Raw genomic sequence first — 57,671 nt, 5'->3', positions numbered from 1 at the left:
CCCTGGTACTTGGCCGCGAGCGCCATCTGCGCGCCATAGACCGAGGCTTCGGTCAGGATCGGCCAGTCCTTGTAGACGAGGCGGATCTTGCCATCCTCTCTTACCGCCCGCTCCAGATCCGGCGCGGCCTTCTTGCAGAACGGGCAGTTGTAATCGAGGAAGGCGACGACGGTGACGTCGCCCTTCGGGTTGCCGGCGGTCGGCGCGGCGGGATCGCGCAGGATGGCGTCGACATCGACACCCTCGGCCAGAAGCGGCGCGGTCGGGAGTGCCATGCCGGCGGCGAGGAGGCCGGCAAGCGTGAGGAAGTGACGGCGCTGCATGAGAGCTCCTGAGCGATTCAGGGGTGAAGGGGGCGAAGGGGGTCAGGCGCCGGCGGCATCGAGCCGGCGAGTGATTTCCTCGACGGTCACGGGGCCGACGATGCGGGAGCCGGGGATCTCCCGCCCCTGCGCGTCGACGAGGAACAGCGCCGGCGGCCCGACGACGCGGAACCGCTCCATCAGGGCGCGGGTGGCCGCGTTGTAATCGGTGACATCGGCTGTGACCTGCTTCAGAGCGGCGAGCCGGGTGCGCAGTTCGGGCGCGGCCATGATCGTGGCGTTCGATTTGCAGACGGTGCACCAGGCAGCGGTGAAGTCGACGAGGATCGGTCGTCCTGATGCGCCGTCGGCGGCTCCGGATATGGCCTGATCGAATGTGGCGGAGGAGACGACCGTGACGGCCGCCTTGACCGGTTGAGCTGCCGGGGCGGCGGCAAAGGCCAGCGGGCGGAGCGCGTCCTGCGCCCCGCCGGCGGCGCCGATGATCAGCGTTGCGCCATAGAGCGCGGCCACCATGCCGCCGCCCCGGGCGAACCGCGCGGCCGGACCGCTCGACGCGGTGAGCCGATCAAACCCGCCGAAGAACGCCGCCGATCCCACCAGAAGCACGCCGAGCATCGCGAGCGTCGCCGGCGGGGGCAGCAGCCGCCCGGCAAGGAGAATAGCGACACCTAGGAAGACGACGCCGAAGGCCTGCTTTGCCCGCTCCAGCCAGACGCCGCCCCTCGGCAGCAGCGCCGGGCCGAACAGTCCGACCAGCATCAGCGGCAATCCCATGCCGAGACCCAGCATGAACAGCGCGCCCGCCCCGGTGGCGGCGTCGCCGGTTGCGGCGGCATAGAGCATGGCGCCGGCCAGCGGCGGGGTCACGCAGGGGCCGACGATAAGCGCTGAGCCGAAGCCCAGCACCGCCGCGCCACCGATAGAACCGTTGCCGCCGCGCCCGGCCAACCGGGCGGAAAGCCCCGCCGGAAGCGCGAGATCGAACAGACCGAACATGGACAGCGCCAGCGCGAGGAAGATCACCGCCGTCAGCCCCAGCGCCAGCGGCGTCTGCAGCGCGGCCTGCAGGTTCGCCCCCGACCAGCCGGCGACCGCGCCGACCAGCCCATAGGCGCCGGCCATGGCAAGCACATAGGCGCCCGTGAGCACGAGGCTGCGCTGCCATGTCAGCGCCTCGCCCGAGCGGGTGAGCATGCCGGCGAGGATCGGGATCATCGGGAACACGCAGGGCGTGAGCGCCAGCAGCAGTCCGAAGCCGAGAAAGGCCAGCATCGTCCAGCCGAGGCCGCCTTGCAAAAGCGCCTCGGTGCCGTCGCTGTCATTCGCTTCGACCCCCACCGCCACCGGCGCGCCGGTGGCCGCCGCCGCCGAGGCGGGGCTTTCCCGGCTCGACGCGTCCGCCGGGGGGGTCTCAAGGCCGGGCGACGTTTCCTCTATGGCGAGTGTCGCGAGATCGACGAGGCGCACCTGCGGAGGAAAGCAGATGCCCCGGTCCGAGCAGCCCTGATAGCTGACTCGGAGCCGGTCCGTATGGGCGAGGTCGCCGGCGCTGGCCTCGACATCCCGATGGAAAATCTGCACGACGCCGAAATTGGGGTCGTTCTTGGCCTCGCCGGCCGGCCGCTCCAGCGGCACGGGCACACCGTCAAGTGTGGCCTCGAGGCTGTCTCGGTAGAGATAATTGCCGGGCCCGACCTTCCAGCGCAGCAGCAGCGCGCCGGAGGGCGAGCGCGCCGCCTCAAGCGTGAAGGGCGCGCGGGCGGTCGAGGGCGCGAAGAGCGCAGTGAAGCCGGCGGCCTCGTTGGCGCCGGCACTCAGTGGCGAAAGACACGCCAGCACCAGCGCCGCCGACCGAAAAGCCCCTGCCAGTAAGTGCCATGCCATCGCGTCACCGCTCCACATTCGTCGCGGTGCAGCGCTCTTATCTCCACCTTAAGCCAGGCTTAAGCTGGGAGCCGCTGATGCGAATGCGGAACGAATGGGGATGAACAGGGCGTGATGCGTATCCTTCTGGTCGAGGACGACCCGGTGCTGGCAGACGGCCTTCGTGCCGGGCTCACCCTGGCCGGGCTGACGGTGGACGCCGTGACCAGCTGCGCCGACGCGCAGGCGGCGCTCGCCGGCTCGCGCTTCGATGCCGTCGTGCTCGACCTCATGCTACCGGACGGCTTGGGGCTGGATGTGCTGGCGGCGCTGCGCGCGCGGCAGGACGCGACGCCGGTGATTCTCCTCACGGCCCTGGACGAGACCCCGGACCGCATTCGCGGGCTCGACGCCGGCGCCGATGATTATCTCGGCAAGCCGTTCGATCTCGATGAGCTTGCGGCGCGGCTGCGCGCCCTCGTGCGTCGCGGCAGCGGGCGGGCGAGCCCGCTGCTCACCCATGGCGGCCTCGCGCTGGATCCCGCCATGCTCTCCGTGACACTGGACAGTTCCCCCGTGGGGGTGTCGCGGCGGGAATTCGCGGTGCTGTCCATGCTGATGGAGCGGCCGGGCGTCATCCGCTCCAAGGGTGAACTGGAAGAACGGCTCTATGGCTGGCAGGAGGAAGTGGAGAGCAACACGGTCGAGGTCTATGTGCACAATCTGCGCGCCAAGCTGGGCCGCGAGGTGATCGAGACGGTGCGCGGGTTGGGCTATCGGCTGCGGGTGCCGGCATGAGCTCGCTGCGCCGCCGGCTCTTCCTCATCCTGATGGCGGCCACCGGCCTGATCTGGCTGTGCGCCGTCGCCTGGATCAGCTTCGGCAGCCGCAACGAGCTGGAGCATGTGCTCGACACCCGCCTGCAGGAGGCCGCACGCATGGTGCACTCGCTGGTAATGACCGGCGAGCGTCTGGAGGGAGCCGAAAAACCGGCTCTCGCCGGCACGCTGCCCCCGCTGTCCGGCGGCTATGAGCGCCAGCTCTCCTGCCAGATATGGTCATTCGACGGACGCCTCCTCGCCCGGTCCTCCGGCGCGCCCGACGCCGCGCTGGCCGACGAGAGCGAAGGGTTTTCGGATCGCGAGGTGGGTGGCGACACCTGGCGCGTCTACACCATCGTCGATCCGGAAAAGGATGTTCGCGTGGTGGTCGGCGACCGGATCGGGCTGCGCGACAAGCTGGTACGCGACCTCGTCGCCGGGCTCGCCGCCCCGGCGCTGCTTGCCATGCCGCTGCTGGGCCTGCTGATCTGGTGGAGCCTCGGACGCGGTCTGCGCCCGCTGAACCGGGCCGCGGAGGAGATCGCCGCCCGCGAGGGCGAGGACATGCGGCCGGTCCCACCCGACGGCGCGCCATCCGAAATCCAGCCGCTCATCACGGCCCTGAATGGGCTGTTCGCCAAGGTGGAAGCGGCGCGGGCCAATGAGCGCGACGTTACCGCTTTCGCGGCTCATGAGCTGCGTACGCCGCTGGCCGGGCTGAAGACGCAGGCGCAGGTGGCTCTGGCCGCCGGCGAGACGCAGATGCGGGAGAACGCGCTGCGGCAGATCATCGCTTCGGTGGACCGCACCAGTCGCCTTGTCCGGCAACTCCTTGCCCTCGCGCGCCTTGACGCCGGCACCGCCGGCCGGGGCGCCGAGATGGAACTCGGCGCCCTCATCCGTGACATCGCCGATACCGTGCCGCACCCGCCGGGGGTGGTTACCGTGGTCGATCCCGACCTGGCCCACAGCCGGCGTCTGATAGAACGTGACACCCTCTCGCTCGTGCTGCGAAACCTTCAGGAGAACGCCGTCCAGAACATGACGGACGGCATGATCCACTGGCGCCTCGAGGGGGCGGACAGGCTCGTGATCGAGGATGAGGGTCCCGGCATTCCCGCCGAGGAACTCAGCCTCGTGCGCCAGCGCTTCTATCGTGGCCGCAAGGCAGCCGGTTCCGGCTCGGGCCTCGGGCTTGCCATCGCGGAGGCCGCGTTGGCGCGTATTGGCGCCCGCCTCGCGATGGACAACCGCACGGAGCGGTCCGGCCTGCGTGCTGTCGTCGAACTCGGACTGGACCCGAAATGAACTCGCCAAACCTTCCGGTTGATTTCGTTCGTCATGACCTCCGGCCATCGACCCGAGAGTCATTCAAGAAGGTCGGTACTTTAGCTCGCGGCCGATGGTCCGACGCCCGCCGCGCTGCCAGCCTCGCGGTGCGCCTCTGCGAATCTGTGATCGGTAGCGATGAAGCGCTCCAGCCTGGGCAGGTTGCCGGAGACGATCTTGCCTGGACTACAATGCCTACCGGCCGCACGCGGCCTTGGCGGCCTCACCCCCAACGAGTTTGCAACCCGCTCCAAGACGGACCAGAGCGAGAACAGAGTGCAGTTATGAAAGAGGGTAAATAGGGCGCAACGTCAAGATCTCCCGCAGCCATGACCGGCTGGGGGTAGATTCCTGCCCGACCTCTTCTCGTTGGCGAAGTTGGGAAAGCGGCTATGCAGGTAGCCGCCAATCTTCGACCGCAACGCGCCCCGATGTCGGTCGTTCGGGTAATAATGAGGACTTCCTGAAAACGGACATTGCTTATGGCCGAGCCGAACGCCAGCAGACTATTTCAATGTAGGCGTTCGAATTCCCTCCGGCCCGCCAATTTCACCCAAAAGGCTAATTTTACGAACAAATTACCGCCCAATACTGCGAGGCTGGCAATTCCGTCATGGTGTGGTTCCTTGACCGCCGACCTTCCCGTCAACGACGGGAAGGTGGACGCCCCCGGTGTATGGGGTGGGCCTTACCAGCCCTGGTCGATCGGCAGAACGAAGAGTTCCGCGACGTTGACGTGGGCCGGCGCCTGGAGCGCAAACAGAATCGTGTCGGCGATATCCGCGCCCTGCAGGAAGGTCATCTGCTTGGTGAGGTCTTCCATCTGCTGGCGGTAGCCGGGGTCCGTGATCTGGTCATAGAGCTCGGTGGCGACGGCACCGGGCTGGATGCAGGTGACGCAGATGTTGTGCTTCTGCCCGACCTCCATGCGCAGGCCGTCGGAGAAAGCGGTCACTGCGTGCTTCGTCGCGCAATAGACCGAAAGCCCTTTGAAGACCTTACGACCGGCAATCGACGAGGTGTTAAAGATGTGGCCCGAATGCTGCTTGATCATCAGCGGCAGTACGGCCGCCGTCGTGTTGAGCAAGCCCTTCACGTTAACATCGACCATGCGATGCCATTCACTGATCTTGAGCTGGTCAACGTCGGAAAGCGGCATCAGGCCAGCATTGTTGAAGAGAATGTCAATCGAGCCGTAGGTATCGGCCAGCTTCTTGACTCCCGCTTCGACACTGGCCGGATCGACCACGTCCATTTCGATCACGAGAGCGTCGCCGCCCGCTTTTATGATCTCGGCCTTCAGGGCGTCGAGGCGATCAATACGCCGGGCCGCGATGCCGACCTTGACGCCTCTGGCAGCCAGCTTGAGAGCCGTCGCTGCGCCGATACCGCTCGATGCGCCGGTAATCAGCGCGGCTTTTCCATTGATATTCGTCACGGCTCGTCTCCTTGTTGCTTGCGAACCCGTCCAAGAGTGGAAAGGCGTTCGCGTTCGACAGGGAGAACTCTATGAAACCCCGGCTTTTTTCATCTCTCGGCGCATTGCCGAGGCTGTCGGGATATTGCTCAATTCGCAATCGGCAAGCTCGATTTACCTCAGCCTCGGCGATAGTCGGTGGGCGAGAGACCCGCCTCACGGCGGAAGACCTGCGCAAAATGGCTGGGGCTGGAGTAGCCGACGGTCATTCCGATTTCGATGATGCTGGTGTCGGTTTCCTGCAGCAATTGCTGCGCTTTAGCGACGCGCTGCCGAATGAAATACCGCGAGGGTGCCATCCCGGTCGATTTCTTGAAGAGCCGACTGAAATGGAACGGGCTCATTCCCACCTCATGCGCCAGGCTGTTGAGATCAAAGGGCTGATCAAGCCGGGCAACCATGAAGGCAATAGCCCGCCGCAGTTTCGAGCCGGGTAAGGCATTTGGGGCACGCGCTTCCGTATCTTTAATTGCATAGTGGCGCACGAGATGCACGGCCAAGCTCTGTGCCAGTCCTTCGACGAACAGCACGCTGCCGCCATTTTCGGCGGCCAGTTCCCCATAGAGAAGGCTCAGGATATGCGAGAGCGCCGTGTCGCGAGCACCGGAGACATCCTTCAAGGTGACATTGCCACCGACCTTGCCCAGCAGTTCTCGTACTATCTTTTCGAACAGCGGGATGGAGACATAGAGGTGCATCACCTGAAATGGCCGATCACCGTCGGCCTGCCAGCGCATTTCATAGGGAGCAGGCGACCGCGTCAGGAAGAAATCGCCGACACAGACGCGGTTCGCTGTCCATTCACCACCAAGTTCCCGCTCTTCGACGGTGGCACTGCCCGACATGATCCAGACGATGAGCGGTTCAGCGACAGTGGGAACCAGGAAAGGCTGTTGAACGCGATTGCGGGAGAAGACCTGCACGAAGACGTCTTTCCACGCCGGTCCGTCGCTGCTGATCAACGTGGTCCCGCTGATGTACTTTTCCAGCCCACCAGGAGATGTTCGCTCCGGTTTCGCCTTAGGAAACTGCGGCCCGCTCATAGACAATCTCTACACCGTCCTTCAGGAATTTGGCTCGTGCGGCTTTGGCCATTTTCGCGCAAAGCGAATAAGATTGCTTCCATTGCCACTCGATGCTTGGCCGAAACTGCAGACATCGTCGGTCACGTCGTAGCCATCTTCGCCGATAGTTCGAACACGGGCCAGTGGCGCGGGTTGACACTTCGGACAGAGTATCGTGGCCCAGCGCTACTATCACTCAATTATCGTGCTTCGGAGGGCTATAGCGTAGACATAGTGCTCATCTTCATCGGGCGCGGCCCGCCACACTCGGTCAAATTGACCCGATTTATGAACTAATTGCCGCCGATCGTCGCCGTTTCCCTACAGTGGGACTACGGTGTGCCAGCTCTGATAGGCAATCAAGAACTCCCGGACTCAGGGAACTCGCGCGTCTGTTCTCAAGGCTGTCGAAATGTATGCATGCGGACCGGGTATTGGAACACGATCCTGGAATGATGTGTATCTCCGGCACTTCCTGAATCAACCATTCGGATTCAAGATAGAGACGGAACACTCCATATGTCGCTCATAGTGGCGCGATGAAGACCTTTTCCGGAAACGCTTTCTCGACCACCTCCAGGAAGGCGCGCACCTTGGCGCCGATCAGGCGGCGTGAACTCTGCAATGCCCAGATCTCCACAGGCGCACCGGCATGCGTTCCCCAATAAGCAAGCCTGCCGGCCTCGATATCTTCGGCAACAAGGAGTTTTGGCAGCAAGGCCGCACCCGCCCCCGCCAGCACGGCATCGCGGACCATCAGGAGCGAAGAGAGGCGGAGAATCGGGTCCGGCCTCAGGACGATGTCAGCCTCCATTCCGGAGCTCATCCGCCACAGAGTCCCGGGCGGTGTCCCGGAAAGCAGAACGGCCTTTGCCGCCAATTCGTCGCCATCTGCCCTTGGAAAGGGGCGTGGCATGCCGGGCGGCGCCACGATTAGGCGTTCATCGTTGAGGAAGCGGCGGCCGACGAGGCGCTCGTCCGGCGACGGGTCAATCCGGATGATCAGATCGTAGCCATCTTCGACCGGATCGACCTTGCGGTCCTCGGCAACGATTTCGAGCTGGACTTCCGGATAAGCCAGGGCAAAGCGCGCTCCGATCCGGGGAAGCGCCACATGCGCGAAGACGACCGGCGCACTGACCCGCAGCCTGCCTTTCGGCGTCGACGCGCCAAGGACGACCGCCTCTCCGGCCTCCGCGATTTCACTGAGCAGCCCGCGCGTGCGCTCATGAAGCGCCCGTCCTTCATCCGTCAGTCGCAGGCTCTGGGACCCGCGCTCGATCAGCCGCACGCCGAGGCCCTGTTCGAGTTCGGCGACCCGCCGCGACAGCGTGGCCTTGGAGCGGCCGGAGACGCGGGCAGCGCGGCCGAACCCGCCATGGGCAGCGACGAGATCGAAGTCGGACAACGCCTGAAGGTCCATCCTAGTGTTCCAATTTTGAGACAGATTATCTCGATAGTGGCATCTGCCGTATAATAATGAAACGGCTATGTTGTTCCTCAAGACATACGGATCGCAACTCATGAGGAGATTTCGACATGACCATTCTCGTTACAGGCAGCACAGGAACCATCGGGGCGCAGGTTCTGGCGCAACTACGAGGTCGCAACGCCGATGTCCGCGCTCTGACGCGCTCGCCCGAGACGGCCGGACTTCCCGTGGGCGTGACGGCGGTCCGCGGTGACCTTGCCGATCCGGATTCGGCACGCGCGGCGATGACGGGCGTCAGCACGCTGTTCGTCCTCGCCCCGAATGTCGCCGATGAACTGACCCAGGCGATGCTGACCCTGACGGTCGCGCGCGAGGCCGGTATCTAGGGCATCGTCTATCTCTCGGTATTCGGCGGCGACGCCTATGCCGACGTGCCGCATTTTGCGGGCAAGTACACGGTCGAGCGCATGATCAAGGCGCTCGACTTGCCCGCGACGGTTCTGCGTCCCGCCTACTTCATCCAGAACGATCTTCGTCAGAAGGACGGACTTCTGAAGGCCGGCGTCTATGGCGCGCCGATCGGCGAGAAAGGCGTCTCGATGGTCGATATCCGCGACATCGGCGAGGCCGCCGCCATCGAGCTGGTTCGTCGCGAGCAGGCCGTGACGCCGCTCGGCCGCGAGACCTACGCCTTGGTTGGTCCGGACAGCCTGACCGGCGAAGGTATCGCCACCATCTGGAGTGAAGCCCTCGGCCGCGCGATCCGCTATGGCGGCGACGATCTCGTCGTCATGGAGCAGCGCACGAAGACCATGCTGCCCGCCTGGCACGCGCTCGACCTGCGCCTGATGTTCGCCCGCTATCAGGCGGAAGGCGCAGTGGCGACCGCTGACGACATCGCGCGCCTGACCAAGCTCCTCGGTCGAGCCCCGCGCTCCTATGCCGCTTTTGCCAGGGATGCCGCGACCCAATGGGCGAAGGGCTGAGCCCGCAATTACCCCAACAAAGGAGGCCTGCCATGATGACGATCCAACCCCTCTCGCCTGAAGACGCCCCAGCTGCGGCCGCGATGCGACAGGCCGCCTCGACCCATAAGGGTGAGAAACTCGGACCCGAGGCGCGGCCGATGTTCGACGCCATGTTTGCCGCAACACCCGCTGCGGCGGATGTCCGGGTCGAGGCCGCGACGGTCGGCGGCATTGCGGGCTTCTGGCTTCGGCCGACAAATGCACGACCGGGCGCGCGCATCCTCTATCTTCACGGTGGCGGCTATGTGCTCGGCTCGGCCCAGGCGCTGACCCGTTTCGCGGGCCAGATCGCCGCACGCGTCGGCGCCGATGCTTTCGTCCCGGACTACCGACTGGCGCCCGAGCATCCGTTTCCGGCCGCGATCGACGATGCGGTCGCCGCCTATCGCGGCCTCGTCGCGGACGGGGCCAAACGGATCGTGGTTGTGGGCGACTCGGCGGGCGGCGGCCTGACGCTGTCGCTGCTGTCGATCCTCGCAGCCGACAAGGCCGAGGGCATGGTGCAGCCGGTCGGCGCGATGGCCATGTCGCCCTGGACCGACCTGGCGCTTACCGGCGAAAGCTTCGAAACACGGGCGGAGGCCGACCCGATCTTCACGCGCGGCGTGCTCCAGGGCTTTGCCGACATGTATCTTCAGGGCCAGGATGCCGCGAACCCCAAGGCATCGCCGCTCCATTCACGGCTCGACGGCCTGCCGCCGATCCGCATCGATGTCGGCGACAATGAAGTGCTGCTCGCCGATTCCAGCCGCTACACTGAGCGGGCGCAAGCGGCGGGCGTGGAGATCACGCTGTCGGTCTGGGAGGGCATGCCGCACGTCTTCCAGTCCTGCCTCGGCCAGTTTCTCGCGGCCGAGCAGTCCGTGAACGCGATCAGCGACTTTCTCCGCCAGCGGCTCGATGCCCCGGACGACGACGCCCTCCCCTCCAACCCTCTCAAAGGAGTTTGATCATGACACGCGTATTGTTTGTCGGGCAGACGCCGGAAACCGTCGACTTTACCGATCCGTCCCTGCCACCCGGGTTCAATGCTGAAAAGATCCAGGCGGGCATCGACATCGCAGGGACGACCATGACCGAGCGCGGTTGGGCTGGCGATATCTGCATGATCGCTCCCGATGACAGCGGCATCGCCGTACTGGCCGCGCAGTTGGTGGAGACGGACTACGATTGCGTCGTGATCGGTGGCGGCCTTCGCATCCCGCCAAAAGGGTTGCTGTTTTTCGAGAGGGTCGTGAACGCCATCCACCAGGGCGCGCCGAAGGCGGCGATCGCCTTCAATAACCGTCCCCAGGATACGGCAGAGGCCGCGGCGCGGTGGATCGGCGCAGATTGAGCATCAGATCACGCTGTCGGTTTGGGAAGGCATGCCGCATGTCTCCCAACCCTCTTTCGGGCGGTTTCTTGCAGCCGAGCAGTCCCTAAACGCCGTCGCTGATTTCCTCGACCAGCGGCTCAGCGATCCTTCCCCGTCCATCATCACAGCTTCGGAGATTTGACATGAAAATTTTGGTATTGGGCGCCACAGGCGCCACCGGCCGGCTGATCGTTGGCAAGGCCGTCGCAAAGGGATACACGGTCGTGGCCCTCGTTCGTTCCAAGGCAAAGGCCGCAGACCTTGCTGGCGCCGAACTCGTCGAAGGCGACGCCCGCGATACTGCCGCGTTGACCAGCGCCATCGCAGGCTGTGATGCCGTCGTCAGTTCGCTGGGCACCGCTATCAGCCCGTTCCGCAAGGTGACCCTGCTCTCGACGGCGACCCGAGCGCTGGTCGGCATCATGGCACAGCAGAACATCCGCCGGCTGGTGTGCATCACCGGCCTTGGCGCCGGCGACAGCCGCGGGCATGGCGGCTTCTTCTATGACCGGCTGTTCCTTCCCCTGATGCTGCGGACGGTCTATGAGGACAAGGATCGCCAGGAGGATGCGATCCGGGCCAGCACGCTCGACTGGATCATCATCCGGCCGACCGTGCTCAACGACAAGCCGGCGCGCGGTGGCATCAAGGCGTTGACCGACCTGTCAGGGGTTCATGGCGGGACCATCGCCCGAGCCGATGTCGCAGATTTCGTCGTGCAGCAAGTCACCGCAGATATGTGGCTGCGAAAAGCGCCGCTGATCACCTGGTAGTATGTCTCAGGCCAATTCCTCATCGGCAAACACCTAGCGATCGAAACGATCAATATCGGGCGGCGTTAGAGGGCTATAGCGTAGACGTAATGCTCATCTTCGTCGGGCGTGGCCCACCGAGCGAGATTCGAACTCAGGAGCGTGTTGAACGCGTGCGTTAGGTCTACTTCCCGCGCCCTATTCCTAGAAGCTGACAGTCTCCTCTCGGCCCAAACCGGCCATCCGTCGTCGCAGCAGCAAACTTCTGCTTGTGGCACCAAAGAGCTCCGGCAACGGCGGCAACAGCTTTGTACGCTGCGTGTTCTTCACCGGCTTTCGGTGTCCGCAGCGCCTCCTTCGCTGGCACATGGCGCTCGCCGAAGCGATCTTGCGTGCTCCGGCGTACACCCTCAATGGCAAGATCAGAATGGGGCCCAAAGTGGGGCCTCAATCGACACCAAAGAAAAAAGCAATTATTTCCAATGGATTACATGGCAATCTGGCGGGCCGCGAGTGACCTAGAAGAGAACTTTATGTTCGCTGTAGCGCTATGACGCATGGTGCCCGAAACCGCACGTCGTCGAGGTCTGCAACGGTTCACTCCCTGCGCGTTCAGCGAATTGCTGCATACGGCGAAATAACGAAAAATCGTCGGCTCGGTTGGCGATGGGGGATGCCAATCCGAGTGGACTTTCGCTCGGATTACCAAGTGGCGCCCCCCGCCCGACTACCGTCGACAGAACCTCTCTTTTCGACAGGGAGCTCTCAACTGCGCGCGCGATAGGTTCATCTGAAAAACACGCCTCATGCCTAGCTGCGAGTTGAGAACGGAGCTCGCCCGCGAGCGGACAGCCAGGAGTAGCATCCTCATCGAGTGCCTACATCAATGCCGCTCGGTTCGCATGCAGGGTTATCGCGAAACTTGTACATGCCGCCGGCAACGATAAATTAGTGTGGTGGCTCTTCCTATGACGTGATTGCTGAGCTGCCCGTTTGTGCAAAAGGACCCACTTCGCTGAGGGAAATGGACGTCTCTGAGCTCAAAAACGGCTTGCCGCTGATAATCGGCGGATTGCTTGGCTCGGCGTTGGGTTTGCCTGCCATCCCATTCTACACGATCGGCATCCTCGCACCGATCTTCGCCGAAGAATTTGGCTGGTCGTTCAGGACCATCTTCGGCGGACTGTCCTTGCTCGCCGGGTCCGTTTTCGTTGTCGGCCCGTTGTTCGCGACGTTCATCGATAGGTTCGGCGCGCGGCTGGTGGCTCCAGTCTCGTTGATGGGGTTGGGCCTGAGTTACATGACGCTCGCGGCGTCCAACGGTTCGATCGAGCGATACTATTTCTCGTGGACGGCCATCGCGATTTTCGGTCTGGGAGCCACGCCGGTTGTCTTCACACGGGTCATCAATGGTGCTTTCCGCGAGCGGCGGGGTCTCCGACAACGACGTGTCGACCACGCAGGCGAGGCATTCCCGCGAGAAGTCGTCGACCACGTTCAGCACACGGAAGCGGCAACCGTCGTCGAGGGCGTCCGAGACGAAGTCGAGCGACCAGCGCTGGTTCGGCCCTTGCGGGATCGTCGCCGGTGCTCGCGTGCCCAAGGCCCGTTTCCGCCCGCCTCGCTTGCGCACCATCAGCCGTTCTTCCTTGTGCAGCCGATAGACGCGCTTCAGATTGATCGCCCGACCTTCCCGCCGCAGCAGGATCGCCAGACGCCGATAGCCGAAGCGTCGTCGCTCGCTGGCCAGTTCGCGCAGCCAGGCTCGCACGGCGGCATCGTCGCTGCCGCTCCGCTTGTACTGGAAGCTCGCTCGATCCACGCCGAGAAGCCTGCAGGCCCGTCGTTCCGACAGTCCGTGACCGGCGATCGCCCGCCGCACGGCATCGAACCGGGCTGCAGGCGTCATCAGTTTTTTCCCAGGAGATCCTTCAGCACGGCGTTATCGAGCATCTGCTCGGCCAAGAGCTTCTTCAGTCGACGGTTCTCCTCCTCGAGCGTGCGCAGACGCGCCGTCTCCGGCACCGTCATCCCGCCGAACTCGGCCTTCCACTTGTAGAGCGTCGTCTCGCTGATCCCGTGCTTCCGGCAGAGGTCCGACGGCTTCATGCCGGCTTCGTGCTCCCTTAACACGCCGATGATCTGCTCTTCACTGAAACGGCGGCGCCGCATGGTCCTACTCCTGATGAGGGGACCAAACCTATCAGTGGCCGCAATGACGGGGAGCACGTCACTCTCGGCCGTATCGACGAACACAAACGGACCCACTGGCGTCCCTTTCGCCTTGTCGGAAGTTCTGATCACAGCGAAGGAATCTGTGCGTTCTCGAAAGAAGTCGCCCTAACAAAATATAACCTCCGCGCCGGAGAGGTCACGGATGGCAATAAGACGCGTAGTTTTCATATTAGTACTGTTGTCCGTCGCGGCTCTTGCTGCCGCTCTGGTTTACGCTTGGCACGGCGCGATTGCGCCGATCAATCCGCCGGCCGCGTCGTCCTTCGACCGCGCCAGCATCGAGCGCGGCGCCACCCTCGCGCTGATCGGCGACTGCCGCACCTGTCACACTGCCCCCGGAGGCAAGACCCTTGCGGGTGGGTTGGCGATGCCGACGCCGTTCGGCACGATCTACTCGACCAACATCACGCCCGATCCACAAACCGGCATCGGGCTATGGTCGCTCGAAGCCTTCAGCCGCGCCATGCGCGAAGGGTTGGATCGCGAGGGGCGGCATCTCTACCCGGCCTTCCCCTACGATCATTTCAGCCTGACCACCGATGAGGACCTGAAGGCGCTCTACGCGTTCCTCATGTCGCGCGATCCGGTCGTTGCGGAGGCGCCGCCGAACGAGCTGCCGTTCCCGATCAATATCCGCCTCGTGCTTGCTGGCTGGAAACTGCTGTTCTTTCATCCCGAACCCTATGCTCCCGCCCCCGCGCGCGACGCGGCGTGGAATCGCGGCCGCTACCTCGTGGAAGGTCTTGCCCATTGCGGCGCCTGCCACACACCGCGCAATTTGATGGGCGCGGAGATCCGCTCGGAGGAGTTTGCCGGCGGCGAGGCCGAAGGCTGGACGGCCTTCCCGCTCGGTCGGCATTCGGCGGCGCGAATCCCGTGGACGGAAGCGGCGCTGAACCAGTATCTGCGGCAGGGCTGGCAGGCCGATCACGGCGTGGCGCTCGGCCCCATGCAGCCGGTGGTCGAGAACCTTGCCGACGCGCCGGCGGACGATGTCGCCGCGATGGCGCACTATCTCGCCTCGCTCGGCGCACCGGACGGAATCTCCCCGCAAGCGACGGCCGCGCCGCCCGATGCCTCCGGCCAGCGGCCGCAGTCGGCGGGGTGGCAGGCGGCGGTTTCCGCGCCGGCGGCGGGAGAGTCGGAAGGCCGGCTTGTGTTCGCCGCGGCCTGCGCCTCCTGCCACGACAGCCATCGCTCGCTGCCGCTGGGCGGTGTCGACCTCGCGCTCTCGACCACGCTTGCTGCGGAAGCGCCGCGGAATCTCCTGAACATCATTCTTCTGGGCGTCCCGGCCAGCGACGGACACGTCGCTCCGATCATGCCGAACTTCGCTGCATCCATGAACGACGCGGCGATGACGGCCCTCCTCGGCTATCTCCGGCAGGACGTGGCCAGCAAGCCGGCCTGGCCGGAACTTCCGGACGCCATCGCCGCGGCCCGCCGTGCCGCTGCGCCCTCCACCAAAGCGGGAGCCGCCCGATGACCACGCTCACCGTCAACGGCATCGGTCGGACCGTCAGCTCCACACCCGACACGCCGCTGCTCTATGTGCTGCGCGACGAGTTGGAGCTGAACGGCGCCAAATTCGGCTGCGGGCTTGGCCAGTGCGGCGCCTGCGCGGTGCTCGTCGACGGCGAGCCGGTATTTTCCTGCATCACGCCGGTGATGCTGCTGGAGGGGCGCGACATCCGCACCCTTGAGGGGCTGGGCACCGCAGAGGCGCCGGGGCCGCTGCAGGCCGCCTTCATCGAGGAGCAGACGGCGCAGTGCGGCTACTGCATCGCCGGCATGATCATGCGGGCGCAGGCTCTGCTGGAGCGCATCCCCCATCCCGGCGACGACGACATCCTCACCGCGCTCGAACCGCAGCTCTGCCGTTGCGGCACGCATATGCGCATCGTCCGCGCGGTCAGGCGCGCAGCGCAAAACATGGCGCGGGCGTCGGAGGCCGGGCGATGAGCCACGCGATCTCCCGCCGCGATGTGCTGCGCGGCACCGGCGCGCTGGTTCTGGCCTTCAGCCTGTCGCGCCATGCCTTCGCGCTGACCGAGACCGGCGCCAGCGAGACCGCGCTGCGCGGACTGCCGGGCAGCCTCGATTCCACGCCGCTGCTCGATGCCTGGATCGGCATCGACGCGGGCGGCAATGCCACGATCTTCACGGGCAAGGCCGAACTCGGGCAGGGCATCAAGACCGCGCTGCTTCAGGTGGCTGCGGAGGAACTGAAGCTGCCCTTGCCGCGCCTGACTCTGGTGACGGCCGACACCGGCCGCACGCCGAACGAAGGCTACACGGCGGCCAGCCACTCCGTGCAGGAGTCGGGCACCGCCATCCGCAACGCCGCGGCGCAGGTGCGCGAAATACTCATCGGCGAGGCCGCGCGCCGGGCTGGTGTCGGCATCGATCGCCTCACGGCACGGGCCGGCGTCGTTACCGGGCCGGACGGGGTGCGTTACGGCTATGGCCAGCTGGTTTCCGATCAGCTGCTGCATGTCGACGCCCAGCCGACGTCGATCCTTACCGATCCCAGGGACTTCACGGTGATGGACCGCCCCGTGCCGCGGGTCGACATTCCCGCCAAGGTCACGGGAGGCGCCGCCTATGTGCAGGACATGCGCCTGCCGGGCATGGTGCACGGCCGCATCGTCCGCCCGCCGAGCTACGGGGCGCTGCTGCTGTCCGTGGATGCCGGGCCGGTCGAGGCGATGCCGGGCGTGATCAAGGTGGTACGCGACGGCTCGTTCCTCGGCGTCATCGCCGACAAGGAATGGACCGCGATCCAGGCCATGCGTCGTCTCGCAGCGCGCGCACAATGGGAGGAGACGGCGCAGCTTCCGGACGAAGCGCGGCTGCCGGAAGCGCTGATGGCGCTGCCATCCCGCGACCAGACCATCCTCGATGTCGGCCAGCCGGATGTGCCGTCCTACGCTATCAACGCTCTCTTCAGCCGCCCCTATCTTGCACATGGCTCGATCGGCCCGTCCTGCGCCATTGCGCACGCGGACGACGACGCCCTGACCGTCTGGACCCATACACAGGGTGTCTATCCGCTGCGTAATGCGCTGGCGACGCTGTTCGGCATGCCGCAGGAAAAGGTCCGCTGCATCCATGTCGAGGGAGCCGGTTGCTACGGACAGAATGGCGCGGACGACGCGGGTGCCGATGCGGCAATGCTGGCTCGCGCCTTGCCCGGCCGCCCCGTGCGCGTCCAGTGGATGCGTGAGCAGGAACATGCCTGGGAGCCCTTCGGCCCCGGCATGGCCGCTCATATCCGGGCCACCTTGGGACCGGATGGCTCGATTGCAGCCTGGCAGCACGAGGTGTGGAGCCAGTCGCACATGATGCGGCCGGGGCCACCGGGCACGCTTCTCGCCGCGCGCGACATCGCCCATCCGTTTCCGCCGCCGCCACCCGTCGATCTGCCCATGCCGGAAGGCGGTGGCGACCGCAATGCCATCCCGCTCTACGTGCTGCCGAATGCGCGCGCGGTGAACCATTTCCTGCCTGAGATGCCGCTGCGAGGCTCGTCGATGCGCTCGCTCGGCGGTTATCTCAACGTCTTCGCCATCGAGAGCACCATGGATGACCTCGCCCGGCTGGCGGGGCAGGACCCGGTGAATTTCCGGCTGCGTCATCTCAAGGACGAACGGGCGATTGCGGTGATCACCACCACGGCCGAACGCTTCGGCTGGAAGGAACGGCCGCGCCCACCGGCCGGGAGCGGCTACGGCTTCGGCTTCGCGCGCTACAAGAACCTCGAAGCCTATTGCGCGGTCGCGCTGGAAATCGCCATCGACCAGGATACCGGCCGAACCGTCATCCTGCGGGCGGTCGCCGCCGTCGACACCGGGCAGGTCGTCAATCCGGACGGCGTGCGCAACCAGATCGAGGGCGGCATCGTGCAGGCGGCGAGCTGGACGCTGTTCGAAGGCGTGCGCTTCGACCGTCGGCGCGTCACCTCGGTCGATTGGGCGGCCTATCCCATCCTGCGCTTCGCCCATGTGCCGCGTGCCGTCGAGGTGCACGTCATCGACCGGCCCGGCCTGCCTTTCCTCGGCTCGGGGGAAGCCGCGCAGGGCCCCACCGGAGCCGCGCTCGCCAATGCGATCCGCGACGTCACTGGCGCGCGACTGCGCGCACTGCCGCTAGACGCTGCGAAGGTTCAAGCGGCGATGCTGGCGGCCTCCTTCAAGGCGGCGCGTTAAGAACGATCTCCACCGGCCGGCGAGCGGGTTGAGCACCGGCAAGTCACTGGATAGGAAAACCTCCAGGGGGAGGAAACCGCGGTCAACATTCGCGACGTTCAAGGTCGATGCGGTGCTATGGAGATTCGAGGCCCGGGCGGGCGGCTGGGGAGTCATACCGGCGACGGAGGGCAAAACATCCGCCGATCCGGAACCGTGCCGCGGGGTTGTCAGCGCCCGTTGAAGGGCGGTCCTCCAGTTTCTGCAGCGATGATGGAGTCCGCGCGACTTGGATGATGGAGTCCGCGCGACTTGCAAGAGGACTCAGCTCTCCTCCTCGCCTGTGACGCGGCCTGTAGGGGGGATCCGGAGTGGGAGCCTCCTGATGGTTCACCAGCTTATGCCGAGCGCCACATCGAAGTTATCTGCACGCCTGTTACACAGGGCGGTTGCCCGGCACCGGTTTGGGCCACCGGCGCGCAACCGACTTCAAGCCTTGCTCGTCCGACCACCACCGAACGCCAACCCGCTTGGGCAAAGACCTGTTCCCCACGTTCCCCACTGCGAAGTTTCATGGGGAACAGAATTTCCCTTGATGAATCAGCTTTGTACCCCTTGTTCCCCCAGTTCCTCCACAAATTCGATGACTTCCGCATGTTCTTCACCCGACGGCGCCGCCTGATCGGCGTCCGTTTCATCGGCACCATGCTCAGCCCTCCCGGCGCAGCAGCACCTGAACGCGTCTGTAGCCATAGCGGACACGGGCTTCACAGACGTCTTGATGCGGGCCGCCAATGGGGCCTGGTCGGGTCGGCAGGATCTGTATTGGTAGGTGGACCGATCGAACTCCAGGGCCGCACAGGCCCGGCGGATCGACACCTGCCACTCGCCACACATCATGCCGACGAGCTCGCGCTTGCGACCAGGCCTCAGATTTTTCGGCGGATAGGAGGCCGTTAAGAAATCGATCCGGTGGATCGATTTTAGGCCGGATGATCCTGCAGCATCTCCCGGTCCAGCGAGAGGTCCGCGACGAGCTTTTCAGCCTCGTGTTCTCGTCTTCGAGCTGCTTCAGCCGACGCATCTCGAGCGGGGCGAGCCCCTCATATTTCTTCTTCCAGCTGAAGTAGGTCGCCTGGCTGATCCCGGCCCGCCGGCAGACGTCCGCCACCGGCACGCCGTCCGCTCCCTGCTTCAGGATGAACGCCTTCTGCGCGTCCGAAAATTTCGATGCCTTCATCGTCTTCCGCTCCTCCCAGCCAAGGGATTTTGGCGCGAAAAACTCCAGCTTCAAACGGTCCAGTTTTCGGGGATCAGATCAGGAGGGCGCGGCATAGGGCAATGTCAGCTTTGGCCGGTCGGAATCCAAAACCTTCCATACCGCTGCCGGCCCAAACCGGCTATTCGTTGTCGTCGCAACGAACTTCTGCTTCTGGCGCAACTTCGCCGCCGACCTGTAATTGCACGCCACGCTGCGACGCGGATGGAATCCTGTTGAACCGACCCAATATAGGGCTCTTTTAATCATCCCCACCCGGGATGAGATCGTCATGACCCCGGCACGTCGGGGTTCGCATGGCGGCATCACATCATCATCGGGGTTTTGCTCGTGGCGCGCGGATGCTGCGCACGGCGCTGGGTCCGGCGATCGCTCGGCATCTCGAAGACCCGGCTGTCGTCGAGGTGATGTTGAACCCGGACGGGCGGCTGTGGATCGACCGTGTCTCGGAAGGGTTGGGCGACACAGGCGAGAATCTGCCGCCCGCTGACGGCGAACGCATCGTTCGCCTCGTCGCGCATCATGTCGGCGCTGAGGTGCATGCGGGGGCACCGCGCGTCTCGGCCGAACTGCCCGAGACGGGAGAGCGGTTCGAGGGCCTGCTGCCCCCCGTCGTCGCGGCGCCGACATTCGCCATCCGCAAGCCCGCCGTCGCGGTGTTCACCCTAGAGGACTATGTCCGCGCCGGGATCATGTCCGCCGGACAAGCCGACGCACTGCGCCAGGGCGTCGCCTCTCGCGCCAATATCCTCGTGGCCGGCGGCACCTCGACGGGCAAGACCACACTGACCAACGCGCTCCTCGCCGAGGTCGCGAAGACCTCCGATCGCGTAGTTCTCATCGAGGATACGCGCGAGCTGCAATGCGCAGCGCCGAACCTCGTCGCCCTGCGCACCAGGGACAGCGTCGCCTCGCTGTCCGACCTTGTCCGTTCGGCGCTGCGGCTGCGTCCCGACCGTATCCCCATCGGCGAGGTGCGCGGCGCGGAAGCGCTCGACCTGTTGAAGGCCTGGGGCACTGGCCATCCGGGCGGCATCGGCACCCTCCATGCTGGTAGCGCGCTCGGGGCCCTGCGGCGCATGGAGCAGCTCATCCAGGAAGCCGTGGTCACCGTCCCGCGCGCTCTGATCGCCGAGACCATCAATCTGGTGGCCGTGCTCTCGGGGCGCGGCGCGGCGCGCCGGCTCACCGAACTCGCCCGTGTCGAGGGCCTCGGCCCCAATGGCGACTACCGCGTCACCCCTGTTCTCACCGGAGATCCCACATGATCCGATCGCTCCATCGCGCCCGTCGCGCCGCCCGGCTGGCCGTGTCTGCCACCTGCATCAGCCTGATGGTCACAGCCAGCGCTCATGCCTCCGGTTCCTCCATGCCATGGGAGGCGCCGCTGCAATCCATCCTCCAGTCGATCGAGGGGCCAGTCGCCAAGATCATCGCCGTCATCGTCATCATCTCGACCGGCCTCGCGCTGGCCTTCGGCGACACGTCGGGTGGCTTCCGGCGGCTGATCCAGATCGTCTTCGGCCTGTCGATCGCCTTTGCCGCCTCGAGCTTCTTCCTGTCGTTCTTCTCCTTCGGCGGCGGAGCGCTCGTCTGATGGCGGAGCCGATCGACGTCCCCGGCCTCAGCGTGCCGGTCCACCGGGCGCTCACCGAGCCGATCCTGCTCGGCGGCGCGCCACGTGCCATCGCCATCGTCAATGGCACGCTTGCCGGGGCCGTTGGCCTTGGCCTGCGTCTCTGGCTGGTCGGCCTCGCTATCGGGGTGATCGGCCATGTCGCAGCGATGTGGGCGGCGAAGCGTGATCCGCTTTTCGTCGAGGTGGTGCGCCGGCATCTGCGCATCCCCGCGCATCTGGTCGTCTGAGCGAGGCGCGCCGATGATGAACCTCACTGAGTATCGCAGCCGCAACCGCCGCCTTGCCGATTTCGTACCCTGGGCGGCACTGGTCGGGCCGGGCATCGTGCTGAACAAGGACGGCTCGTTTCAGCGCACTGCGCGCTTTCGCGGGCCGGATCTCGATAGCGCCGTGCCAGCCGAGCTGGTCGCGGTTGCCGGGCGGCTGAACAACGCCTTTCGTCGCCTTGGCTCGGGATGGGCGATCTTTGTGGAGGCGCAGCGCCATTCGGCGGCAAGCTATCCCGCGAGCCTGTTTCCCGATGCCGCCTCCGCTTTGGTTGATGCCGAGCGGAGGGCCGATTTCGAAGAGGCCGGCAGCCATTTCGAGTCGAGCTACTTCCTGACCTTCACTTATCTGCCGCCTGCCGAGGATGCCGCGCGCACCGAAGGCTGGCTTTATGAAGGGCGGGACAAGTTGGGGCTCGATCCCCGTGAGACGTTGCGGGGTTTCGCCGACCGAACCGATCGGCTCCTCAACCTCATCGACGCCTTCATGCCGGAATGCCGCTGGCTCGATGACGGCGAAACGCTGACCTACCTGCATGGCTGCGTCTCGACGCATCGGCACCGTGTCCGCGTGCCGGAGACGCCGATCTATCTCGACGCGCTGCTCGCCGATCAGTCTCTCACGGGCGGGCTGGAGCCGCGCCTCGGCGACCAGCATCTGCGGGTCCTGACCATCACCGGCTTTCCCACGGTGACGACGCCAGGCCTGCTTGATGAGCTGAACCGGCTGGCCTTTCCCTATCGCTGGTCGACCCGGGCGATCCTGCTCGACAAGACGGATGCGGTCCGGCTGCTCACCAGGATCCGCCGCCAGTGGTTCGCCAAGCGCAAATCCATCGCCGCCATCCTGAAGGAGGTGATGACCAACGAGGCCTCCGTGCTCGTGGACTCGGATGCCGCCAACAAGGCGGAAGACGCCGACCTTGCGCTGCAGGAGCTCGGCGCGGATCACGCCGGCGTCGCCTATGTCACCGCGGCGGTGACGGTGTGGGACGCCGATCCCCGCATCGCCGACGAGAAACTGCGGCGGGTCGAGAAGGTCATCCAGGGCCGAGATTTCACGGCGATGACCGAGACCATCAACGCCGTCGATGCCTGGCTCGGCAGCTTGCCCGGCCACGTCTATGCCAATGTCCGCCAGCCGCCGATCTCGACGCTGAACCTCGCCCATATGATCCCGCTCTCGGCGGTGTGGGCCGGTGAAGAGCGCGACGCGCATTTCGATGCACCGCCGCAGCTGTTCGGGAAGACCGAGGGCTCGACCCCGTTCCGGTTCTGCCTCCATGTCGGCGATGTCGGCCACACCCTCATCGTCGGGCCTACGGGCGCGGGCAAGTCCGTGCTGCTGGCGCTGATGGCGCTGCAGTTCCGCCGCTATGCGGGCTCACAGGTCTTCGCCTTCGATTTCGGTGGCTCGATCCGGGCCGCGGCGCTCGCTTGTGGAGCGGACTGGCACGATCTCGGCGGCGGCCTTAGCGAGGGGAGCGCGGATAGCGTTTCGCTCCAGCCGCTTGCGCGCATCGGTGAGACTGCCGAGCGCGCCTGGGCCGCCGACTGGATTGTCGCCATCCTCACCCGTGAAGGCGTCACCATCACGCCGCAGGTGAAGGAGCACATCTGGACGGCGTTGACCTCGCTCGCCTCGGCGCCGGTCGAGGAACGCACCCTCACCGGACTTTGCGTCCTCTTAGCGTCCAACGACCTCAAGCAGGCACTGCGTCCCTATTGCCTGGGCGGCGCCTGGGGCCGGCTGCTCGACGCCGAGACCGAGCATCTGGGCGCGGCCAGCGTCCAGGCCTTCGAGACCGAGGGATTGATCGGGACGGAGGCCGCGCCCGCCGTGCTGGCCTATCTGTTCCACCGGATCGAGGACCGGCTCGACGGATCCCCGACCCTGATCATCATCGATGAAGGCTGGCTGGCGCTGGACGATGAGGCCTTCGCCGGCCAGCTGCGGGAATGGCTGAAGACCCTGCGCAAGAAGAACGCCTCCGTCATCTTCGCCACGCAGTCGCTCTCCGACATCGATGGCAGCGCCATTGCCCCAGCCATCATCGAGAGCTGCCCGACCCGTCTTCTGCTCCCCAATGAGCGGGCCATCGAGCCGCAGATCACCGCCATCTATCGCCGCTTCGGCCTGAACGACCGGCAGATCGAGATCCTCGCGCGGGCGATGCCGAAGCGGGACTATTACTGCCAGTCGCGGCGCGGCAACCGGCTGTTCGAGCTCGGCCTCAGCGAGGTCGCGCTGGCGCTGTGCGCCGCGTCCTCCAAGACCGACCAGCAGGCCATCGGCAATCTCTTAGCCGCGCATGGCCGCGACGGCTTTCTGGACGCCTGGCTGCGTTATCGCGGCCTCGGCTGGGCCGCCGACCTCATTCCCAACCTCACCAATCTGGAGACGCAGCCATGACGCTGTCCCGTCCCCGCGCGCTCACCGTCGCCGTCGCGCTCCTATCCGTGCCGCTCGGCCTGGCACCCGTGCTGTGCCTCCCTGCACAGGCTCTAACGGTCTATGACCCCTGGAACTACGCGCAGAACATGATGTCGGCCGCCCGCGCGCTGGAGCAGATCAACAACCAGATCACCTCGCTGCAAAACGAAGCGCAGATGCTGATCAACCAGGCGCGCAATCTCGCTAGCCTGCCGCACTCCTCGCTGCAGCAGATCCAGCAATCGGTCCAGCGCACCCAGCAGCTGCTCGGACAGGCGCAGAGCATCGCCTTCGATGTCGGCCAGATCGACCAGGCCTTCCAGCAGCGCTACGGCAACATCCCGCTCTCGGCCTCCGATGCCGATCTCGTCGCCGGTGCGCGCTCGCGCTGGCAGACCACGGTCGGGGGCCTGCAGGACGCGCTGCGGGTGCAGGCCGGCGTCGTCGGCAATGTCGACGCCAACAAGGCCGAGATGGCGACCCTCGTCGGCCAGAGCCAGGGTGCCACGGGCACCCTTCAGGCCACGCAGGCCGGCAACCAGTTGCTCGCTTTGCAATCGCAACAGCTCTCCGACCTGATCGCGGTGATGTCCGCCAATGGGCGCGCCACGGCGCTCTCCGAGGCGGAACGCGCGACCGCCGCCGAGCAGGGCCGCGAGCAGCGCCGACGCTTCCTCACCCCAGGCGCCGGCTATCAGGCCGGCAATGCTCGCATGTTCAGCAACTGAGGGAGGCCGACATGGACGGAGCCCTGCTGGCTCGGCTCGGCGCGGTGATCTTCGTGGCCATCGCCTGCACGGCGGCGGTCGTGGAGATGAGCCGGGAGGAGAAGGCGCCGGAGCCTTCACCCATTTGGACGGTCGAGGCCGCGCGCGATCCTCTGCGAGATGAGCAGCGGCGCTGCCAGCAATTGGGAGAGGCCGCCGCGCAGGACACCGTGTGCCTGAAGGTCTGGGCGCAGACGCGGGACCGGTTCCTCGGACGTCCCGCGCCGAATGAAGGTCGCTGAGATGGGTGGCACCGGCGTCATCGACACTTTCCTGGGGGTTTTTACCTCCTATATCGACAGCGGCTTCGGGCTGCTCGGCGGCGAGGTCGCCTTTATCGCCACCACGCTCATCGTCATCGACGTGACGCTGGCGGCGCTGTTCTGGTCCTGGGGCACGGATGACGACGTCATCGCCCGGCTCATCAAGAAGACCCTGTTCGTCGGCGTCTTCGCCTACATCATCAGCAACTGGAACGCTCTCGCCCGCATCGTCTTCGAGAGCTTCGCCGGGCTCGGGCTGAAGGGATCGGGTACGGCATTTTCCGTCAGCGACCTCATGCGTCCCGGCAAGGTGGCGCAGACCGGGCTTGATGCCGGCCGCCCTCTGCTCGAGTCCATCTCCGATTTGATGGGCTGGGTCGCCTTCTTCGAGAACTTCATCCAGATCGCCTGCCTGCTCTTTGCCTGGGCGCTGGTGCTGCTCTCCTTCTTCATCCTCGCCGTCCAGCTCTTCGTCACCCTGATCGAGTTCAAGCTGACGACGCTCGCCGGCTTCGTGCTGATCCCCTTCGGCCTGTTCGGCAAGACCGCCTTCATGGCCGAGCGGGTGCTCGGCAATGTCGTGTCCTCCGGCATCAAGGTCATGGTGCTCGCCGTCATCATCGGCATCGGCTCGACCCTGTTCGGTCAGTTCACCGCCGGCTTTGGCGGGCAGACGCCGACCATCGACGATGCGATGGCCATCGTGCTGGCCGCGCTGTCCTTGCTCGGTCTTGGCATCTTTGGTCCCGGCATTGCCGCCGGCCTCGTTTCTGGCGGCCCGCAGCTGAGCGCCGGGGCCGCTATCGGCACCGGCATCGCCGCCGGTGGCGCCATGCTGGCCACTGGCGGTGCCGCCAGCCTCGCCCTCCGGGGCGGTGGGGCCGCGCTCTCGGCGACGGCGGCTGCGGCGCGAGGTGGAGCGACAGCCTACAGCATCGGTGCGGCCGGACAGTCCGGCATGGCGAGTGTCGCCTCGGGACTGGGTGGCGTCGCGCGGGCCGCAGGCTCCGCCGCCGTGTCGCCGCTGGCGAACGCCGTCAACGGCACGGCCTCGGCTTCCGCGGCCGGTGACGTGCCCGACTGGGCGAAGCGCATGAAGCGCGGCCAGTCGCTTCGCCATGGCGTCTCCGCCGCCGCCCATGCTGTGCGCTCCGGCGACAGCCATGCCGGCGGCTCTTCCGTCTCCCTGTCTGAGAGCAACCGCTCATGAGCCTCTTCAAGCGACCCGCGACCCATTACGGAACGTCGCCCGAACCCGTCACGCCCTATCAGAAGGCAGCACAGGTCTGGGACGAGCGCATCGGCTCGGCCCGTGTGCAGGCCAAGAACTGGCGGCTGATGGCCTTTGGCAGCCTGTTCCTCTCGGCCGGCTTTGCATCAGTGCTGATCTGGCAGTCGACGAGGGGCACTGTCGTGCCCTGGGTGGTCGAGGTCGATCGCCTCGGCCAGACACAGGCCGTAGGGCCCGCCACCGGCGAGTATCGCCCAACCGATCCGCAGATTGCCTGGCATCTTGCCCGCTTCATCGAGCAGGTGCGCAGCCTGCCGGCTGATCCCGTGATCGTCAGGCAGAACTGGCTTCGGGCCTATGAATTCACCACCGATCGCGGCGCCGCCGCGCTCAACGACTATGCCCGCGCCAATGATCCCTTCACGCGGGTCGGCAAGCAGCAGATCGCCGTCGAGGTCTCCAGCGTGATCCGGGCCTCGCCCGACTCCTTCCGTCTCGCCTGGGTTGAGCGACGGTACGAGAACGGCCAGCTTGCAGCCACCGAGCGCTGGAGCGCGATCCTGACCTTGGTGATCCAGCCGCCGCGCGATCCCGAGCGCCTGCGCACCAATCCCCTCGGCATCTATGTCAACGCCATCAGCTGGTCGCGGGAGATGAGCCAGTGAACACCTTCCGTAAATCTGCATCTCCGGCTTTCCGCCGATCCGCCTTTGCGGTTCTCCTGTTCTCGGCAACTGCGCTTGGCGGCTGCGCATCGGCACCGAAGCCGCCGCAGATCAGCTATGACAGTGAGGTGCCGGCGCTGCCGACGGTGCCGACAGTGGTTGCGGATGACCGGCCGCGCCCACTCCATACGCCGCCCGCCTGGACGCCGGCCAAGGGCGGCACGGACGCGAAAACCCCGGTTGCCCGCGTCGAGAACGCCAACGCGGCTGCGCGGGTGGAGCCACGCCGCGAGGGCTATTACAACGCCATCCAGATCTATCCCTGGAGCGAGGGCGCGCTCTATCAAGTCTATGCCGCGCCCGGCCAGATCACCAACATTGCGTTGGAGCCGGGCGAGAGCCTGACCGGCAGCGGGCCGATCGCGGCGGGCGATACCGCCCGCTGGATCATCGGCGACACCGAGAGCGGCGACGGTGTGAACCGGCGCGTGCATGTGCTGGTGAAGCCGACGCGGGCGGACATCTCCACCAACCTCGTCATCACCACCGACCGGCGCAGCTACATGATCGAGCTGCGCGCCGGCGAGAAGCCCTACATGCCGGCCGTCGCCTGGGCCTACCCGCAGACTTCGGGAGCGCAGCGCCCCAGTGTTCCGGCGGCACCGGTCATTCCGGCCTTCACTGCCCGCAACTATCGCTATGCGCTCTCCGGCGACACGCCACCCTGGCGGCCGATGGCCGTCTATGACGACGGGCGCAAGGTCTATGTCGAGTTCCCGCGCGGGGTCATTCAGGGCGAGATGCCGCCGCTCTTCGTCATCGGCGGGGATGGCGAAGCGCAGATCGTCAATAGCCGCATCCACCAGAACATCCTCATCGTTGATCGGCTGTTCGGTGCGGCCGAGCTGCGCCTCGGCGGCGGCGACCGTCCGCAGAAGGTGCGGATCGAGCGGACGAACGGGAGGCCGGCATCATGAGCACCCCCGACAATCATGACCTCGAAGCGAATCGTGGCGCTCCGGCCGTCGATCACGCCGCGGCCATGCGGCTACGTCCCGAGCCGCCGCGCGTTACGCGCCTCTCCCGCAAGGTGCTGGCCGGTGCCGGGCTGGTTGTTAGCCTCGGCATTGGTGGCGCGTTGATCTATGCGCTGCAGGGGCGCGTCAAAGGGACTGGCGGCGAGGAGCTCCACTCGACGCAGAAGCGCTCCACCGCCGATGGCCTTGCCGGCCTGCCGCGCGATTACACCGGGCCGATCCTGGGTCCGCCACTGCCCGGCGATCTCGGTCGGCCGATCCTTGAGGCACAAAACCGCGGCCAGCCCGTCGTGCCGCCGACAATGACAGCGCCACAGGTCGATCCCGAGCAGCAGCGGCGTCTTGCCGAACAGGAAGCCGCGCGCACCAGCCGCGTGTTCTTCCAGGCTGCGCCGGGTCGCGCGACGGCGGCGTCAGTGACGGGTGCTCCCGGCTTCAGCGGCCCTGGCTCGGCAGGAACAGGAGGCACGTCCTCATCTCAGGATCGCCAGCTTGCTTTCCTCAATGCCGCCGTCGATCGGCGCGTGGTAGCAATCGACCGTGTCATGGCACCGGCATCGCCCTATGTGCTGCAGGCGGGCGCCGTCATCCCGGCCGCGCTGATCACCGGCATCCGCTCCGACTTGCCCGGGCCGATTACCGCGCAGGTGACCGAGAACGTCTATGACAGCCCGACCGGCCGGATCCTGATCATCCCGCAGGGGACGCGGCTGCTCGGCCAGTACGACAATGGCGTCGGCTTCGGACAGCGCCGCATCCTGCTGGTCTGGAACCGGCTGATCTTCCCCAATGGCCGCTCCATTGTACTGGAGCGCCAGCCCGGCACGGACCGCCAAGGCTATGCCGGCCTCGAGGACGGCGTCGACATGCATTGGTGGGATCTCGCCAAGGCGGTCGGGCTCTCGACGCTCCTCTCCGTCAGCGCCGAACTCGCCATGGATGATGAGGACGAACTGATCCAGGCGCTGCAAAGTGGCGCGCAGGACACCATCAACGATGCCGGGCAGGCGATCATCCGCCGGCAGCTTCAGGTCGCTCCGACACTGACCATCCGGCCCGGCTTCCCAGTGCGGGTCATGGTCACCCGTGACCTCGTCCTCGAACCCTACAGGTATTGACCATGGCAGAGCTGAAGCTCGGGCCGATCGCGAACGACAAGCCGATGAAGGTGGCGCTCTCGCTACCCGGCGCGCTGCACCACGATCTTATCGCCTATGCCGAGGTGCTCGCGCGAGACACCGGCGAGCCTGTCCCGGATCCCGTGAAGCTTATCGTGCCCATGCTGGAGCGCTTCATCGCCACCGATCGCGAGTTCGCAAAGGCGCGCCGCGAGGCTGGCGGCGCTGCGAGCATCAGCGCGTCGCTGCCTGCTCCTGGGCCATCTTCCGTGTGAGGCTGAGCAAGTGCTCACCGCCCGACTATCGTTTTAGCGAATAAATTACGGAGTACGGCACACTCCCGGCCGGCGGGCGAGCTATAGACGTCGTCCGATGCCGATCCTTGCTCTCGACTGATGCCGCCGACCAGCCTGGCCGACGGCGCGGACACCGCAAAGGTGCGTCTGTGCAGGCTGCCGAATGCGACGACGACGCGGGCAGCACTTCAACGTTCCCACGATTTAGGTCTCGTTGTGCAGCTGCATCGGCTGGGGGAACGCTTCGCACCGTAGCGAACAGATGGCGGGAGAAACGTATCGGACCGCGAAAACCGTTTCAAAAACCGTTTCAGCTCACGTCTTTGAAACGGTGAAATCCAGCTAAGTCCTTGAAAATAATGGCGCGCCGACGTTGATGAAAGTGAGAACTACGTCTTCGCCGCGGCTCTCTAGGATGCGAATTTCAGTATGGCTGATCAGTACTAGTGAGAGCCCAGCTCGTATTCCTTTCGCGCTCTGCTGCACCGTCTAACAATATGAAAATACTGCCGATTTCAAAATGTCCTTAGCGCAGCCCCCCCCTGCGCGGAGCCTCCACGTCAATTGCTGTGATCGTTCTCTTTCCACGACCTCAGCCCCCACAGGTGGCAATGCGGCAGAGGGCGGCCGCAGAAGTTGCACGCTTAGGAAAAATAGGCCTTAGTACGGGAGGTACTTTTGGGGCCTTTGGGGGGGGGGGCTCCGCTAGGTGTTGAGCGCGATATCTGTTGTTCGCACCTACCTCATCCCTCGAAGATGCGGTCGCTCGGGGAGGGCAAACTTTGTCGGCGGTTGTTACTGTGATGAATATGAAAGGGGGAGTCGGAAAAACAACGGTTACCCTAAATCTCGCAGGCCTGTTAGCACGGTACAACATCGGAGGTCGGCCACCTTTACGCGTGCTGATGATCGATTACGACCCTCAGTTCAATCTGTCCCAAGCCTACATACCGCCCAAGGAATATTTTGCTCTAGAAAAAAATTATAAAACAACGCTAGCCATTCTAATTGATAGCGGCACTGCACTGAACCCCTATCAATTACAAGTATCTGGAAATCATTCGCCGCCTAGCGTATCTTCTCTTGTCACAAATTTATTTACGCACCACACCGGTGCAAAATTAGATATTGTGCCATCTACACTAAATTTGATGTACGTTGCGCTAGGTCAAGCAACTACCAATACTAAGCCAATTGAAGAGAGGTTTGAGAAATTCATAGGTGAGTGCCGACTTCACTATGATCTTATTATGATTGACTGCCATCCCGCCGGATCTCTTTTTACGAAAACGTCATTGACCAATTCGGATTTTGCTCTGATCCCCGTTGTCCCGCAAAAATATGCGGTACGCGGTATAGGTCTGATGATGGAGTTTATGAAGGCTAAAAAGGCGGGGACGAAGGCTCCTGAGCCCCTAATCCTATTTAATTCAACCGGGCGAACCGGAACCTCGTCCGAGGAGGCGACCATTCGCGCCGACGGAAAATATGCGCCGTACTGCCTCGCCAGTACGCTCAAATGGTATAAGGCGTTTGGGGAACCGGAGGGCGGCTCGGGGTTTGTGTGGCAAAGCACTAAGCCATACAGCACGTCTGCCTTCTTGAATCTATCTGCCGTCGCGCGCGAGTTTCGAACAAAGATTGCCTTATGATGATGCAAAGCACCCGATACAAAGCCCTGCTGAGATCACTCTTTGCGAGCGTGATGCAGTCCGAGCTGAGCGCTTCTGACCTGCGCTTGCTGGCAGAGGAGCTGAGGAGGGGGCGCTTGGGCGATGAACTCGCCTATATGGTCGAGGAGGCCGCATCCCATTTCCAAGACCCGATTAGAGAAACCAGCTCAGATTTGCGTGCGTTGGAGCGCCTTGTAAAAGATAAGAGACTTACGAAGGCGGCAATTCAAAACATTATTACCAGCATAGACGCGAGGTCGACCGCACAAGAAGCAGCCACAATGCGCCAAATACTTCAAGAATTTTTACTATCCTCCTCTCAGCGACAGTTGGAGAAGTTTAAAGATATTATCGCCTCCTCCGGGAACACTGATCCATATCTAAAGGGCATCTCGGAGAGAGACAAGTAATAATGTCTCTCTTGTCCGTTTTGAAAAGCGTCGACTGGCACAAAAACATCGATGCCGCGCTCGTCAACGCGGACGACTTAGCTCGCATTGAATCGGCTCTAATGCGGATTGCAGTTTGGTCGAAGCAACTGGAGATCTGCGACAAGGAAAACCCGGCCCTATGTTTTATAAGAGAAGCGCAGATAGCAGCACAGCAGGCTGCTGCGATACTAAGCCTCTGCATATATAAGGCATCAGCAGCCTCTTCCCGAGCTCTTTTCGAGACGTGCCTATATTACACTTATTTTCGTACCCACCCAAGCGAACTGGCTACGTTGGTGCGAGTAGATAAGTACTATGTTAACAAGAGCGAACTTATAGAATATCATAAGCTCCACACGCCAAATTTTACAAAACGTCAAGAGGCATTTGACCTTATTGGAAAGATCGAGAAATGGTATTCGCAAGTGTCGGCAGTGGTGCACGGCCAGATCCCTGGTGCCTGGAATGCGCACTCTTCACTTGACAATATTAGCTTTTATAAATCAGCTCACGATCTTGCTCTTTCGACCTTTATACAAGGCGAGGAGTTAATGCACCACTTATTGCTCTGCACCGCCGGTTTTGAACTTTGGCAGGGCTTCGCTCCGGATGCAAAAACGCATCTTTTGAAAGGTCTGCACGGCGACAAAAAGGCTATATTGGGTATTGATGGAAAGTAGAACAGGCGTATTATTTATCATGTAATTTTTTAGTTTTTCATTGGAGTGACTGATCTTGATCTGATCAGTCCATCCGATGATCTCGACATGATGATTTCTAGATGTGAACCTATACCGATAGCGTGCGCGCCTTCATCAACCGGACCGGACACTGCACTGCCCCGTACTGGGCCTAGGAGCCTCCGTGTCTCCAATCCCTGCTTTAGCATCGTGAGGACGGCTTCAAGCAGTGAAGTCGGCGGTATCATAACGCGGTAACTGCACTATGCGCGCAACGTCTCTACGAATGCGCCGCAGCTCCGGCCACGGGAATTGCCGCCCCTCCGCGCCCTCAGCCCCGACGGCGATCAAAGCGTCGAGTTTCGCCGAAAGGCCGCACAGAGAGGTGGCATCCGTCGCAAAGAGCGTCGCGATCAGTCGGTCTTCATCGACGGATGCAGCTGCCTCTGCGTTCCTAGTGGCGGTGTAGCCGATGGCGCGATCCGCGTCGTCCCAGCGCTGCTGATGTGCGCGCAGCGCCTCCGCGACTTCGGCGCGCCGAGTGCGAAGCGACGGCACATCAGCCGCAAGCTCGTCGAACTGCCGCAGAGAGCTCACCCGCATCGGGGACGGCAACTCGGCCGCATTAAGAACCGCCTGCGGAAAGCCGATCGTCCGCGCGAGTTTGGACTCCAGGCGCTGCTGCTTTCGGCAAAGGGCGAGCGTACGCCGATGCGCGGCGCGCCACGTTTTCCACGCGAGCACAGTGGCATCCGTTTCGCTGTCATCCAGCGGTGCGGCGGCAGCCGAACTGTTGAAGGAAGAGCCGCCGACCGTCAGCAGGGCGGCAGAGAGAATGTCCCTCCGGGATGGCCGGGACAGACTCGTGCTAATCTCAGAATCAGCCATGATCCGAGCTCCAAGCAGCTTGGGTTATGGTCAGGCCGGGCTGAGTGTTACCGCACTTAGTCCGGCCGTCGAAACGATAGAAATAATATCAAATAGGGCCCGACTCGTGTCAACTCAGGATGAAGAACCGGGACCTGAGCTCATCACGACGCGACAAGTGAAGGCGGCCCGAGCGCTGTTGGGTTGGTCGCAGGCCGACTTGGCGAGGGCGGCAGATGTGTCCGAACCGACGCTGGCACGATTGGAAGCTGAAGACGGAAAGCTAGGCGGACGTCGAAGGACGAACGACAAGCTCCGCAGCGCCCTGGAGCGCGCCGGCATCGAGTTCATTTCCGAGTTTGACGGTGGGATAGGTGTCCGCTTTCGCAAGCCGTCAGCGTCCGACTGACGCCGCATCAGCCGCAGTAGACGTGTGAATAAACTGCGGGATCAACGCAGCTCGACGGCAGGTTCGTTGCAGCGTTTCTGCACGGCAGCGGACGCTGATTGATATCTTCAGTGCAGGTTCGACGGCAGCGCGACTGCGGCCTAATCGGCCTTCTGACCGCCAACTCGCGGCATCATCGATAGTCACCCTACCAGGCCGGCTGTAGCAGCCGGGGCGGCGTTAGCGCGTCATAGGTTGGCTAGGGCCGCAGCCAGCGTTGCTCGCTTGCTCCTTCGTAGTATGTTCGGCATTCTTTGTTAGTTTATGTGCGATCGCGGCAGGTTAGAAGGGATTGATGGCAAGATAAAGCGGATTTTCAATCCGCGCGGGCAACGCCCGTAAAATGTTGTCTGCACGTTGTTTTCCGTTCCGGAAAACGGAACTAAGTGACGTTTTGGAAGGTGACGTTTTTCGCGGTGACCATTCAAGAGCATGATAAGTTTGTACTTTTTGCGCGCACGCGCAACGTGCGTTCCGCCGGCTGTGCGCCAAATCCGACGTTTCCACGCTATACTTTGATCGGATGTTTTTCGACTTGCGGGGTGCGCTTTGGCGGCCAAACCTGCGGTCATGACACGCCGCGACGACGATGATTTCCGCATCAAGCCGGGCCGGCCGCGTAGCCGGGGGACGCGCCTAAAGACGCATGAGTTGCCGTTCGTCCAGCAGGCTTTGATAGCCGTGCGCCATGCGGGTGGCGGCGCGCGGTGGGGTGGTGGTCTTTCCCGAGAGGGAGTCGGCAGCGGTCGGTTCAATGCGCGGGGTCGTGGCGCCAAGGTAATGGCGTCGCTGCCGCGTGACAGTGGTGGGTGGCAGAGCGGATCGTCGGGCCGGTTCCGTTCTCGCCGCGTTGTGGTCAAGGCGCGGGTCGTGAGGCTTGCCGGGAAGGGGAAGAGCGCGCGCAGCCCGAAGATGCGCGGCGCTGTGTCCGTGGGCGCGGTCGGTGCGCATCTGCGCTACCTCGAACGTGACGGCGTGACCCGCGACGGCGAGAAGGGTCGCGCTTACTCAGCGCTCGGTGACGAGGTCGACGCCAAGGCTTTTGTGGAGCGCAGCCGTGAGGATCGCCACCAGTTCCGCTTCATCGTCGCGCCGGAGGATGCCGCAGAGCTCGGCGACCTGAAGCGCTTCACCCGTGACCTGATGAGGCAGGTGGAGAGTGACCTCGGGACGAAGCTCGACTGGATCGCCGTCGATCATCACAACACCGGCCACCCGCACAGCCATATCCTCATACGCGGCGTGCTCGATGATGGCCGTATCCTCAACATCGCCGGTGACTACATCGCCCATGGCATCCGCCATCGGGCGAGCGAGCTGATTACGCGGGAGCTCGGTCCGCAGACCGAGGTCGAGCTGCAGAACAAGCTGCGCCATGAGGTGGACGCCGACCGTCTCACCCGACTGGACCGGATGATGATCGCCGAGCAGCGCGAACATGGTGTCCTCGATCTGCGGCCGGACGCTGGCGAGAGCTACCTGGTGCGAACCAACCGGCATGTTCTCATCGACCGGGTGAAGCGGCTGGAGAGCTTCGGCATCGCCAAGGAGATAGAACCGGGACGCTGGAGCATTGCCGAGCGGGCCGAGAGCACGCTCCGGGCGATGGGCGAGCGCGAAGACATCCTGCGCACCATGCACCGCGCGCTGACCGATCACGGGCTCGGCGACGAGCGCGGCGCCGAGCAATACGTCACCCATGGCAACCGCATCTCACATGCCCTCGTCGGGCGTGTGCTCGACAAGGGATTGGCGGGCGATGAGATGGGCGAGCGTTTCTATCTGGTCATCGATGGCGTGGACGGCCGCACCCATCATGTTGAGACCAGTGACGCCTCCCGGCTGGAGGACATCAAGCGCGGCCATATCGTCGCGCTGGACCCGCTGCCGACAAAATCGGACCCACGCCCGGCGGACCTCAACATCGCCACCATGGCTGAGGCGAACAGTGGCATCTACCGGCCGAGCGAGCACCTGGAACTGGCGCGCCCAGTGATCGAGCAGCAGCGCGGCGATCTCGACGCCTTCATCCGCGCCCATGTGCGCCGGCTGGAAGCCCTGCGCCGGGCCGGCCATGTCGAGCGCATCGACGTCGATCACTGGAACATCCCGGAGGACCTGCCCGAGCGTGGCATCGCCCATGATGCACGAACCGCAAGGAAGGACTTTGCGGTGCGCACGCTCTCTGCCGTCGATCTTGACCAGCAGGTGGGCAGTGATGGCGCCACCTGGCTGGATCGGGAGCTGGCCTCGCGCCAGCGCACCGAGCTTTCCGACGCCGGCTTTGGCGGCGAGGTCAGCGCAGCGCTGGAGCGCCGCCGCCAGAGCCTGGTCGATCAGGGTCATGCCGTTCGACTGGATAACGGCAACGTCCGGGCGCCACGTGACATCCTTGCCCGCCTTGAGGCCATCGAGGTGGACCGCGTCGGCCGTGCCATGGCGGCAGAGCGCGGCCTTGCCTACACCCCGAGCCAGCCGGGCGAATATGTGTCCGGCCGGCTCGCTGGCTCGGTCAATCTGGTCAGCGGGCGCTTCGCCATGATCGACGATGGTCTGGGCTTCCAGCTCGTGCCCTGGCAGCCTGTGCTAGAAAAGCAGATAGGCCGCCACATCTCCGGAGTCTCCCGCGATGGCGGGGTCGAGTGGAGCCTCGGCCGTAATCGAGGGCTGGGGCTTTAGGCCTCGCTGCCCTGAGGCGGCGTGAAGGCACCGAATTCGGTGCAGATAAGATCAACGTGCCAAAGTCGCGCAATTTGAGACGACCCCGGACATAGCGGGACGCGCTGCATGGGGACTATTGGTGCCTATGGCAGACAGCAACCGAGGCTTGTACGATCAATCGCCTTTTGGGGGGCAAGTATGAGCACGACCATCGACGTGAGTCCTCGGAACGATTTTTGGCACCGCCTATGCCGGACGCGGCCACTTCGTGCCGTTTCAGAGATAGTTTGGAACGCGCTAGACGCGGATGCGGAAAATGTCGGCGTAGAGTTTCACCGCAACGCACTTGGTGGGCTAAGTGAAATCGTCATCAAAGATGATGGCACTGGCATCCCGCGTGCACGTGATGAGGAACATCGCTTCGCTGCCCTAGGGGGCTCGTGGAAGGCGAAGGTCCAGCGAACCCCCGAAAAGCGACTCATGCACGGAAAGCTTGGCGAAGGCCGCTTCCGCGCGTTCGCGCTCGGCGGGATCGTGACGTGGCAAACGACCTTCAAAGATGGGCAAAATTATCTCTCTTACGAAATTCTGGGTTCTGTCTCGGCCCCTGGCAAGTTCACACTTTCTGACATAACTCCCTCCGCGCTAGCAGCAACCGGTACAATCGTTACGATCTCCAACCCAGAGGCGAACGACGGCACGCTCGAGACTGACGATTTTCGTGCACATATCTCGCGCATATTCGCTCCCTACCTTCTGAATTATCGCGCCATCAAGCTTACGATCGGCGGCAAAGCTATCGACACGAAAGAAATCGTCGCGCGACGAGAGGAGTTCCCGCTGCCGCCCCTGCGGCTGCGCAACGGCCACGAAATTGCGGCGTCCCTTGAGATCGTAGAATGGCGGTCTATCAGCGGTCGAGCGCTTTACCTATGCGACGAAAACGGGTTCGCGCTGTCGGAGCGTGCGCCGGAGGTGCGTGCACCCGGTTTCGATTTCGGTGCCTATCTAAAGTCCGCGTATTTTTCCCAGCTCGACGAAGGCGCTCTCGTCGACATCGACCTTGCGGACGGCGTTGGGCAACTGTTGAGTTCTGCTCGCGATCAGCTTGCACGATACTTCAAGCAACGTGAACGGGAAAAGGCGAAAGCGCTTATTGAAGTCTGGAAGAAGGAAGGCGTCTATCCTTTCGCAGAGAAGCCAGAATCTCAGGCGTCGGACAAGGCTCGTCAAGTTTTCGATATATGCGCTGTAACCGTACATGACTATGTTGATGGCTTCGAACATCAGAACAAGGCGACGAAATCTCTCTCGTTTCGTCTTCTAAAAGAGGCGATCGAGTCCGGATCTCCAGAATTGTCACGGATATTATCAGAAGTTTTGATGCTACCTAGTGCCAAGCAGAAAGAGTTTTCAGAGCTTCTCGACAGAGCGAAGCTGACTAATATTATCGATGCCGTGAAGGACATTGAACTTCGTCTAGTGACCGCTAAAGGACTGCGCGAGCTTGTTTGCTCAGCATATATTCGGGATAGCGTCAAGGAGAGAGAGCACATACATCGGATTGTCGCCGACAATCCTTGGCTGTTCGGTGAGCAGTACGCAATGGGTCGCTCGGAAGTAGGCTTGACGAACCTGCTGCGCGAGCACTTAAAGTTGATGAAACGCGATACGCGTGTCACCGAGCCTGTCCTTAAATCCGGCGGCAAAAGCGGCCGCGTCGACATTATGCTCGCAAAACTGGTCAAGATGAGCGGCCGTTCCGACGATAACCATTTGGTGATCGAGCTCAAGCGAGCGAACAAGGTCTTAAGCCACAAGGAATTTTCACAGCTATTCGAGTATGCAAACGCCGTCGGTCAAGACACTCGCTTCGACAAAACCAGCGTTTCTTGGGATTTTTGGCTTGTCGGCGTTCAGTTGGACCACGCTCTGAGCGAACTGTGCAACGCGCAGGATCGGCCGCCGGGCTGCGCACATATCTCGAAGTCAGGGCGCATAAAGGTTTGGGTCAAAACGTGGGGAGAGCTTCTGCACGACTGCCTCGGTCGTCATGAATATATCCGCAGTAAACTTGAACTTGAGGTTACAGAAGAAGAGTCGGTGGCTCATTTACAGAAGATGTATATGGAGGTGGTAACACCACAATCGGAGGAAAAGAAGAATTTTTAATTTACTTGCGATCTCGAATCGAATTTTCGCGTTGCTGTTGACTCAGCCACTCGTCCAGGACCTCTTGCGCTCGCGCAAGATGCGGACATTGGAGCCACGGCGACATCCGGATTTTAATACCACCGCCTACTGATGGACCGCTTCCGACCCAGAAGGGCGATATTGATATCGAAGCCATACTTCTCGCTTGAAACGGCGTGGGAAGATGCTGAACAATTCGATCTCGAATCCCGCGGGCCGAAAGGGTCGCAACATAACAACAGACGTGAAACGCCCCGCTCCGTGGCTCAGACATCGTCCTACGAGCTTGTTTTCTGAACAGTCTCCGGCACGGCGCAGGCGCGACACTCTCGTTGCTGCTGATCGCAAGCCCCCATTCCTGTCCCGGTTAGGGACAACTAGGCCGGATGATGGACGACAAGACGACGAGCGCGCCGGCAGGGCTGGCAGGATACCACTACCAGATCGATGTCTCGATCTACCTTGCGCTCGACCTTATGCTCGTGCGGAAGCGGCTCGATGCCATCACGCTCGAACCCGCCAACTATGAGGACCTCGCGGCCGACCTGAAGGACGAAACGCAGGTCTCGGCCGCGACGCGCATCACGATCGGGGGCTATCCGCTCATCGTCCAAGCCAAGCTTCGCCATGGCGAACCGTGGTCGGACACCGACCTTGAAACCCTTCTGACCAAAGGCAAGAAGCGCAAATCGCCTAGCACCCTTCTGACTGAGGACTCAACGCTCAGGTATCTGCTGGTCACCAGCGCCGCTACCAAGGGTGTCGCCCGTGATCTGCGGATGGGTTCGGTCGGCGGAACCTGGCCAGCGAAGCTTCCGTCTGATATCGGATCGCGGCTTCCCGGCTTGGACGGGCGCGTCGCCATTCTCGATGGTCTCGACGAGGCGAAGCTCGACGGTCAGATCCGCGACCTTCTGCAGACGACATGCAAGGTGCCGCTGCCCCACATCCCCGAGTGCATCAAGGAGCTGCGGACCATCGCACTCGAACACATGCGCAACGGCCCCAGCGTTTGGAAGCGGGACGCGCTGGAGAAGACCATCACCGCCTTCGGCGGCTATCTGACGACGGCACCCGAGGTCGGAATGTTCGTCAAGCCGACGAACTGGGGCGAGCTGCAGCAAAAACTGGCGACGCAGTACGGCGTGATCATCAGCGGCAGCTCGGGAACCGGCAAGACGACGGCCGCCGAAGTCCTGCTCGACGAACTACGCAGCGCTCCGGATGGCGCGTTCAAGGTGATCCGCGTGACAGGCGGACCCGAGCAGATCTGGAAATCGAAGGAGACCGGCCGCGTAGTCTTCATGATCGAGGATCCCTGGGGTAAGTACCGGTACCACCCCGAGCAAGGTGCCTGGAACCGCGACCTCGATCGCATGCTGAACGAAGCGCACGCGGACCGACAGTTCATCGTCACCACCCGGTCCGATGTCCTAAAGGAAAGCGGTGAACGGCTTTCAGGGCGATGGTTTGTCCCGCTGGAGACCGGGCACTACGGACAGCGCGAACGCTTCCATCTGTTCGACAACCAGGTCCGGCTTCTGCCCGAGGACATTAAGGCTCCGGTCGATGCGCACCGCGACCTAGTCCTCAAGCGGCTCGAAAGCCCGTACGAGATCCAGAAATTCTTCGACGGGCTCGCGGACGACCGGCTGCCCGGTGAGACCGTGCCGGCCTTTATTCACCGCTGCCTTGGTCGCGCGCACATCGATGCGATCGAGAATACGATCGTCGATCAGGTCGAAGACCGCCACGACACGCTTCCGGCGATCGCCGTCTGGGGCCTTCTGAAGGCGCTGCCACGCCTTTCTTGGGAAGCGGTCCCACGACTAGCGGACGCAATTGGCGCGAGCGACCTGGAACTCGAGGACAAGATCGTCCCGTTGATCCGCTTCATGGCCGCAGGGCGCAACCTACGTCAACCGAACGAAGTGCTCAGCTACTACCACCCGCGCGTCGAGGCAGGGCTGGAGCGAATCATTAAGACCCACGGCGGCCGCGCAGCCCGTCTTCTCGGCGTCATGGTCGATGTGCTGATCGCAGTCGATAGCGATGCTGCCGCCGACTGGGGCCGCGAGGCGGCGGCGCGCCTTGTCCAGGGCGCCAAGAACGATCGCGTCCGGGTGACGGTCAGCTCGAGCGCCCAAGCGGCGCTCGATGCGTATGTTCGGGCGCGGCTGCTGACAGCTTCTGACACGCTCGAAGCCGACATCAAGCTAGCGGCGGACATCGGTTCGTCCACTGAAACGACTGCTCTGTTCGCGCGCTGGTTCGGCGCACGTGGAAAGACTTTCGGTTTGCTTCAGAACTGGCGCGAAACGCCTATCTGCGCAGCCGATGCGGCGCGCATGGCAATTGATCCTGATGTTAGCCTCGTCGCCGGGCGCGTCGTTCGCGAGACGCTGGCGCGAACGAGCGATCATTTCCCGAACGACTTCGCCGACCGCATCGCGGTCGTGGCCGGTACCCAGACCGATGCCTTCCGCGACGCCGCGTTGCGGATGGTCGGTCTCGGTTACGACTACAATGCCACTGTCGTCGGCACGGGCGCCCTCGTCGACTTCGCTGGCTTCGAGGCCGTACTCGATGCCGCGATCGACGTGATCATCCGCCTGCGCGACGACGACGACGGATCGGTCTGGCTGGAAATCCGCAATGGCGAACACAGCGAGGGCTATGCCGAGCACCTCGCCGACATGCACCATGACGACGGCCACACAGCCGAAAGCTTCATCTGCCTCTACGTTGCCGAGTTACGTCGGCGGTCGGGTTGGAACGCCATCGTCGAGCGGCCCCGGTTTACGGAGCTAATCTGGAGCTGGATTCAGGTGCTCGGCGGCAACGGTATCGTCCCGCAGCCGGGGGAAATGGTGGGCCTCGCCGACGCCGTGCGCGGGCATCGCCACGACGCGCGTTTCTGGGACATGGCGCGCGACAAATGGTCGACCGATCTCGGCTCACGACTGGACGACTATCTGAGGACGCCTAGCCTCGCCGAAGATACGCGCCATGCTGTCCTGAAGACCATGATCGTGCACGAACCGGCGAAAGGACAGGCCTGGATTCAGGCGATGGCGACGGCCGGGGATCTGCAGGGCGTCCTGCGGGCGATGGCCGACCTGCGCGCTCTGGCAAACGGCTACGACCTGAAGTCCGAGGTTTCGGCCTTCGCGGCGGACGCGCCGGATCAAACCGGACCCTATGCGCTATTGGCGCGGGCGGTGCTCGAAGACGCCGCGTATACCGTGTCGTCGACAGAGATTGATCACCTGGAAGCACTCGACACCACTGCTAGCCCCGATCTACAGCTGTTGCGGGCTCGCCTCCTTGCGGCGGCGGGGCGCCCGATCCGAACCTATGTCGAAAGCCTGCTTGCAACGGCGGGCGATGAACGCGAGAACATTCAGCGCGCCACCACCGCTCTAGCGATTGCGATCACGCAGGGCCTGACGGACATCGTCGAAGGTGCGCTGAAACACCGGTTCGCCGATGTCCGATGCGATGCGCTGCGCGCGATCGCGAACGGCCTCGAAGCACCGCTTCCCATGCCTATCCTAGCGATGGCTTACGACAAGGGAAGCGGCGTGCGCAGCGCCCTCGTCGAGATCCTGGAAGCCAAGCCCGCCGCCGCCCATCAACCGACCCTTATCGGCCTGATCGCCGACAACTGGACACGCGCCGAAATCTACTACGGGGAGGAGGCGAGCTACCCAATCGCCACCGCCGCGGCTAAGTTGCTGGGCGAACAGGCCCCTCTCTTCGCCGACGCGATCGACACTCTGACGGCGCAGGCCGCCGTGACCAACGATTCCGACCTGCGCGACGCCCTGCTGCTGGCGGTCGCCAAGCAGGGCGATGTCGCGGGCCGTGATCGGCTGGCGGATCTCGCGCTCGAGATCGGGCGCCCCGGTTTGCATGCGGCCGCCGCCGAGGCCCTTTTTCTCGTAGGGGATCAGTCACCCGCCCGCGCCGCTCGCTTTGAACCGCATCTCCTTGGCGGGCGCACGGCCTCGGTCGTCACGTCCATGGCGCTGGCGGTCGGCGCGACGGGGGACAAGGCCGCTGTCCTAGCGCTCGCCCGCACGCTCTACATGGAACCGGATCGTTCCGCCCTCGTCGTCCCGCTGCTGTTCGGCGCGATTTTCGGCGAGGACGGTCTGGCTGACGAGATCGCGGCGATCTTGCCCGATGAGATCCGCGATCGCCTCACACTCGCCTTCACCGGCGACGCTTTGGCGCCGAGGAAGCTTCTCGATGTGCTAGGTGATTTCAGGATCCGCGGCGCGGTCATCAAACGTTTGCGCAAGTTCTTCGAGCCTTAGCCCAAGGACCCCTCCCGCTTTCGAGATGATGTTAGCGCGGCGGGTGGCGGAGCAGATGTTACGTTCGGCAACGTCGGAAGCTTCCCCCGACTGCATGCCGTCATTGCCCGGGTCGACCGGGAGACGCCGAAACTTCTCCCGCCAAAGAGGAAAGTCCGAACCGCCGCGTTGGGTCAGAACTGCGCGTTGGCCGCGATCGAACTGAGCCACGACAAGTCGACATGCTCTACGGCGGAGAATGGCGGGCCAAGCCGAGCGGACTGCAACGCTCATTCGCTCTGCAAATTTCGCTCTGCAAATATCGAAAGCCGCAGCGTGCGTAACGGCTATTCCGTGAGACTCGTCAGCCATTCAGACTGGCAAGATGCCGAAATGCCGAATGCTCCGAGGTCGATGTTCCCGCGTGCGTGCGATCCCCGGCACATTGCCGGCGGACCTTTACGCCTACGCGAGAGAGACGCCGGGGCCTTCTGATAATCCGCGCCCCATCGAACCTGACCGTGCTAGAATCCACGTAACCGATGACTGGCCCGAGGTGCCGCCGATAACGGAAGCCGAGCTACGGGTCATCGAAGCCCACTTCGCAGAGGTGCTCGACGAACTGTTCGGCCCTCTTCCGTGAGAGGAGACGCCGGACGTGGCGAGACAAGCAGCAGAGCGGAATATAGGAGCCGTCATCGGCGTCGCGGAACGGGCCGCACTGTATCTGCGGGTTTCGACCGGGCGACAGGCTGATAGCGATCTCTCCATTCCCGACCAACGCCGGCAGATCGAGAATTACTGCCAGGCGAAGGGCTGGGAAAGGGTCGCGGAGTTCGTCGAACCCGGCAATACCGCCACCGATGACCGACGCCCCGCCTTTCAGGCGATGATCGACGCCGCCCTGACCAAGCCGGCACCCTTCGGCGTCATCATCGTTCACAGCTTCTCGCGCTTCTTCCGCGATCAGTTCCAGTTCGAGTTCTATGTCCGCAAGCTCGCGAAGAACGGCGTGCGGCTGATCTCCATCACCCAGGACCTCGGCGACGATCCCATGAGCGTCATGATGCGCCAGATCATGACGCTGTTTGACGAGTACCAGTCGAAGGAAAATGCGAAGCACACCCTGCGGGCGATGAAGGAGAATGCCCGTCAGGGCTATTGGAACGGCTCACGCCCTCCCATCGGCTACCGCATCGTGATTGCCGGCCAGCGCGGCTCCAAGGTCAAGAAGAAGCTGGAGATCGATCCGATCCATGCCGACACGGTCCGGCTAATCTACAGGCTGGCCCTGACGGGTGATCCGCAGCGCAACGGCAGCCCGATGGGGATCAAATCGATCACCGCTTACCTCAATGAGCGCAACATCCGCACCCGCGATGGCGGGCGCTGGGGGATCGCTTCCGTCCATCAGATCCTGACCCGAACCACCTATATCGGGGAGCATCGGTTCAACACGCGGGACCACAAGACCCGAGCCCCCAAACCGGAAGCCGAGCACGCGATTGCCCAGGTCCCTTCGATCATCACCGAGGCTGAGTTCCGCGCCGTGCAAGCGAACCTCAGGGCGCGAAGCCCGCAATGGACGCCGCCACGCGAGGTGAGCGGCCCGACGCTTCTGACTGGCATCTGCTTCTGCGCCAGCTGCGGTGGCGCCATGACGCTCCGGACCGGCAAGGGCAGTTCCGGCGGCATGTATCGCTACTACGCCTGTTCGACGACAGCGCGCATGGGCAAAACCGGCTGCAAGGGTCTTGCGGTCCGTATGGACCGGCTTGACCGCGCCGTCATCGATCATCTGGAACGGCGCATCCTCGACCCCGAACGCCTTTCCGTCCTTCTGGAACAGCTTCTTGATCGGCGCGAGGAATGGGTCGAGCGGCGGCGCAACCACATCACCGAGCTCAACAAGCGGGCGACGGAGTCCGAGGCTAAGCTGAAGCGCCTTTATGAGGCGATCGAAAACGGCCTCATCAACATGGCCGATCTCTCATTGAAGGACCGCATCGCCGAGCTGACCGCGATTCGCGACCAGGCCCAGGCCGACGCCGAGCGCGCGCAAGCGGCTGTGGAGAGGACTGGCCCGAAAGTTACCGTCGAGAGCCTGAAGCACTTCTCCGAGGTCGCCCGCGCAAAGCTGCGTACCGAGACCGGCGAGTATCACCGCGACCATCTTCGCGCGCTCGCTCAACGCGTCGAGGTGGTGAGCAAGTCAGAGATTCGGCTCATGGGAAATAAATCGGACCTTCTGCGCACGTTGGCTGCCGCATCAACCGTAGGAGCGGCGGCGAACGGCGTTCGCAGTTTTGTACCGAAGTGGCGCGCCCGAAGAGATTCGAACTCCTGACCCCCAGATTCGTAGTCTGGTGCTCTATCCAGCTGAGCTACGGGCGCCCGGCTTCCCGTTGGAGGGGGAAGCGCGTCTCGCTGCAGAAACGCTGCGGCGAGGGCCCGTGAGCTACCCCGATTCATTGGACATTGCAAGACGTCCCGACGACTTGTTGCGCTATCCACAGGCAAAGATGCCGATGGGCCCGGTTACCGTCGTCCGCCGCCCGCTCTTTGCGGGGCTGGTCGACACCGGCTTTCGAGTGCCTGTCCCCATGCTTCCGGGCGGGGTGTGCACGGTCCAAAGCCCATCCGCCGCAACGTTTCCAGCGGCATCCTCGCGCGTGAACGACCGTGCCCGCAAGACCGCCGCCCCCCCGCGATCACCGGCCGGCCGGCGTCAGCGCACCTCGAACGGCATGTTGGCGGTTGCCGCCGCGCCGCGGGTGTCCAGGATCTCGACGAAGACGCGATAGTGGCCGGGTGGCAGGCCCGCGATTCGCGCGCCGGTCGGCCCGGCGAGGCGCACCGCGGCGGGAAAGGCGGGCGGCACCGCCTCCGCGTCGCCGCCAATGCCGCGCGAGGCGCTCTCGGCCATCACGCTCCAGCGCACCTCGATCGGGTCGCCGTCGGGATCGAGCGCTTCCAGCGCGAAAGCCCCCTCCCCGCCCTCCGGCCAGCTGGCGAAGGGCGCGCTGGCATCGTCAGCCACGCGCAGGGAGACGATGCGGGGGGCATGGTTGCCGCCGGGCGTGCGTCCGCCCCAGGCCTCCGCCATCGCTTCCGCGCCCTCGGTCCACGCGCCGCCGGGCAGCAGCAGGCTGTGCCAGCTCGGCGTCACTTCCTGCTTCTGCCCCCACAGGAACACGATCGCCCCGGTGTCGCCCAGCGCCTCGAGATAGCGGCGCAGCTGGATCGCCTTCTGCGTCGAGCTGGGCTCGAAGGGCGCTCCCCACGGCGCATGCGCCGCCTGCCACTGGCCGAGCGCGCCAAGCTCGGTGACGATAATCGGCCCCCGCCAGCCCTGCGCGCGGGCGCGGTCCGTGACGGAATAGAGCGCATCGCCATAGGAATTGAGCCCCAGCGCCTCAAGGCTCGGCGCGCGGGCGATGAGCTTTCGCACCTTGTCGGTGCCGGTCTCGGCCAGCACGGCGAGGGTGGGGTGATCCGGGTCGACCCGCCGCACCATGGCCGCCGCCTGCTCGAGCACCGGCCAAACGGGCGAATCGTCGGCAAGGTCGACCTCCACCTCGTTGCCGATGCCCCACATCAGCAGCGCGGGATGGCGGCGGTATTTTTCGACGATGGATTGCAGCTCGGCGAGCTGGCGCGCCGCGAAGGCCGGGTCGGCATAGTTGGCGCCCTGGCGGGGCTGGCCGACCCACAGGCCGGCAATCACCTTGAGCCCGGCCTTCTGCGCCGCGTCGAGCATGGGGCCGGGATCGCCGCCATAAAGGCGCACCGTGGTCGCCCCCAGCGCGGCAAGCTCGTCCAGCGGGCCCTCGCCGGCCGCACCGCGCACCGCGAAGGGCTTGCCGTTCACCAGGATGCCGGTGCCGTCGACCGTTACGATGGAGGATTGATCGGCGGGTTGACGGGTCGTCTGGGCCATGCCGGGCATCCCCGGCAGAGCGAGCGCAGGCACCGCCAGCGCGGCTGCAAGGAGCAGGCGAGGCCAGACGGTGCAGCCCGACAAAGTGGCGCGGCGCGGCTCACCCATGCGAGCGGGCGGCGCGGCGCGCGCCAAGGTCCACCGGCCGGTCCGGCAGGCGCAGCTGGAAGGTCGCGCCGATCGTGCCGGGCACCAGCCGGATATCGCCGCCATGGGCCTGCACCAGTTCGGCGGCGATGGGCAGGCCGAGCCCGGTGCCCCCGCGCCGCGCCGAGCTCTGGAACGGCTCGAACAGGTGCGCGCGGGAGCGCTCGGGCACGCCGGGGCCGGTATCGGCCACCTCGAGGATGGCGATGGCGCCCTCGCGCCGGCCGGTGATGCGGATCTGGTCGCGGGCCGCGTCGTTGGGCGCGCGGGCGGACAGTGCCTCCATGGCGTTGCGGCAGAGATTGAGCAGCACCCGGAACAGCTGGTCGGGATCGGCATCGACCATCATGCCGCGCTCGATGGAGGCCACCCAGCCGATGGCGGCGCCCTCCTCGCCGAGGCCGAGCGTATCGCGCACCTCGTTCACCAGCGGGGCCAGCGCCACCATGCGCTGCTCGGGCGGGGGCTCCTGCGCGCGGCCATAGGCCAGCGTCTGCTCGCAATAGGCGATGGCACGGTCGAGCGCCGCCTCCAGCTTGGGGGCGAAGCGCTGCACCGCGGGGTCGCGTATGTCGGCGAGGCGGTCGGAAATGAGCTGCACCGAGGCGAGCAGGTTGCGCAGGTCGTGGTTGATCTTCGACACGGCGAGGCCGAGCGCGGCGAGGTGATTCTTCTGCTGCAGCGTCTCGCCGATCTGCCGCTGCATGGCGACGAATTCGCGCTCGGCGAGGCCGATCTCGTCCATGCGGGTCTGCGGCTCCACCGCCGCCGCCGGCCCGGCGGGGTTCTCGCGGAAGGCCACCATGCGCAGCGTCAGGCGGCGCATCGGCCGCACGAACATCCAGGCCAGCCCGAGATAGACCAGCGCCCCGGTCAGCGCGGCAATCACCAGCGAGACCAGCAGGATATTGCCGGTGAAGCGCAGCATCGCCTTGCGCAGGGGCGTCTCCCTGAGCACGATTTCGACAAAGCCCCCGCCGCGCGGCGGGGTGCCGACCACGCGGAGAATCCGCCCATCATGGGCGATGAGCGTGTCGAAGGCCTGCGACACCGCCTGCCAGGGAGCGATGTCGCGCAGGTCGGTATGAGCGTCGACCTCCGGGGGCATCTCGGTGGAGACCAGAAGGCGCCTTGTATTGTCGCGCTTCAGCGCCACCGTGATGGCGCCCACGCTGCCGAGCAGTTCGCGCGTCAGTTCGGGCGAGATCATGCCCTCGGGCGCGGCGTCGAGCACGAGGGCGGCGGTGCGCGCGCCGGACAGCCGGTCGGACAGCCAGTTGATGCGGAAGGCGGCGACCGCCGGCACGATGATGAGCACTTCCGCCAACAGGACGAAGGCGAGCGTGAACACCAGCAGCTTGCCGGACAGGCCGAGATGGCGCGCCGCGGCCGGCGCCCCGCTGGCGGCCGCGCCGGCGGAATCGCGGGCGGCCCGCTCGCTCGCCGCCGGCAGGGCGCGCGCGCCATCGCCGGCCGACGCGGGCGCTTGCCTCTCGCCCGGCAACCCGGCCATGTCGCCTGTGCCTTCCAGCCGCTCGTCCATCGTGCCCCTTGCTCGCGCTTTCCGCGCTTCCCCTACGCGACCCGAGAATTGCGGCGGGCCCGCGACGAAACCGCACGATCGCCCGCACCCAATCCCGACACGCTCGCGTTCACGTGATGTATGGCGCGCGCGGCCAAACGCCAGAGGGGAGCCGCGTGATCGCGCGGCTCGCGCACGGCGGATGTCGCGGCGATGGCCGGCCGCCGCCAACCGGCCTGCCATCCAATTGACCGGACAAGTTGGCGCGCACACGTTGACTTCGCCCGGCGCGCCTCCTATAAGCCCGCTCCAACCACGGCTGCCCTCGCGGTCGGGTTGCCTCCCGCATGTGTGCTGGACGTCGCGATCTACATCGCGATCCGCCGGATGTGGGAAGCATTCCGATCGGGGCAGCGTTTTCGAACTAGCGGAGATAGACCCGTGAAGCGCACTTATCAACCGAGCAAGCTCGTGCGCGCCCGGCGGCACGGCTTCCGTGCGCGCATGGCGACCCGTAACGGCCGCAAGATCCTCAATGCCCGTCGGGCCCATGGCCGCAAGCGCCTGTCCGCCTGATTCCGTTCTTCGGCCCCATATGGCTGGGGCGCGCCGCCCTGCTGCCTGAGGATCGGCGCCCCGCCATGGACCGGATCGTCAAGCGCAAGGACTTTGTGGCCGCAGCCTCCGGGCTGCGCGCCAATTCAGGCGCCCTGCTGCTGCAGGGTCGCGCCCGCGCGGATGAGCACTGCCCGCGCATCGGGCTTACCGTCACCAAGAAGCACGGCAATGCCGTCGAGCGGAATCGCATCCGCCGACGCCTGCGCGCCGCCGTGCGGGATGCCCTGCCACGCGCGGGCAAGTCCGGCTTCGATTATGTGATCGTCGCCCGGCGCGCCGCGCTCGGCGTCCCCTTTGCCGATCTCATCAACGACATCGAGCGGGGTATCGCCCGCCTTCATTCGGGAAGCCGACGTCCGCCCAGGCCTGCACGCGACAGCGCGGCGCAGCCTGTGGCCCGCGCCGACGGAGAGAAGCTGCCATGACGTCCGAAAACCGCAACATGATCGTCGCCATCGTGCTTTCGATGGCCGTGCTGATCGCCTGGCAGTACTTCTCCGGCATCCCGCAAATGGAACAGCAGCGCCAGCAGCAGACGACGCAGCCGTCCGGGCAGGGTTCCACCGCGCCGCAGCCGGGCGCCGAGCCCGCATCCGGCACCACCGCTCCGGCCCCGGGCGCCATCGCCGCCAAGCCGGCGACCCGCGAGGAAGCCCTCGCCCGCTCGCCGCGCGTCATCGTCGATACGCCGCGCGTCATCGGCTCGGTGGCGCTCAGGGGCGGACGGCTCGACGACCTTTCGCTCAAGAACTATCGCGAGACCGTGCAGCCTGACAGCCCGATCATCGTGCTGCTCTCGCCCTCGGGCGCGCCCAACCCGTTCTACGCCGAATTCGGCTGGGTTCCCGGCGCGGGTGCCAGCGTGAAGGTGCCGGACGGCGACACCCTGTGGACCGCCCCGGAGGGCGCCCGGCTGACGCCGCAGGCGCCGCTGGTGCTGACCTGGGACAACGGCGCGGGCCTTCTCTTCCGCCGCACCCTGACGATCGACGAGAACTACATGTTCCACGTCGCCGACGAGGTGGAGAACACGACTGGCGCGCCGGTGGCGCTGCACCCCTATGCGCTGGTCTCGCGCCACGGCACGCCGCACACGCTCGGCTACTACATCCTGCACGAGGGCCTGATCGGCGTGACCTCGGAAGGCGGGCTGCACGAGATCAAGTACAAGGACATCGCGGAGAAGAAGAGCGTCACCTTCCCGTCGGTCGGCGGCTGGCTCGGTATCACCGACAAGTACTGGGCGGCGACCGTCATCCCCGACTCGAAGGAGAAGGTTCAGGCGCGCTTCTCCGCCGCCCAGACCGGCAACGACATCACCTACCAGACCGATTTCCTCGGCGATGCCGTCACCGTCGACGCCGGTGCCAAGGCGACGACCGAAGGTCGCCTGTTTGCCGGCGCCAAGGTGGTACAGCTCGTCGACGGCTACCAGGCCAGCTACAATATCGACCGCTTCGACCTGCTGATCGACTGGGGCTGGTTCTATTTCATCACCAAGCCGCTGTTCCTGGTGATCGACTGGATCTACCACTGGGTCGGCAATTTCGGCGTCGCCATCCTGATCGTCACCGTGCTGCTCAAGGGCATCTTCTTCCCGCTCGCCAACAAGAGCTATGCCTCGATGGCGAAGATGAAGGCGGTCCAGCCGGAAATCGCCGCGCTCAAGGAACGCTTCGGCGACGATCGCGTGAAGCTCCAGCAGGAGATGATGGAGATCTACAAGAAGGAGAAGATCAACCCGATCGCCGGTTGTCTTCCCATCCTGATCCAGATCCCGGTCTTCTTCGCGCTCTACAAGGTGCTGTTCGTCACCATCGAAATGCGGCACGCGCCGTTCTTCGGCTGGATCCGCGACCTTTCAGCACCGGACCCGACCACCATCTTCAACCTGTTCGGCATCATTCCGTGGGATCCCGGCCAGGTGCCGGTGATCGGCCACTTCCTGATGCTCGGCGTGTGGCCGATCATCATGGGCTGCACCATGTGGGCGCAGATGAAGCTGAACCCGGCCCCGCCGGACCCGACGCAGAAGATGATTTTCGACTGGATGCCGCTGATCTTCACCTTCATGCTGTCGTCCTTCGCTTCGGGCCTCGTCATCTACTGGGCGTGGAACAACACCCTCTCGGTGATCCAGCAGTCGATCATCATGCGTCGCAACGGCGTGAAGGTCGAACTCTGGGACAATCTTCGCGACACGTTCATCCGCAAGAAGAAGCCCAAGGCCGGCTGAGGCCGCCCCCACCGTCCGTCCGGCGTGACCGGACGGATCCTTCATCAGGCGGCGCGAACGGCCTTGGGGCGGTTCGCGCCGCTCGTCTTTGAGGCCGGGCCTCCGCCCGCCCTCCGCCTTGCCGGCGCTGTCCGGCGCTGTCCGACTTGCGGAACGCCGCCGGCCGGTCGATAAGCGCTGCATGAGCACTTCCGACAAAGACCTTCCCGCCCACGCCGCGGCCGATGACTCGATCCCGGCCGATGCCCCGCGTCAGGCTCCGGCCCAGGATTCAACCTCGGTCCCGCCGGAGGACGCGGCGCTGATCGAGGCCGGCCGCAAGCTGTTCGCGGGCGAATGGCAGTTCATTTCCGCCGCGCCCACCATCCCGACCCTTCCCGCCATGCGGGGCATCGAGATCGCGCTGGCCGGCCGCTCCAATGTGGGCAAGTCCAGCCTCGTCAACGCGCTCACCGGCCGCAAGGCGCTGGCGCGCACCTCGGTGACGCCGGGGCGCACGCAGGAACTGATCTTCTTCGGTGTCGGCCCGGACCTGACCCTGGTCGACATGCCGGGCTACGGCTTTGCCAAGGCGCCCAAGGAAAAGGTCGACGCCTGGACCGCCACCGTCCGCGCCTATCTGCGCGGTCGCGCCAATCTCGCCCGCGTCTTCGTGCTGATCGATGCCCGCCACGGCCTCAAGCCGGTGGACATCGAGATCCTGGACGGGCTGGACAAGGCTGCCGTTTCCTATGCCATCGTGCTGACCAAGGCCGACCAGCTGAGAGGCGGGGAGCTGGAACAGCGCATCGCGGAGACGCAGGCCGGCCTCGCCCGCCGCCCGGCCGCCTTCCCCACCGTCTTCCCCACCTCCAGCCGCGAGGGCAGCGGCATCGCCGAACTGCGCGCCGCCGTGGTGCGGCTCATGGCGGAACGCGGCATGGGCCCGGCCGCCTGAAACCAGCCAGAGGCACACGCTGAGCCGGCGATTGACCCGCATCATGGCGGTTTCTCCCGCGCAGCCTATTCTGACGGCTCGTCAACCCGGAGCCTGTCATGCCCAAGATGAAAGCCGCCATCTTCGTCGAGAACGGACGCATCGTTCTCGACGAGAAGCCGATCCCCGATGTGGGGCCGCTCGACGCACTGGTGAAGATCACCACCACCACGATCTGCGGCACCGATGTGCACATCCTCAAGGGCGAGTACCCCGTCGCCCGGGGCCTCACCATCGGCCACGAGCCGGTCGGCGTGATCGCCAAGCTCGGCTCGCAGGTCACGGGATATCGCGAGGGCCAGCGCGTCATCGCCGGTGCCATCACGCCGAGCGGGCATTCCTATGCCTGCCTGTGCGGCTGCGGCTCGCAGGACGGGCCGGGCACCAAGCACGGCTTCAAGGCGATGGGCGGCTGGAAGTTCGGCAACACCATCGACGGCGCGCAGGCCGAATATGTGCTGGTGCCCGATGCGCTCGCCAATCTCGCCCCGGTGCCGGACGAACTGAGCGACGAAGAAGTGCTGATGTGCCCGGACATCATGTCCACCGGCTTTTCCGGCGCGGAGAGCGGCGCGGTGCAGATCGGCGACACGGTGGCGGTGTTCGCGCTCGGCCCGATCGGCCTGTGCGCGGTGGCCGGCGCGAAGCTGAAGGGGGCGACGCGCATCATCGGCGTCGACACGGTGCCCGAGCGCCTCGCCATCGCCGCCCAGCTCGGCGCCAGTCATGTGGTCGATTTCAAACAGGGCGACGTGGTCGAGCAGATCCTGGCGCTGACCGACGGGCGCGGCGTCGATGTCGCCATCGAGGCGCTCGGCACGCAGAATACCTTCGAATCAGCGCTCAAGGTGCTGCGCCCGGGCGGCACTCTGTCCTCGCTCGGCGTCTATTCCACCGACCTTCGGATTCCGCTCGGCGCCTTCTCGGCCGGGCTTGGCGATAACAAGATCGTCACCACGCTCTGTCCGGGCGGCAAGGAGCGCATGCGCCGGCTGATCGACGTCATCGCCTCCGGCCGCGTCGACCTCAAGCCGCTGGTGACGCACCGCTTCAAGCTGGACGACATCGAAGCGGCCTATGACCTGTTCGCGCACCAGCGTGACGGCGTGCTCAAGGTCGCCATCACACCGTAGCCCTCACGACAAGGCCACCCTCGGCCGCCCCGCTCCCCAAACCGGAGAGGGGCGAGCTGCGGCGCGTGCGGACGTCGAAACCCCGGAATGGCGGCCGCCCCGCGGGAAGGGCGCCATTCGCTTCTTTCACACGTCGTTGGCGGAACTCAGCCGCTCGGCGGGGATATAGCCGCCCGCCTGCTTGATGCGCAGGCCGGGCCCACCGCCGCTGCTCGGCTCGCCCGGCGCGAGGAAATCGATGCCGGCAGCCTCGAGCGTCCGCCGCAGGCGCTCGCGCTCGCTCTCACCCTCGACTGTGCCCTCCCTTGCGCCATCGCTCGGCTCGCGGCCCTCCTCGAAGCCGCGGAGCCATTCCACGCCAACGCGGGCGCGCTCGGCGAGTTCATCGCCGGCCCAGCCGAGCAGCGCCCGTGCGGCGCGGCACAGTTCCGGCGAGAGCGCCGGATTGCCGGAAAGGGGGGTCTCAGCCATGGGGAAATCTCCTCGTCCAGAGCATTTTCGGTAAAGCCCGGCTCACGGCAAATGCTCCGGATTTCAAACTCCACCTGTGTTTTCAGGCGAACCGGTATCCGGCTCGCCTGAAAGCGCCCCAAGAGGGCGTCGTCCATTCCGCATGAGACGACACATGGGCAAGGAGATAGGGCACGCGACGCCGCATGGTAGCCACCCGTGCTGGCCAGCGCCGACGCATCGCCCGATTCGCCGCTTTCCGCGCGCTGCCCCCGCGCCGCTCAGGCCGCGTCCGAAGCCGGCGCGCCGGTGAGAATCGCATGGATCGTGGCGGCGTCGCGGGAGGCCCGCAGCTTCCTTGCGACTTCCGGGTCGCGCAGCAGCCGCGCCACCCGCGCCAGCGCCTTGAGGTGGTCCGCCCCCGCCGCCTCGGGCGCGAGCAGCAGGAAGACGAGATCGACCGGCTCGCCGTCCAGCGCCTCGAAATCGATCGGCTTCTCCAGCCGCGCGAACAGGCCGAACAGACGGTCCATCTTGGCGAGCTTGCCGTGGGGAATGGCGATGCCGTTGCCCACGCCGGTGGAGCCGAGCCGCTCGCGCTGGTTCAGCGTTTCGAAGATTTCCCGCTCGTCCCGGTGCAGCAGCTCGGCGGCACGGGCGGCCAGTTCCTGCAGCGCCTGCTTCTTGCTGCCGACCCGCAAGGCCGGGAAGACCGCGGGAACCGCTAAAATGTCGTTCAGGGCCATTGCAGGATCCGGGTCGTGGCGAGAGCGGGCGCGCGGGCCGCCAAAGCGGCCGCACGCCCTTCACGCAGATAGAGGGTCAATGGACGTCTTCAGCCGCGGCAAGGGCCGGCGCGTCGACCCAGCCGACATGCCCGTCCGCCCGTCGATACACCACATTGATGCGCCCATGGCTGGCATGGCGAAACACCAGCACCGCGGCGCCGCTGAAATCAAGCTCCAGAACCGCATCGCTCACCGACAGGCGGCGCAGGCTGGTGGTCGATTCGGCGACCACGGTAGGGCTCCAGCCCTCGACCGCCTCCTCCTCGTCGTCCGGGGCGGAGAGCACCGTCAGCGCGGCCTGCTCGGGGGCAAAGGCGCCGGCATCGATCACATTGCTGTCGCCGCTCGGTGCGCGGCGCTTGAAGCGGTCGCGGTAACGGCGCAGGCGCGTCTCGATCCGCTCCACCGCCGCATCGGCGCTGGCATAGGGATCCTGCGCATCGGCATGCGCCTGCAGGATCGTACCGCTATCGAGATGCAGCGCGCAGTCCGAACGGTAGCCGGAGCCCTCGCGGGCCACCGTGACGTGGCCGGACCAGCCACCGTCGAAATACTTGCCCATGGCGCCGGCAACGCGGTCGGCAACCCGCTGCCTCAGTGCCTCGCCTACGTCGAGATTTTTCCCAGAAACCCGCAGCGGCATCGTAACTAGTCCCTCTGCTGGGGCATGCCCGCGGCGCCCGTTCGCGTCCGCGACCTGCCCGAACCCCCTACTTGCCCGGCCGGTGCCTTAAAGAGGTAGGAGCCGCGAGAGGAAGTGTCAACGAGGGCCGTGGACAGGTGCCATCACACCCCCGCCATATTCTGGCGCCGACCCTGCCATCATACCGCCGCACGGCTGCCGGGTGTCGCTCATGCCGGGCGGAAGAACCCGCTCAGCCCGCGGCGGCGGCGGCCTGCTTCTCGCGGCGGCGCTGCACGGAGGACGGGATGCGCATCGCCTCGCGATATTTCGCCACGGTGCGCCGCGCAATGTCGATGCCGGCCTCGCGCAGCCGCTGCACCAGCGTGTCGTCGGAGAGCACATCATCGGCCGACTCCGCATCGATCATCTGCTTGATGCGGAAGCGGACCGATTCCGCCGAATGCGCCTCGCCGCCATCCGACGAGGAAATGGAGGACGAGAAGAAATACTTCATCTCGAAGATTCCGCGCGGCGTCGCCATGTATTTGTTGGACGTCACGCGCGAGACCGTAGATTCGTGCATGCCGATCGCGTCGGCCACCATGCGCAGGTTCAGCGGCCGCAGATGCTGCACGCCGAGCGAGAGGAACCCCTCCTGCTGCCGCACGATCTCGGTCGCCACCTTCAGGATGGTGCGGGCGCGCTGGTCCAGCGAGCGGGTCAGCCAGGTCGCCGTCTGCATGCAGTCGGAGAGGAAGGCCTTCTCCTTGTCGCCGCGCGTGGTCTTCTGCACGCGGGCATAATAGGCCTGGTTCACCAGCACGCGCGGCAGCGTCTCGGAATTGAGCTCGACCAGCCAGTTTTCCGGCGCCCCGCGCACAAACACATCGGGCACGATCGGCTGGATCATGCCCGAGCCGAAGGCCAGGCCCGGCTTGGGGTTCAGCCGGCGGATCTCGCCGACCATTTCGACGAGATCCTCGTCGTCCACCGCGCAGACCCGCCGCAGCGTGGCGAATTCACGCCGCGCCAGCAGTTCGAGATGGGCGAGCAGCGCCGCCATGGCGGGGTCGTAGCGGTTGCGCTCTTTCAGCTGGATGGCCAGGCACTCGGCGAGCGAGCGTGCGCCGATGCCCGGCGGATCAAAGGTCTGCACCACCTCCAGCACCTTCTGCACCGTCGCCAGCGGCGCGCCGAGACGCTCGGCGACAGCGGAAAGGTCCGCCGTGAGATAGCCGGCCTCGTCGATCAGGTCGATCAGGTGGGTGCCAATCAGCCGCTCCACCGGATCGCTCACCGCGAGCGTGAGCTGGCCCTCGAGATGATCGGCGAGCGTCGTGGCGGCCGAGAGGAAGGATTCGAGATTGTAGTCGTCATCCTCGCGCCCACCCCCACCGACGCTGGACCAGTCGGAAGAGCCGGCGCCCTCGCCGGCCGGCTGCAGCCGCGGGGTCTCGCGGCCGGTATCATCGGGAAAGACATTCTCGAGCCCGGTATCGAGCCGGTCCTCGATGGCGCTGCGGCTCATGTCCAGCCGGTCTTCCAGCCAGTCGGCGGTGGGCGCCTCGGCGGCGTCCGGCGTGTGGGCGCGCGGATCGAGCTCGTGATCCTCGCTGCGCTGCACCACGTCGCCCGGCCCGACCACGGCCTCCACCTCGACGCGCGTGCCCTCGGGCTCGGCCTGACGTTCGAGCAGGGGATTGCGCTCCAGCTCGGCCTCGACATAGGCGACGAGGTCGAGATTGGAGAGCTGCAGCAGCTTGATCGCCTGCATCAGCTGCGGCGTCATGACAAGCGATTGCGTCTGGCGGAATTCGAGACGCGGACTCAACGACATGGCGCGCGACCTCCGGAGGCGGCATCGGCACAGGCAGTGACGGGCGGCAGCGAGGGCGCGTCCATCTAGAGGCGGAACTCCTCGCCAAGATAAAGCCGGCGCACTTCCGAACTCGCGACGATCTCGTCGGGCGAGCCTTCCATGAGCACCGTCCCGGAATGGATGATGTAGGCCCGGTCGATCAGCCCGAGCGTCTCGCGCACATTGTGGTCGGTGATGAGAACGCCGATGCCGCGCTCGGTAAGATGGCGCACCAGCGCCTGGATATCGCCCACCGCGATGGGGTCGATGCCGGCGAAAGGCTCGTCCAGCAGCATGAAGGTCGGCCGCGAGGCGAGCGCCCGGGCGATTTCCACGCGCCGCCGCTCACCACCCGACAGCGCGATGGCGGGCGACTTGCGCACATGGGTGACGCGGAACTCCTCCAGCAGCGCATCCAGCTCGCGCTCGCGCTTCTTGCGGCTCGGCTCCACCGCCTCCAGCACGGCGCGAATATTGTTTTCCACCGAGAGGCCACGAAAGATCGAGGCTTCCTGCGGAAGATAGCCGACGCCGAGGCGCGCGCGACGGTACATCGGCAGGCCGGTGACGTCATGGCCCTCCAGCTCGATCCGGCCGGCATCGGCCTTCACCAGCCCGGTGATCATGTAGAAGATGGTGGTCTTGCCGGCGCCGTTCGGCCCGAGCAGGCCAACCGCCTCGCCCCGCCGCACATGCAGGTTGGCGTCGCGCACCACCTTGCGCCCGCCATAGGACTTGGCGAGGCCGATGGCGCTCAGCACACCCTCGCCCGACTCGACGTCGTCCCAATAGGTATCCTGCGACGAAGCGCCGCCCCCGGCATACGGATCATCGAGGCCTCGCGATGGCGACGCCGCCTCGCGCCGCGCGCCCGTCTCGTCACCCTGGTAGGACGGCTGGCCTTGCGAAGCCTGGCCGCCGCGCCCGCTCAAACCCGAGAAAACACCCACGCGCACCCTCCGTGGTGGAGACACCACGGCAAAGGTGTAAACGCTCCCGCGCGCTCTGGCAAACCCGCATATGCAAAAAGCGGGCCGAATGGCCCGCTCCGCATGAATGCTGATGCATCTCAAAGGGCTCGCGCCCGACGATACCCCGCCGACACCGGCGGCGGCGCGCTCAGGGGTTCGGCTTCGTAGCCGGCTTGGGCGCAGCCGCCGGGGCGCCGGCAGCGGGCTTGGCGCCGGGCAGATCCCCCTTCATGCTGTTGGGCACGATCAGGCTTTCGATGCGGCCACCCTCGAAGCGCGAGGTGCCG

At 64.9% G+C, this 57,671-nt stretch carries 47 protein-coding genes, 1 tRNA gene and 3 pseudogenes (2 of these 51 only partly in view); 34 read left to right on the top strand and 17 right to left on the bottom strand.

Features of this window, described 5'->3' with window-relative positions:
• On the bottom strand, positions 1-323 hold the 5' portion of the coding sequence (locus FHS55_RS19605; RefSeq protein WP_183191477.1) for a DsbA family protein. The gene continues 298 nt to the left of window position 1, outside the view; the window shows 323 of its 621 coding nt (coding positions 1-323); it begins with the start codon at positions 321-323; its stop codon lies beyond the left edge, outside the window.
• A 42-nt stretch (positions 324-365) separates the two neighbouring features.
• Positions 366-2,165 (bottom strand): protein-disulfide reductase DsbD, encoded by a 1,800-nt coding sequence (gene dsbD, locus FHS55_RS19600; RefSeq protein ID WP_343056290.1) that lies wholly within the window; start codon positions 2,163-2,165, stop codon positions 366-368.
• A gap of 159 nt (positions 2,166-2,324) precedes the next feature.
• Between dsbD and FHS55_RS19595 the strand changes: the two genes are divergently transcribed.
• Together FHS55_RS19595 and FHS55_RS19590 are read left to right on the top strand one after the other, a co-directional pair.
• Positions 2,325-2,987, top strand: coding sequence for a response regulator (locus tag FHS55_RS19595; protein WP_183191489.1), 663 nt, complete (start codon positions 2,325-2,327; stop codon positions 2,985-2,987).
• Positions 2,984-4,318, top strand: a complete 1,335-nt coding sequence (locus FHS55_RS19590) for an ATP-binding protein (protein WP_183191475.1) — start codon at positions 2,984-2,986, stop codon at positions 4,316-4,318. Before FHS55_RS19595 ends, FHS55_RS19590 begins: the two co-directional genes overlap by 4 nt.
• A gap of 709 nt (positions 4,319-5,027) precedes the next feature.
• On the opposite strand, the gene FHS55_RS19585 is transcribed toward FHS55_RS19590, so the two are convergent.
• The 3 genes from FHS55_RS19585 to FHS55_RS19575 all read right to left on the bottom strand — a co-directional run bounded on the left by FHS55_RS19585 (position 5,028) and on the right by FHS55_RS19575 (position 8,303).
• On the bottom strand, positions 5,028-5,777 hold the full coding sequence (locus tag FHS55_RS19585) for an SDR family NAD(P)-dependent oxidoreductase (RefSeq protein ID WP_183191474.1): 750 nt from the start codon (positions 5,775-5,777) through the stop codon (positions 5,028-5,030).
• Between the two features lie 158 nt (positions 5,778-5,935).
• Entirely contained in the window at positions 5,936-6,859 is a 924-nt protein-coding gene (locus FHS55_RS19580) for a helix-turn-helix domain-containing protein (RefSeq protein ID WP_183191473.1), read from the bottom strand.
• Between the two features lie 547 nt (positions 6,860-7,406).
• Positions 7,407-8,303, bottom strand: a complete 897-nt coding sequence (locus FHS55_RS19575; RefSeq protein WP_183191472.1) for a LysR family transcriptional regulator — start codon at positions 8,301-8,303, stop codon at positions 7,407-7,409.
• A 116-nt stretch (positions 8,304-8,419) separates the two neighbouring features.
• On the opposite strand from FHS55_RS19575, the pseudogene FHS55_RS19570 reads away from it, so the two are divergent.
• The 5 genes and pseudogenes from FHS55_RS19570 (at position 8,420) to FHS55_RS19550 (ending at position 11,966) form a co-directional block, all read left to right on the top strand.
• A pseudogene (locus FHS55_RS19570) lies at positions 8,420-9,298 on the top strand (NmrA/HSCARG family protein).
• A gap of 32 nt (positions 9,299-9,330) precedes the next feature.
• Positions 9,331-10,290, top strand: coding sequence for an alpha/beta hydrolase (locus FHS55_RS19565; protein WP_183191471.1), 960 nt, complete (start codon positions 9,331-9,333; stop codon positions 10,288-10,290).
• Between the two features lie 2 nt (positions 10,291-10,292).
• A complete protein-coding gene (locus FHS55_RS19560; RefSeq protein WP_183191470.1) occupies positions 10,293-10,676 on the top strand; it encodes a hypothetical protein in 384 nt (127 codons plus the stop codon).
• 164 nt (positions 10,677-10,840) lie between these two features.
• Entirely contained in the window at positions 10,841-11,470 is a 630-nt protein-coding gene (locus FHS55_RS19555; protein ID WP_183191469.1) for an SDR family oxidoreductase, read from the top strand.
• A gap of 250 nt (positions 11,471-11,720) precedes the next feature.
• Positions 11,721-11,966 carry a hypothetical protein gene (locus FHS55_RS19550; RefSeq protein ID WP_183191468.1) on the top strand — a complete coding sequence of 82 codons (246 nt, stop codon included), beginning with the start codon at positions 11,721-11,723 and terminating at the stop codon, positions 11,964-11,966.
• 921 nt (positions 11,967-12,887) lie between these two features.
• Here the strand turns inward: FHS55_RS19550 and FHS55_RS23590 are convergent.
• A pseudogene (locus tag FHS55_RS23590) lies at positions 12,888-13,621 on the bottom strand (IS3 family transposase); the annotation flags it as partial.
• 205 nt (positions 13,622-13,826) lie between these two features.
• Between FHS55_RS23590 and FHS55_RS19535 the strand changes: the two are divergent.
• From FHS55_RS19535 to FHS55_RS19525, 3 genes are read left to right on the top strand one after another with little or no spacing between them, the layout of a single operon-like run.
• Positions 13,827-15,170: a c-type cytochrome gene (locus tag FHS55_RS19535; protein WP_183191465.1), complete on the top strand. Its 1,344-nt coding sequence runs from the start codon at positions 13,827-13,829 to the stop codon at positions 15,168-15,170.
• Entirely contained in the window at positions 15,167-15,646 is a 480-nt protein-coding gene (locus FHS55_RS19530; protein WP_183191464.1) for a (2Fe-2S)-binding protein, read from the top strand. Before FHS55_RS19535 ends, FHS55_RS19530 begins: the two co-directional genes overlap by 4 nt.
• Positions 15,643-17,892, top strand: a complete 2,250-nt coding sequence (locus tag FHS55_RS19525; protein WP_183191463.1) for a xanthine dehydrogenase family protein molybdopterin-binding subunit — start codon at positions 15,643-15,645, stop codon at positions 17,890-17,892. Before FHS55_RS19530 ends, FHS55_RS19525 begins: the two co-directional genes overlap by 4 nt.
• A 691-nt stretch (positions 17,893-18,583) precedes the next feature.
• Here FHS55_RS19525 and FHS55_RS19520 read toward each other — a convergent pair.
• Positions 18,584-19,111 (bottom strand): annotated as a pseudogene (locus FHS55_RS19520) (transposase); the annotation flags it as partial.
• Positions 19,112-19,446: 335 nt separating this feature from the next.
• On the opposite strand from FHS55_RS19520, the gene trbB reads away from it, so the two are divergent.
• The 14 genes from trbB to FHS55_RS19450 all read left to right on the top strand — a co-directional run bounded on the left by trbB (position 19,447) and on the right by FHS55_RS19450 (position 31,650).
• Entirely contained in the window at positions 19,447-20,418 is a 972-nt protein-coding gene (trbB, locus tag FHS55_RS19515; RefSeq protein ID WP_183191462.1) for a P-type conjugative transfer ATPase TrbB, read from the top strand.
• The gene (locus tag FHS55_RS19510) at positions 20,415-20,747 is read left to right on the top strand and encodes a TrbC/VirB2 family type IV secretion system protein (protein WP_183191461.1); all 333 of its coding nucleotides are present in this window, start codon (positions 20,415-20,417) and stop codon (positions 20,745-20,747) included. The genes trbB and FHS55_RS19510 overlap by 4 nt, the downstream gene beginning before the upstream one ends.
• Positions 20,747-21,016 carry a VirB3 family type IV secretion system protein gene (locus tag FHS55_RS19505; RefSeq protein ID WP_183191460.1) on the top strand — a complete coding sequence of 90 codons (270 nt, stop codon included), beginning with the start codon at positions 20,747-20,749 and terminating at the stop codon, positions 21,014-21,016. Before FHS55_RS19510 ends, FHS55_RS19505 begins: the two co-directional genes overlap by 1 nt.
• Positions 21,017-21,029: 13 nt before the next feature.
• Positions 21,030-23,468: a conjugal transfer protein TrbE gene (trbE, locus tag FHS55_RS19500; RefSeq protein WP_183191459.1), complete on the top strand. Its 2,439-nt coding sequence runs from the start codon at positions 21,030-21,032 to the stop codon at positions 23,466-23,468.
• Complete coding sequence (gene trbJ, locus FHS55_RS19495; RefSeq protein ID WP_183191458.1) at positions 23,465-24,217, top strand: P-type conjugative transfer protein TrbJ; 753 nt, start codon at positions 23,465-23,467, stop codon at positions 24,215-24,217. Before trbE ends, trbJ begins: the two co-directional genes overlap by 4 nt.
• Before the next feature lie 11 nt (positions 24,218-24,228).
• Positions 24,229-24,498: a putative entry exclusion protein TrbK-alt gene (gene trbK-alt / locus FHS55_RS19490; protein ID WP_183191457.1), complete on the top strand. Its 270-nt coding sequence runs from the start codon at positions 24,229-24,231 to the stop codon at positions 24,496-24,498.
• A 1-nt stretch (position 24,499) separates the two neighbouring features.
• Positions 24,500-25,729, top strand: a complete 1,230-nt coding sequence (trbL, locus tag FHS55_RS19485; protein ID WP_183191488.1) for a P-type conjugative transfer protein TrbL — start codon at positions 24,500-24,502, stop codon at positions 25,727-25,729.
• Positions 25,726-26,415 (top strand): conjugal transfer protein TrbF, encoded by a 690-nt coding sequence (trbF, locus tag FHS55_RS19480; RefSeq protein ID WP_183191456.1) that lies wholly within the window; start codon positions 25,726-25,728, stop codon positions 26,413-26,415. Before trbL ends, trbF begins: the two co-directional genes overlap by 4 nt.
• Positions 26,412-27,392 carry a P-type conjugative transfer protein TrbG gene (gene trbG, locus FHS55_RS19475; RefSeq protein ID WP_183191455.1) on the top strand — a complete coding sequence of 327 codons (981 nt, stop codon included), beginning with the start codon at positions 26,412-26,414 and terminating at the stop codon, positions 27,390-27,392. The genes trbF and trbG overlap by 4 nt, the downstream gene beginning before the upstream one ends.
• Positions 27,389-28,570, top strand: a complete 1,182-nt coding sequence (locus tag FHS55_RS19470; protein ID WP_183191454.1) for a TraB/TrbI/VirB10 family type IV secretion system protein — start codon at positions 27,389-27,391, stop codon at positions 28,568-28,570. The genes trbG and FHS55_RS19470 overlap by 4 nt, the downstream gene beginning before the upstream one ends.
• Positions 28,571-28,572: 2 nt before the next feature.
• The gene (locus FHS55_RS19465) at positions 28,573-28,845 is read left to right on the top strand and encodes a DUF2274 domain-containing protein (RefSeq protein ID WP_183191453.1); all 273 of its coding nucleotides are present in this window, start codon (positions 28,573-28,575) and stop codon (positions 28,843-28,845) included.
• An 803-nt stretch (positions 28,846-29,648) separates the two neighbouring features.
• Entirely contained in the window at positions 29,649-30,518 is an 870-nt protein-coding gene (locus FHS55_RS19460; RefSeq protein ID WP_183191452.1) for a ParA family protein, read from the top strand.
• Positions 30,515-30,949, top strand: coding sequence for a hypothetical protein (locus tag FHS55_RS19455; RefSeq protein ID WP_183191451.1), 435 nt, complete (start codon positions 30,515-30,517; stop codon positions 30,947-30,949). The genes FHS55_RS19460 and FHS55_RS19455 overlap by 4 nt, the downstream gene beginning before the upstream one ends.
• 2 nt (positions 30,950-30,951) lie before the next feature.
• On the top strand, positions 30,952-31,650 hold the full coding sequence (locus FHS55_RS19450) for a hypothetical protein (RefSeq protein ID WP_183191450.1): 699 nt from the start codon (positions 30,952-30,954) through the stop codon (positions 31,648-31,650).
• 222 nt (positions 31,651-31,872) lie between these two features.
• Here the strand turns inward: FHS55_RS19450 and FHS55_RS19445 are convergent, their stop codons facing one another.
• Positions 31,873-32,538 (bottom strand): hypothetical protein, encoded by a 666-nt coding sequence (locus tag FHS55_RS19445; RefSeq protein WP_183191449.1) that lies wholly within the window; start codon positions 32,536-32,538, stop codon positions 31,873-31,875.
• On the opposite strand from FHS55_RS19445, the gene FHS55_RS23865 reads away from it, so the two are divergent.
• The 5 genes from FHS55_RS23865 to FHS55_RS19420 all read left to right on the top strand — a co-directional run bounded on the left by FHS55_RS23865 (position 32,486) and on the right by FHS55_RS19420 (position 44,467).
• A complete protein-coding gene (locus FHS55_RS23865; protein ID WP_343056287.1) occupies positions 32,486-32,926 on the top strand; it encodes a helix-turn-helix domain-containing protein in 441 nt (146 codons plus the stop codon). The genes FHS55_RS19445 and FHS55_RS23865 overlap by 53 nt on opposite strands.
• Before the next feature lie 609 nt (positions 32,927-33,535).
• On the top strand, positions 33,536-35,644 hold the full coding sequence (locus tag FHS55_RS19435; RefSeq protein ID WP_183191447.1) for a DUF3363 domain-containing protein: 2,109 nt from the start codon (positions 33,536-33,538) through the stop codon (positions 35,642-35,644).
• Between the two features lie 180 nt (positions 35,645-35,824).
• Complete coding sequence (locus FHS55_RS19430) at positions 35,825-37,798, top strand: ATP-binding protein (RefSeq protein ID WP_183191446.1); 1,974 nt, start codon at positions 35,825-35,827, stop codon at positions 37,796-37,798.
• 407 nt (positions 37,799-38,205) lie between these two features.
• Positions 38,206-42,141: an nSTAND3 domain-containing NTPase gene (locus FHS55_RS19425; RefSeq protein WP_183191445.1), complete on the top strand. Its 3,936-nt coding sequence runs from the start codon at positions 38,206-38,208 to the stop codon at positions 42,139-42,141.
• Between the two features lie 637 nt (positions 42,142-42,778).
• Positions 42,779-44,467, top strand: a complete 1,689-nt coding sequence (locus FHS55_RS19420) for a recombinase family protein (protein WP_343056286.1) — start codon at positions 42,779-42,781, stop codon at positions 44,465-44,467.
• Here FHS55_RS19420 and FHS55_RS19415 read toward each other — a convergent pair.
• The 3 genes from FHS55_RS19415 to FHS55_RS19405 form a co-directional block, all read right to left on the bottom strand.
• Positions 44,438-44,514: transfer RNA gene (locus FHS55_RS19415), tRNA-Arg, on the bottom strand. The genes FHS55_RS19420 and FHS55_RS19415 overlap by 30 nt on opposite strands.
• A 334-nt stretch (positions 44,515-44,848) precedes the next feature.
• Positions 44,849-46,060 carry a glycoside hydrolase family 2 protein gene (locus FHS55_RS19410; RefSeq protein WP_246340300.1) on the bottom strand — a complete coding sequence of 404 codons (1,212 nt, stop codon included), beginning with the start codon at positions 46,058-46,060 and terminating at the stop codon, positions 44,849-44,851.
• Between the two features lie 100 nt (positions 46,061-46,160).
• Positions 46,161-47,750, bottom strand: coding sequence for a sensor histidine kinase (locus tag FHS55_RS19405; RefSeq protein WP_246340299.1), 1,590 nt, complete (start codon positions 47,748-47,750; stop codon positions 46,161-46,163).
• Between the two features lie 420 nt (positions 47,751-48,170).
• On the opposite strand from FHS55_RS19405, the gene rpmH reads away from it, so the two are divergent.
• From rpmH to FHS55_RS19380, 5 genes are all read left to right on the top strand, one after another.
• Positions 48,171-48,305 (top strand): 50S ribosomal protein L34, encoded by a 135-nt coding sequence (gene rpmH, locus FHS55_RS19400; RefSeq protein ID WP_183191444.1) that lies wholly within the window; start codon positions 48,171-48,173, stop codon positions 48,303-48,305.
• Positions 48,306-48,370: 65 nt separating this feature from the next.
• Complete coding sequence (gene rnpA, locus FHS55_RS19395; RefSeq protein WP_183191443.1) at positions 48,371-48,772, top strand: ribonuclease P protein component; 402 nt, start codon at positions 48,371-48,373, stop codon at positions 48,770-48,772.
• Positions 48,769-50,583: a membrane protein insertase YidC gene (gene yidC, locus FHS55_RS19390; protein WP_183191442.1), complete on the top strand. Its 1,815-nt coding sequence runs from the start codon at positions 48,769-48,771 to the stop codon at positions 50,581-50,583. The genes rnpA and yidC overlap by 4 nt, the downstream gene beginning before the upstream one ends.
• A 181-nt stretch (positions 50,584-50,764) precedes the next feature.
• Complete coding sequence (yihA, locus tag FHS55_RS19385) at positions 50,765-51,520, top strand: ribosome biogenesis GTP-binding protein YihA/YsxC (protein WP_183191441.1); 756 nt, start codon at positions 50,765-50,767, stop codon at positions 51,518-51,520.
• A 98-nt stretch (positions 51,521-51,618) separates the two neighbouring features.
• A complete protein-coding gene (locus tag FHS55_RS19380) occupies positions 51,619-52,692 on the top strand; it encodes an NAD(P)-dependent alcohol dehydrogenase (protein ID WP_183191440.1) in 1,074 nt (357 codons plus the stop codon).
• Positions 52,693-52,818: 126 nt separating this feature from the next.
• On the opposite strand, the gene FHS55_RS19375 is transcribed toward FHS55_RS19380, so the two are convergent.
• From FHS55_RS19375 to FHS55_RS19350, 6 genes are all read right to left on the bottom strand, one after another.
• Positions 52,819-53,163 (bottom strand): XRE family transcriptional regulator, encoded by a 345-nt coding sequence (locus FHS55_RS19375; protein WP_183191439.1) that lies wholly within the window; start codon positions 53,161-53,163, stop codon positions 52,819-52,821.
• 260 nt (positions 53,164-53,423) lie between these two features.
• The gene (gene ptsN / locus FHS55_RS19370; protein ID WP_183191438.1) at positions 53,424-53,888 is read right to left on the bottom strand and encodes a PTS IIA-like nitrogen regulatory protein PtsN; all 465 of its coding nucleotides are present in this window, start codon (positions 53,886-53,888) and stop codon (positions 53,424-53,426) included.
• A gap of 76 nt (positions 53,889-53,964) precedes the next feature.
• Positions 53,965-54,573 (bottom strand): ribosome hibernation-promoting factor, HPF/YfiA family, encoded by a 609-nt coding sequence (gene hpf, locus FHS55_RS19365; protein WP_183191437.1) that lies wholly within the window; start codon positions 54,571-54,573, stop codon positions 53,965-53,967.
• Positions 54,574-54,805: 232 nt separating this feature from the next.
• A complete protein-coding gene (gene rpoN, locus FHS55_RS19360; protein ID WP_183191436.1) occupies positions 54,806-56,392 on the bottom strand; it encodes an RNA polymerase factor sigma-54 in 1,587 nt (528 codons plus the stop codon).
• 65 nt (positions 56,393-56,457) lie between these two features.
• Positions 56,458-57,363 carry an LPS export ABC transporter ATP-binding protein gene (gene lptB, locus FHS55_RS19355; protein WP_343056285.1) on the bottom strand — a complete coding sequence of 302 codons (906 nt, stop codon included), beginning with the start codon at positions 57,361-57,363 and terminating at the stop codon, positions 56,458-56,460.
• 169 nt (positions 57,364-57,532) lie between these two features.
• Positions 57,533-57,671: the 3' portion of an LptA/OstA family protein gene (locus tag FHS55_RS19350; protein ID WP_183191435.1), read on the bottom strand. Its footprint extends 614 nt past the window's final position; the window shows 139 of its 753 coding nt (coding positions 615-753); its start codon lies beyond the right edge, outside the window — the gene reads right to left on this strand; it ends in the stop codon at positions 57,533-57,535.

The sequence above is a fragment of the Ancylobacter tetraedralis genome, assembly GCF_014195655.1.
Lineage (GTDB): Bacteria > Pseudomonadota > Alphaproteobacteria > Rhizobiales > Xanthobacteraceae > Ancylobacter > Ancylobacter tetraedralis.
The sequence above is the reverse complement of the archived record's forward strand: the minus strand, read 5'-3'. Positions and strand labels throughout refer to the sequence as shown.

Coding starts and splice junctions, on each gene's coding strand:
- rpoN (WP_183191436.1), bottom strand. CDS start 56,392: ATGTCGTTGAGTCCGCGTCTCGAATTCCGCCAGACGCAATCGCTTGTC.
- FHS55_RS19555 (WP_183191469.1), top strand. CDS start 10,841: ATGAAAATTTTGGTATTGGGCGCCACAGGCGCCACCGGCCGGCTGATC.
- rnpA (WP_183191443.1), top strand. CDS start 48,371: ATGGACCGGATCGTCAAGCGCAAGGACTTTGTGGCCGCAGCCTCCGGG.
- FHS55_RS19375 (WP_183191439.1), bottom strand. CDS start 53,163: ATGGCTGAGACCCCCCTTTCCGGCAATCCGGCGCTCTCGCCGGAACTG.
- FHS55_RS19465 (WP_183191453.1), top strand. CDS start 28,573: ATGGCAGAGCTGAAGCTCGGGCCGATCGCGAACGACAAGCCGATGAAG.
- trbE (WP_183191459.1), top strand. CDS start 21,030: ATGATGAACCTCACTGAGTATCGCAGCCGCAACCGCCGCCTTGCCGAT.
- trbK-alt (WP_183191457.1), top strand. CDS start 24,229: ATGGACGGAGCCCTGCTGGCTCGGCTCGGCGCGGTGATCTTCGTGGCC.
- yidC (WP_183191442.1), top strand. CDS start 48,769: ATGACGTCCGAAAACCGCAACATGATCGTCGCCATCGTGCTTTCGATG.
- FHS55_RS19580 (WP_183191473.1), bottom strand. CDS start 6,859: ATGAGCGGGCCGCAGTTTCCTAAGGCGAAACCGGAGCGAACATCTCCT.
- FHS55_RS19510 (WP_183191461.1), top strand. CDS start 20,415: ATGATCCGATCGCTCCATCGCGCCCGTCGCGCCGCCCGGCTGGCCGTG.
- FHS55_RS19505 (WP_183191460.1), top strand. CDS start 20,747: ATGGCGGAGCCGATCGACGTCCCCGGCCTCAGCGTGCCGGTCCACCGG.
- ptsN (WP_183191438.1), bottom strand. CDS start 53,888: ATGGCCCTGAACGACATTTTAGCGGTTCCCGCGGTCTTCCCGGCCTTG.
- FHS55_RS23865 (WP_343056287.1), top strand. CDS start 32,486: ATGTCCCTCCGGGATGGCCGGGACAGACTCGTGCTAATCTCAGAATCA.
- FHS55_RS19530 (WP_183191464.1), top strand. CDS start 15,167: ATGACCACGCTCACCGTCAACGGCATCGGTCGGACCGTCAGCTCCACA.
- FHS55_RS19595 (WP_183191489.1), top strand. CDS start 2,325: ATGCGTATCCTTCTGGTCGAGGACGACCCGGTGCTGGCAGACGGCCTT.
- FHS55_RS19450 (WP_183191450.1), top strand. CDS start 30,952: ATGTCTCTCTTGTCCGTTTTGAAAAGCGTCGACTGGCACAAAAACATC.
- yihA (WP_183191441.1), top strand. CDS start 50,765: ATGAGCACTTCCGACAAAGACCTTCCCGCCCACGCCGCGGCCGATGAC.
- FHS55_RS19565 (WP_183191471.1), top strand. CDS start 9,331: ATGATGACGATCCAACCCCTCTCGCCTGAAGACGCCCCAGCTGCGGCC.
- FHS55_RS19380 (WP_183191440.1), top strand. CDS start 51,619: ATGCCCAAGATGAAAGCCGCCATCTTCGTCGAGAACGGACGCATCGTT.
- trbF (WP_183191456.1), top strand. CDS start 25,726: ATGAGCCTCTTCAAGCGACCCGCGACCCATTACGGAACGTCGCCCGAA.
- FHS55_RS19455 (WP_183191451.1), top strand. CDS start 30,515: ATGATGATGCAAAGCACCCGATACAAAGCCCTGCTGAGATCACTCTTT.
- FHS55_RS19470 (WP_183191454.1), top strand. CDS start 27,389: ATGAGCACCCCCGACAATCATGACCTCGAAGCGAATCGTGGCGCTCCG.
- FHS55_RS19430 (WP_183191446.1), top strand. CDS start 35,825: ATGAGCACGACCATCGACGTGAGTCCTCGGAACGATTTTTGGCACCGC.
- FHS55_RS19525 (WP_183191463.1), top strand. CDS start 15,643: ATGAGCCACGCGATCTCCCGCCGCGATGTGCTGCGCGGCACCGGCGCG.
- trbB (WP_183191462.1), top strand. CDS start 19,447: ATGGCGGCATCACATCATCATCGGGGTTTTGCTCGTGGCGCGCGGATG.
- FHS55_RS19535 (WP_183191465.1), top strand. CDS start 13,827: ATGGCAATAAGACGCGTAGTTTTCATATTAGTACTGTTGTCCGTCGCG.
- FHS55_RS19590 (WP_183191475.1), top strand. CDS start 2,984: ATGAGCTCGCTGCGCCGCCGGCTCTTCCTCATCCTGATGGCGGCCACC.
- trbL (WP_183191488.1), top strand. CDS start 24,500: ATGGGTGGCACCGGCGTCATCGACACTTTCCTGGGGGTTTTTACCTCC.
- FHS55_RS19405 (WP_246340299.1), bottom strand. CDS start 47,750: ATGGACGAGCGGCTGGAAGGCACAGGCGACATGGCCGGGTTGCCGGGC.
- hpf (WP_183191437.1), bottom strand. CDS start 54,573: ATGCCGCTGCGGGTTTCTGGGAAAAATCTCGACGTAGGCGAGGCACTG.
- FHS55_RS19575 (WP_183191472.1), bottom strand. CDS start 8,303: ATGGACCTTCAGGCGTTGTCCGACTTCGATCTCGTCGCTGCCCATGGC.
- FHS55_RS19410 (WP_246340300.1), bottom strand. CDS start 46,060: ATGGCCCAGACGACCCGTCAACCCGCCGATCAATCCTCCATCGTAACG.
- trbJ (WP_183191458.1), top strand. CDS start 23,465: ATGACGCTGTCCCGTCCCCGCGCGCTCACCGTCGCCGTCGCGCTCCTA.
- FHS55_RS19435 (WP_183191447.1), top strand. CDS start 33,536: ATGACACGCCGCGACGACGATGATTTCCGCATCAAGCCGGGCCGGCCG.
- FHS55_RS19560 (WP_183191470.1), top strand. CDS start 10,293: ATGACACGCGTATTGTTTGTCGGGCAGACGCCGGAAACCGTCGACTTT.
- FHS55_RS19445 (WP_183191449.1), bottom strand. CDS start 32,538: ATGGCTGATTCTGAGATTAGCACGAGTCTGTCCCGGCCATCCCGGAGG.
- FHS55_RS19425 (WP_183191445.1), top strand. CDS start 38,206: ATGATGGACGACAAGACGACGAGCGCGCCGGCAGGGCTGGCAGGATAC.